30 protein-coding genes are annotated in these 45,381 nt (G+C 64.9%); 16 read left to right on the top strand and 14 right to left on the bottom strand.

Annotated elements, in window-relative coordinates; all coding sequences use genetic code 11:
- The first annotated feature begins 292 nt into the window (after positions 1–292).
- On the top strand, positions 293–1,870 hold the full coding sequence (locus tag ACRECS_RS08270; RefSeq protein WP_431582481.1) for an ABC-F family ATP-binding cassette domain-containing protein: 1,578 nt from the start codon (positions 293–295) through the stop codon (positions 1,868–1,870).
- A gap of 6 nt (positions 1,871–1,876) precedes the next feature.
- Here the strand turns inward: ACRECS_RS08270 and ACRECS_RS08265 are convergent, their stop codons facing one another.
- Both ACRECS_RS08265 and ACRECS_RS08260 read right to left on the bottom strand, forming a co-directional pair.
- Positions 1,877–2,938, bottom strand: coding sequence for a PepSY-associated TM helix domain-containing protein (locus ACRECS_RS08265; protein ID WP_431582480.1), 1,062 nt, complete (start codon positions 2,936–2,938; stop codon positions 1,877–1,879).
- On the bottom strand, positions 2,938–5,130 hold the full coding sequence (locus ACRECS_RS08260) for a TonB-dependent receptor (protein WP_431582479.1): 2,193 nt from the start codon (positions 5,128–5,130) through the stop codon (positions 2,938–2,940). The genes ACRECS_RS08265 and ACRECS_RS08260 overlap by 1 nt, the downstream gene beginning before the upstream one ends.
- Before the next feature lie 195 nt (positions 5,131–5,325).
- On the opposite strand from ACRECS_RS08260, the gene ACRECS_RS08255 reads away from it, so the two are divergent.
- From ACRECS_RS08255 to ACRECS_RS08240, 4 genes are all read left to right on the top strand, one after another.
- On the top strand, positions 5,326–5,850 hold the full coding sequence (locus ACRECS_RS08255) for a gamma carbonic anhydrase family protein (RefSeq protein WP_431582478.1): 525 nt from the start codon (positions 5,326–5,328) through the stop codon (positions 5,848–5,850).
- A 59-nt stretch (positions 5,851–5,909) separates the two neighbouring features.
- Positions 5,910–7,016 (top strand): NADH:flavin oxidoreductase/NADH oxidase, encoded by a 1,107-nt coding sequence (locus tag ACRECS_RS08250; RefSeq protein WP_431582477.1) that lies wholly within the window; start codon positions 5,910–5,912, stop codon positions 7,014–7,016.
- Positions 7,017–7,112: 96 nt separating this feature from the next.
- The gene (locus ACRECS_RS08245) at positions 7,113–7,514 is read left to right on the top strand and encodes a BLUF domain-containing protein (protein ID WP_431582476.1); all 402 of its coding nucleotides are present in this window, start codon (positions 7,113–7,115) and stop codon (positions 7,512–7,514) included.
- Positions 7,515–8,047: 533 nt separating this feature from the next.
- The gene (locus tag ACRECS_RS08240; protein ID WP_431582475.1) at positions 8,048–11,008 is read left to right on the top strand and encodes a YadA-like family protein; all 2,961 of its coding nucleotides are present in this window, start codon (positions 8,048–8,050) and stop codon (positions 11,006–11,008) included.
- A gap of 62 nt (positions 11,009–11,070) precedes the next feature.
- Here the strand turns inward: ACRECS_RS08240 and ACRECS_RS08235 are convergent, their stop codons facing one another.
- A complete protein-coding gene (locus ACRECS_RS08235) occupies positions 11,071–13,674 on the bottom strand; it encodes a M1 family metallopeptidase (protein ID WP_431582474.1) in 2,604 nt (867 codons plus the stop codon).
- A gap of 119 nt (positions 13,675–13,793) precedes the next feature.
- Between ACRECS_RS08235 and ACRECS_RS08230 the strand changes: the two genes are divergently transcribed.
- Complete coding sequence (locus tag ACRECS_RS08230; protein WP_431582473.1) at positions 13,794–14,753, top strand: NAD(P)H-dependent flavin oxidoreductase; 960 nt, start codon at positions 13,794–13,796, stop codon at positions 14,751–14,753.
- A gap of 321 nt (positions 14,754–15,074) precedes the next feature.
- Here the strand turns inward: ACRECS_RS08230 and ACRECS_RS08225 are convergent, their stop codons facing one another.
- Both ACRECS_RS08225 and ACRECS_RS08220 read right to left on the bottom strand, forming a co-directional pair.
- Positions 15,075–15,536 carry a DUF1465 family protein gene (locus tag ACRECS_RS08225; RefSeq protein ID WP_431582472.1) on the bottom strand — a complete coding sequence of 154 codons (462 nt, stop codon included), beginning with the start codon at positions 15,534–15,536 and terminating at the stop codon, positions 15,075–15,077.
- Positions 15,537–15,651: 115 nt separating this feature from the next.
- Complete coding sequence (locus tag ACRECS_RS08220) at positions 15,652–15,849, bottom strand: YdcH family protein (RefSeq protein ID WP_187763404.1); 198 nt, start codon at positions 15,847–15,849, stop codon at positions 15,652–15,654.
- 249 nt (positions 15,850–16,098) lie between these two features.
- On the opposite strand from ACRECS_RS08220, the gene ACRECS_RS08215 reads away from it, so the two are divergent.
- A complete protein-coding gene (locus ACRECS_RS08215) occupies positions 16,099–16,254 on the top strand; it encodes a YdcH family protein (protein ID WP_187764229.1) in 156 nt (51 codons plus the stop codon).
- A gap of 89 nt (positions 16,255–16,343) precedes the next feature.
- Here ACRECS_RS08215 and ACRECS_RS08210 read toward each other — a convergent pair whose 3' ends face one another.
- From ACRECS_RS08210 to ACRECS_RS08185, 6 genes are all read right to left on the bottom strand, one after another.
- Positions 16,344–17,696: a S41 family peptidase gene (locus ACRECS_RS08210; RefSeq protein ID WP_431582471.1), complete on the bottom strand. Its 1,353-nt coding sequence runs from the start codon at positions 17,694–17,696 to the stop codon at positions 16,344–16,346.
- Complete coding sequence (locus ACRECS_RS08205; protein WP_431582470.1) at positions 17,693–18,214, bottom strand: hypothetical protein; 522 nt, start codon at positions 18,212–18,214, stop codon at positions 17,693–17,695. Before ACRECS_RS08205 ends, ACRECS_RS08210 begins: the two co-directional genes overlap by 4 nt.
- Before the next feature lie 158 nt (positions 18,215–18,372).
- Positions 18,373–18,750 (bottom strand): PilZ domain-containing protein, encoded by a 378-nt coding sequence (locus tag ACRECS_RS08200; RefSeq protein ID WP_431582469.1) that lies wholly within the window; start codon positions 18,748–18,750, stop codon positions 18,373–18,375.
- 88 nt (positions 18,751–18,838) lie between these two features.
- The gene (gene dksA, locus ACRECS_RS08195; RefSeq protein ID WP_431582468.1) at positions 18,839–19,306 is read right to left on the bottom strand and encodes an RNA polymerase-binding protein DksA; all 468 of its coding nucleotides are present in this window, start codon (positions 19,304–19,306) and stop codon (positions 18,839–18,841) included.
- 553 nt (positions 19,307–19,859) lie between these two features.
- Positions 19,860–20,504, bottom strand: a complete 645-nt coding sequence (locus ACRECS_RS08190) for a hypothetical protein (protein WP_431582467.1) — start codon at positions 20,502–20,504, stop codon at positions 19,860–19,862.
- 96 nt (positions 20,505–20,600) lie between these two features.
- Entirely contained in the window at positions 20,601–21,041 is a 441-nt protein-coding gene (locus tag ACRECS_RS08185; RefSeq protein WP_431582487.1) for a host attachment family protein, read from the bottom strand.
- A gap of 95 nt (positions 21,042–21,136) precedes the next feature.
- Between ACRECS_RS08185 and serS the strand changes: the two genes are divergently transcribed.
- The 5 genes from serS (at position 21,137) to ACRECS_RS08160 (ending at position 26,177) form a co-directional block, all read left to right on the top strand.
- Entirely contained in the window at positions 21,137–22,414 is a 1,278-nt protein-coding gene (gene serS, locus ACRECS_RS08180; RefSeq protein ID WP_431582466.1) for a serine--tRNA ligase, read from the top strand.
- Positions 22,414–23,178, top strand: a complete 765-nt coding sequence (surE, locus tag ACRECS_RS08175; protein ID WP_431582465.1) for a 5'/3'-nucleotidase SurE — start codon at positions 22,414–22,416, stop codon at positions 23,176–23,178. The genes serS and surE overlap by 1 nt, the downstream gene beginning before the upstream one ends.
- A 37-nt stretch (positions 23,179–23,215) precedes the next feature.
- The gene (locus ACRECS_RS08170) at positions 23,216–24,292 is read left to right on the top strand and encodes a peptidoglycan DD-metalloendopeptidase family protein (RefSeq protein WP_431582464.1); all 1,077 of its coding nucleotides are present in this window, start codon (positions 23,216–23,218) and stop codon (positions 24,290–24,292) included.
- A 233-nt stretch (positions 24,293–24,525) separates the two neighbouring features.
- Positions 24,526–25,752 (top strand): tyrosine--tRNA ligase, encoded by a 1,227-nt coding sequence (tyrS, locus tag ACRECS_RS08165; protein WP_431582463.1) that lies wholly within the window; start codon positions 24,526–24,528, stop codon positions 25,750–25,752.
- Positions 25,753–25,859: 107 nt separating this feature from the next.
- Entirely contained in the window at positions 25,860–26,177 is a 318-nt protein-coding gene (locus ACRECS_RS08160) for a PilZ domain-containing protein (RefSeq protein ID WP_431582462.1), read from the top strand.
- Positions 26,178–26,189: 12 nt separating this feature from the next.
- On the opposite strand, the gene recG is transcribed toward ACRECS_RS08160, so the two are convergent.
- Positions 26,190–28,250, bottom strand: a complete 2,061-nt coding sequence (gene recG, locus ACRECS_RS08155; RefSeq protein ID WP_431582461.1) for an ATP-dependent DNA helicase RecG — start codon at positions 28,248–28,250, stop codon at positions 26,190–26,192.
- A gap of 85 nt (positions 28,251–28,335) precedes the next feature.
- Between recG and ACRECS_RS08150 the strand changes: the two genes are divergently transcribed.
- From ACRECS_RS08150 to ACRECS_RS08140, 3 genes are all read left to right on the top strand, one after another.
- Positions 28,336–28,602 (top strand): succinate dehydrogenase assembly factor 2, encoded by a 267-nt coding sequence (locus ACRECS_RS08150; RefSeq protein WP_431582460.1) that lies wholly within the window; start codon positions 28,336–28,338, stop codon positions 28,600–28,602.
- 44 nt (positions 28,603–28,646) lie between these two features.
- The gene (mfd, locus tag ACRECS_RS08145; protein WP_431582459.1) at positions 28,647–32,102 is read left to right on the top strand and encodes a transcription-repair coupling factor; all 3,456 of its coding nucleotides are present in this window, start codon (positions 28,647–28,649) and stop codon (positions 32,100–32,102) included.
- 232 nt (positions 32,103–32,334) lie between these two features.
- Positions 32,335–40,962 carry a beta strand repeat-containing protein gene (locus ACRECS_RS08140; RefSeq protein WP_431582458.1) on the top strand — a complete coding sequence of 2,876 codons (8,628 nt, stop codon included), beginning with the start codon at positions 32,335–32,337 and terminating at the stop codon, positions 40,960–40,962.
- 27 nt (positions 40,963–40,989) lie between these two features.
- On the opposite strand, the gene ACRECS_RS08135 is transcribed toward ACRECS_RS08140, so the two are convergent.
- Positions 40,990–42,348 carry a PLP-dependent aminotransferase family protein gene (locus tag ACRECS_RS08135; protein WP_431582457.1) on the bottom strand — a complete coding sequence of 453 codons (1,359 nt, stop codon included), beginning with the start codon at positions 42,346–42,348 and terminating at the stop codon, positions 40,990–40,992.
- A 79-nt stretch (positions 42,349–42,427) separates the two neighbouring features.
- On the opposite strand from ACRECS_RS08135, the gene ACRECS_RS08130 reads away from it, so the two are divergent.
- On the top strand, positions 42,428–43,780 hold the full coding sequence (locus tag ACRECS_RS08130; RefSeq protein WP_431582456.1) for an alpha/beta hydrolase family protein: 1,353 nt from the start codon (positions 42,428–42,430) through the stop codon (positions 43,778–43,780).
- A gap of 45 nt (positions 43,781–43,825) precedes the next feature.
- Here the strand turns inward: ACRECS_RS08130 and ACRECS_RS08125 are convergent, their stop codons facing one another.
- The gene (locus tag ACRECS_RS08125; RefSeq protein WP_431582455.1) at positions 43,826–45,331 is read right to left on the bottom strand and encodes a tryptophan halogenase family protein; all 1,506 of its coding nucleotides are present in this window, start codon (positions 45,329–45,331) and stop codon (positions 43,826–43,828) included.
- Positions 45,332–45,381: the final 50 nt, after the last annotated feature.

The following is a 45,381-nucleotide window of genomic DNA, read 5'->3' as shown; positions in this document are numbered from 1 at the left end:
GCTATTGCGAGGACTGCCATGTCGCTGAAATCGGCCATGGCCAGGGCCTTCGCGGCGGTGTGCAAGCCTATGCGCTCGACCCCGAGCACGCCAAAGCGCTGTGGGCGAAAAGCGAAGAGATGGTCAGTGAGCGCTTCTGACCGTCTCCTGGCCGCCCTTTCCCGCAACGCCTTGAAAGGGCGGCCAGGCACCTCTACTATCCAAAAACCGGCCTTGAAACGGATATGCACGACGATGGATTTCACCCCGACAGCGACGCTCACCCGCTCCGCCATCAGGGAAAACCATCTCCATGTCCGCCATCACGATCTCCAATCTCGCCTGGTCCACGCCTGACGCCCGCCCGGTCTTTTCCGGCCTTGATCTAAGCTTTGGTGCCGAACGCGCGGGGCTGGTCGGCCGCAATGGCGTGGGCAAGACCACGCTGCTCAAGCTGATCGCGGGTCAGTTGCCGCTCCAGTCCGGCACACTGGCCGTCTCGGGCAGGATCGGCCTGCTCCGCCAGACCGTACAGGTTGCGCCACACGAAACCGTCGCCGATCTGTTCGGCGCGACGGAAGGACTCGCTCTGCTCGCCCGCGCCGAACAAGGCCTCGCCAGCATCGATGAACTGAGCGAAGCCGACTGGACGCTTGAGGAACGCATGCGCTCAGCGCTTGGCCGCGTCGGACTGGATGCCGGTCCAGACACGCTGTTGAGCGCCTTTTCGGGTGGGCAGCGGACTCGCGCCAGCCTGGCCGGAGCCGTGTTTGCGGAGCCCGATTTCCTGCTACTCGACGAACCGACCAACAATCTCGACCAGGCCGGGCGCGATGCGGTGATCGCTCTGCTCGCCGGCTGGCGTGCGGGTGCCATCGTCGTCAGCCATGATCGCGCCTTGCTCGAGACGATGGACGCGATCGTCGAGATGACGACGCTCGGTATCACGCGCTATGGCGGAAACTGGAGCTATTACCGCGAGCGCAAGGCAATCGAACTGGCGGCGGCGGAGCATGATCTGGCCGATGCGGAGAAGCAAATCACCGAGATCGACCGCCGCACACAGGAAGTCGCAGAACGCAAGGCGCGCAAGGACAGCGCCGGCCGGCGCAAGGCCGCAAAAGGGGATATACCGCGCATCCTGATCGGTGCGCGCAAGAACCGCGCCGAGGGCACCAGCGGTGCGAATGCGCGGCTGGCCGAGCGGCTGCGCACGGATGCAGCCGACACGGCCGCTGCGGCGCGTGCGCAGGTGGAAATCCTGCGCACCATGTCGGTCACGCTCGCCTCGACCGGCCTTCCCGCCAACCGCATTGTGCTGGAGATCGATCGGGTCACGGCCGGCTATACCCCCGGTCAGCCGATCATTCGCGACCTGTCCCTGACGATCAGCGGTCCCGAACGTGTTGCCATTACCGGCGCGAACGGCGTAGGAAAGACGACCGTGCTGGCGTTGGTCACCGGCGCGCTGGCTCCCTGGACCGGGACCATCCGGGTCGGGACCCGGTTTGCGTTGCTCGACCAACGCGCAAGCCTGCTCGATCCGGCCAGCTCGATCCGCGACAATTTCACGCGTCTCAACGACCAGGCCGACAATAATGCCTGCCGCGCCGCGCTCGCGCGTTTTATGTTCCGGGCCGATGCCGCGGATCAGATCGTCGGCACATTGAGCGGCGGCCAGATGCTGCGTGCCGCGCTGGCCTGCATTCTGGGTGGGGAGATGCCGCCTCCCCTGTTGATGCTCGACGAACCGACCAATCATCTCGATCTCGACTCGATCGAAGCGGTGGAGGCCGGGCTGCGCGCCTATGACGGGGCGGCGCTGGTGGTCAGCCATGACCAGGCGTTTCTCGAAGCGATCGGCATATCGCGGCGCATCGCGCTGCCGTGAAACCGCTCAGGCGCGCTTTTTCCGTCTCGGCCGCTTGAACCAGAAGGACCACACCGCAAGGCTGCCGAGCATTGCCAGCGCCAGGCCCGATACGGTCATCACCAGCCGCCAGGCGAGCCCGCCGACCTTCCCGGAATGGAGCGGATAGGCGGCGTTGAAGACTTGCGCGCCCGCCGGCATCGCCAGCGCGTCGCGCGCATCCAGCAGGCGTCCGTCGCTCGCGTCGAACCATAAGGTGGTGCGGCCATTGGGCAGCCATTCGCCGGCGCGCTTCATGCGCAGGCTGATCGGGGCACCGGGCTTGCGCGGCAGGCTCAGGACGCGGAAATCGGCATCGGGGAAACGTTGTCGCGCCGTCGACAGCATCGCGCGCCAGTCGGGTCGGGCCGCCAGCGGACCGCTTTTCAGCTTGGGTTGAGCCATCGCCGCTGTAACTTCGGCGGGCGAGGAGAATGGTGCGACGACCACCGCCGCGACCGGCTTGAAGATCATCATCGTTCCGGTCAGCGCCGACAGCAGCAATAACGGCGCGACGACAATGCCGAGATCGCGGTGCTGCATCACGATCGCCGGGCGGCTCAGCCGCTTTGGCCATAGGCGGAATGCAAAGGTGCCGCGCGTGCGCCACCACAGGATCACGCCGGTGATGACGAACAGCAAAGCGCACAAGCCGGCCACGCCGATCACCGTTTCGCCCGCATCGCCCGCAAACAGGTGATGATGCAGGTCGAACAGCCACAGCTCGGGCCGCTCCCACTGGCTCGACCAGCGCGTAACGATCGCGCCGGCCTGATCGGCATAGGCGCCCGCGCCATCCGCGCCGCGCAACTGATGTAGCCCGAAGCGCTCGCTCGCGAAGACGATGCCGTTCGCTTTGGGATTCGCCGTCAGCAAGCGCTCGGTCACCGCCGCGACCCTCGCCGGATCGCGAACCAGCGTGTCGGACGTGTGCGGCAGCGTGATCCAGCTATCCTCATGCACCAGGATCGCGCCGGTCAAACCGAGCATCGCGAGCACCAGCCCGATCAGGCCGCCGGTCCAGCGATGGACCAGATCTAGCAGCTTCATCAGAACCGGTAATCCCAGCCGAGCGTCAATGTACGTCCCCGCCCGGTGAAGTAGCTCAACGGATCGCCCGCCAGCCGCGTATCGCTGCTGTAATCGATATATTGCTTATCGAAGAGGTTCTGTGCGCTCAGGCTCAGACCACCGAAAGCGGTTTGATAGCGGATACTCGCATCGGTCAGCGCGTAGCCGCCGAAATCATTCTCCCGAAGCGGCTTCGCCTTGCCGGTGAAGGTTCGCGACAGATAGAATTGCGTCTGCAACCGGACGGCAAGCGGACCCCTTGCATAACTCGCCGCCAGGTTGACGCGGTCGGGTGATATATTGGTGCCGTCGAGATCAGTATCGACGATGCCATCCGGCTGCTTGTCGCTGTCATAGCGACCAAGGAGATGCGCATAACCTATGCTTACGCGCGCACCGTCGATCGGCAACTTCACGCCCAAATTCACTTCAAGCCCCTGAATCTCGACGCGCAGTCGTTGCACGTCGAACGTGCGATCAGGGTTCGCGATCAGCAATTGGCCCTTGTCGCTCGACGACCAGAAATATGTCGCCGATGCGTCGAGCGGACCTCGCTTGATCTCAACACCGACCTCGCGATTGTTCGATACGATCGGGCTGATATTGCGGAAACTACCGATATCAGTGCCGGGCTGGCCAATCGATCGGGTGATGCGTCCGATATCGGGGACGGTAAATCCTTCGGCATAGCTGGCATAGGCGCGGATCCCGGGCACCGGTTCCAGAATCACCCCGCCATTGATCAGCGCATCCTTGAACTTGGGTTTGCCGCCCTTGACGGATACGCCCCCCGGCGGCGTCGTTGTGGTGGCCAGAGTATGGTAATCGTCGATTTCAATCTGGATGTTCTCGTAACGCACGCCGCCCGCAATGCGCAGCTTCTTGTCGAACAGAGCGAGATTGGCCTGGGCGAACGGCGCCAGACTGCGGAAATCCGTTGGCGGCACCCAAACGCGATTGGTTGCAATCAAGCGCTGCTCGGTCGAATCCCAGATCGCATCGAAACCAACCGTCGCGGTCAAAGCTTCAAAACCGGGTACGGCGCGTTCGTAGCTGATCTTGCCGCCATATTTGCGTGACCGATTCTGTGACTGGTCAAACAGCGTCCCGAGGGGGGCAATCCGAATATCCTGAAATGTCGCCTGCGTTGCAATCTCGCCACCGAACGTATCGCGGCTTCGATTGAAGAAGATTTGGCTGACCAGATTGCCGCCGCCCAGATCGGTGTCGGTCAGCGACAGGGCGACACTTTCGGTGCGGCTGGCCGCTGGAACGCCTGGAGGATTGCCCCGCGTCGCGCTGGTCGGCAAGCCGGTCGCTCGATTGCCCGGAACCCCGACATAATCGCCGTCACCCTTCATTTCGAACCGGCTGGCGATCAGGTCGAGCCGCGCCGTCTCGCTCAGTTCATAGCCAAAGCGTCCGAACAGCGAGAGCGTCCGCGTATCCTGGGTTTCCCCTTGAGTCAGGTTGAGGCCGACACGGCGCCCCTCGCCATCATAGAAAACGCCGCGCTTCTCATAGGCGGCGCCGACCGTCGCGTCGAAGCGTCCGGCCTTGTACTGGATCAGACCGGCCACCTTGCCGCCCAGCGCATCACTGTTGAAATCGCTGTCAGTGGTGCCCTGGAGCAGCACACGACCGCTCACACCCTCCTTGCGCGGGGCGCCGACCGTGACCTGGTTGACGATGCCGCCGGTGCCGCCAATCCCCTGCAATGCATTGGATCCATAGATCAGCTCGACCCGGTCGACGAAGAAGCCGTCGATGGTGAAGCCGTCACGGCTGCCGTCGCGCAGCGGCGTCGATTGTGGAATGCCGTTGATCGCATAAAGCGGTGAGCGTCCGCGCAGCGACTCCCCCGCCCCCGACAGTTTTTGTCGCGTCGGCGAAAAGGACGGGGTCAGGCTCGATACCGCATCGGTGACCGAGCCGGAGATCGCGATCTGCTGGTCGAGCATCGCCTTGTCGATGATATCGATGGTCAACGGCAACGCATTGGGCGGCAGGACCGTGCGTGCGGCAGTCACGACGATGTCGTGCGGCACGGCATCGCCCGTCGGCTCGGTCTGCTCATCGCTCGCGGCAATATCGCCTAGCACCTGGGCCAGCGCGGATGACGGCAGCGCGGCCAGCAGAACAAGCGCCGCCAGCGGCAGCGGACGTGACATTCGACGGATCATGGAGTCCTCCCGGCCGCGCCGCTATCAAAAGCGCCTCAGAAGTGCAACTCATTCGCAATAGCGTGGCACACGTCCGCGATTGTCAGCGACCCTTTCCGTCACCCCGGACTTGTTCCGGGGTCCACCGTACCGCTACGATGGCAGGTGCGGCACTTGCGGGCCGGGGTGGATAAAGGTGACGGCATGCCCCAATATGAAATCGACGGAAAACGCCCGCAACTGGCCGCCGGGGCCTGGGTTGCGCCCAGTGCCGACCTGATTGGCGACGTGCTGCTCGGCGAGGACGCCAGCGTCTGGTTCGGCGCGGTCATTCGCGGCGACAACACGCCGATGATCGTTGGGCCGCGCAGCAATATCCAGGAAGGCGCGATGTGCCATTCGGACCCCGGCGCGCCGCTGACCATCGGCGCCGACTGCACCGTCGGGCATCATGCGATCCTGCACGGCTGCACGATCGGCGACCGCGTGCTGATCGGCATGGGTGCGATCGTCCTCAACCGCGCCGTGATCGCCGAGGGCTGCATTGTCGGCGCTGGGGCATTGGTGACGGAGGGCAAGACTTTCCCCGCCGGCAGCCTGATCGTCGGCAGCCCGGCGCGCGCCGTTCGCCAGCTCGACGACAATGCGCAGGCAATGCTGCTGATGTCCGCAAGGCACTATGTCGACAAGGCACATGGCTGCGCGACCGGCCTGAAGCGGGTCGACTGAACGGGTCTGCCCTTTCGGCTCATGCGTTGCCGCCGCGAAACCCGACTGGAGTGCCTTCCATGACCTCACCCGCGCTGTTTCAGCCGCTTCGCATCGGCGATCTCGATCTTGCCAACCGCATCGTCATCGCGCCGATGTGTCAATATTCGGCCGAGAATGGCTGCATGACCGACTGGCATCTGATCCATCTCGGCCAGCTCGCTTTATCGGGTGCTGCGCTGCTGACGATCGAGGCGACCGCCGTGCTGCCCGAAGGGCGGATCAGCTGGGCCGATGTCGGGCTATGGGATAACGCAACCGAAACGGCGATGGGCCACGTGCTGGACAGCGTGCGGCGCTGGTCGCCAATACCGGTTGCGATTCAGCTCGGCCATGCAGGGCGCAAGGCATCGACTGAGGTGCCCTGGGCCGGCGGGGCCCAAATTCCGCCGGGCGATCCGCATGGGTGGCAGACCCAGGCGCCCTCCCCGATCGGTTTCAATGAACGCGATAACGCACCGATCGCGCTCGATCGCGATGGCCTGACCCGCGTCCGCGATGCCTTTGGAGCAGCAGCGAAGCGCGCGGCGACCCTGGGTCTGGATGCCGTCCAGCTGCACGGGGCGCACGGGTATCTGATCCATCAATTCCTCTCGCCGCTCTCCAACCGGCGCGACGATGACTTTGGCGGTTCCCTGGAAAACCGGATGCGCTTCCCACTCGAGATATTCGATGCGGTGCGCGCCGCCTTTCCTGCCGGCAAGCCGGTCACGATGCGCCTCTCCGGCACCGATTGGGTCGAGGGTGGCTGGGATATCGACCAGACGGTCGCGTTCGCCCAGGCACTCGAACGGCGTGGATGCAGCGCGGTGCATGTCTCGAGCGGTGGCCTTCACCCGGCTCAGCAGATCCCGGCGGGTCCGAGTTATCAGGTGCCACTGGCCCGCGCCGTTAAACAAGCAACGCACATGCCGGTGGTCGCGGTCGGGTTGATCACCAATTTCGAGCAAGCCGAAGCGATTGTCGCGACCGGCGATGCCGACATGATCGCGCTGGCGCGCGCCATCCTCTACGATCCGCGCTGGCCATGGCACGCCGCCGCCGAACTTGGCGCGCAGGTCGTCGCGCCGAAGCAATATCTCCGCTCTCAGCCGCGCCAATTCAAGACGCTATTCGGCAAGACGTGATCATATAATAAAAGATAATGAAAGGTAATTGATCTTGGTCAGCGCCATCACGGTTTAACCCTGATAGCTCGATATGAATAGCGATAGGAAAAAGCTGTGCGTCAAATTCTATATATCAGCACAAGCACGGCGCCCGGCGACAAGGCCGATCTTGCCGGTATTCTCGAACAATCTCGTCACAACAATGCGATCGATGGAGTTACCGGCTTGCTCTGGTCGGACGGACGCCACTTCATGCAGGTGATCGAGGGGCCCAAGGTAAGCATCAGCGACACCTTCGCGCGCATCCAGGTCGATACGCGCCACGAACAGCTTGAAGTGCTGCATGACCGGCCCATCGAAGATCGCGAATTCGGCGGCTGGAGCATGGCCCATCGGCGCGCAAATGATCCCGCCGACGCCTATGATGCGCAGATGCACCGATTGCTTTCCCGGGCATCGCCATCGATCAGCAAACCCTTCTTCGATCTGATGAACAATGGTCGGGCCGGCGGCTGACGAAAACCTGCGGTTCCTTATCACGCGCGTCCTGCATCCCGGGCCTCGAGATCGAACATCAGATTAAGTATCTGATATATAAATATATTATGGAATCTCTGCTGAGATGGCGGTGGAGAAGAAATCGGACATTCCGGTGTCCCATATCTCCCGCCGCCGCTCCCTCTGGCCCTGTCGCCGGCAGCGATTCAGCCATGACAAGATCCGACATATCATCCCTCGCCGGACTTATGCGGGCGCGCTCTTCCTTAATCTCGAGGACAGCATTCCTACTGCGTCGCGGCATCCACGCATCATCGAACCCGATCTTTTTATGGGGTCGTGTCCGGTCCGGTGAAATTTCCCCGTCTAGCCACCCGTCAGCACTTCGGTGCGCCGCTTCATGCGAGCGCGGCGAAGGTGGGCAAACGCGATCAGGGCCCTTGCCCTGATCGTTCGGGGGGACGCCGCAGGAAACCATGCGGTGCCCATGGGTCGCAGACAATCAATCATGCCGGCGATGAACTCGCTTCGGCACAACGGGGATTTGACTCATGCGTACATCCATCAAACTACTCGCCACCGCCGCGCCACTCGCGCTGTTCGCCACCCTCGCCTCGCCGGGCGCTGCCTATGCGCAGGACGTCAATTGCGAGAATACCGCCGGCGTTCCCGCCGGAACCGTGACCGCAGGGTCCGTCAGCACCAGTTGCGGCCCGGGCGCCAAAGCCACGGGTATCGCATCGACTGCGGTGGGCACAGGCGCGGAGGCCAGCGATGACGGTGCAACCGCCGTTGGACGCACGACGATCGCCAACCGCGCCAACGCCACGGCGATCGGCGCCTATGCCAACGCCACAGCCGCCAATGCGTTCGCCGGTGGCTCCTTTTCCAACGCCAGCGGCCTGCAAGCTGTCGCGATCGGCTTCAATGCCCAGGCGATGCTGGACCGGTCGGTTGCCATCGGCGGTAGCGCCCTGGCGCAGGACGTCGCCGCAACCGCCATCGGCAGTAACGCCCTGGCTGCGCAAGCTTCGACGACCGCCGTCGGCGCAGGCAGCAAGGCAACCGACGTTGGTGCCACTGCGGTGGGCGTCAGTGCGGAAGCAAGAGGCGGCAGTGCATTTGCCGCCGGCGACAAGGCGCACGCCGGCCTGGTCGAGACGATTGCCATCGGTCATGATGCACTTGCGGGCGACGACTCGATCGCCGGCAATACCTCATTCGGCCAGATCGCGATCGGCGCCCGCGCCCGCGCACCATTCGGTGAATCCACCGTGATCGGCATGGATGCCAAATCCAGCGGTTTCGACACGCTGGCGATCGGCGTGCGTGCGGAGGCGGTCAGCAGCGGCACCGTCGCGGTTGGCAACGATTCGCGTGCGACGACCTTTGCTACCGCCGTCGGCACCAACGCCAACGCGATGATCTTCGCCACGGGCATTGGCTATATCGCTCAGGCGACGGGCAGTTCGTCGGTCGCCGTCGGACACCGCGCCACCGCGGCCGCGACACGCTCGATCGCGATCGGCGCTTCCAATACCGGCAGCACCTACACCACCGCATCGGCGGAGGATGCCGTTGCGCTCGGTTCCGGGGCGAATGTCGGGCTGAACGCCAATCGTGCGCTCGCGCTGGGCGCTCTTGCCAAGGTCGGCGCAGATGCCGCCGATGCCGTCGCTATCGGCGCCGATGCGGAAGCATCCGGCGTCAATTCGATCGCCCTTGGCCGTAACAGCAACGGGATCAACGAGGCCACGATTGCTATTGGCACCAACGTCACCGCCGGTGGCCGCGGTGCCGTTGCGATTGGCGAGGGAGCGGCCGGCGCCTTTGACAGCACCACTGCCGTTGGTCAGTTCGCCTATGCCAATAATTCGCGCTCGACCGCGATCGGTGCATCATCATCGGCCGACACCGATCTGTCGAGCTCGTTCGGCTATAATGCCAAGTCGCAGGGGATCGGCACGGCAGCGATCGGCGCGAACTCGCGCGCTTTCGGTATCGCCGCAGTCGCATTGGGCGGTGGCGGTACTGCGCTGACCAACGGCGCGCTGGCCGATGGCGACTATAGCTTCGCGGTCGGTTCAGCAGCTCGAGCCATCGCGCTCAACTCGATCGCCATCGGGCGGGACAGCAGTGCATTGCAGGACGACGCGCTGGCTTTTGGCGCGGGCGCCAGTGCGACGGCGGCCAACTCGGTTGCGCTGGGGGCGAATTCGATCGCCGACCAGGCCAATACCATATCGGTCGGCCAGGCCGGCGCCGAACGCCGCATCGTCAACGTCGCCGACGGCAGCGCGCCGACCGATGCAGTGAACAAGGGCCAGCTCGACACCGTCGCCGCGCAGGCGGCCGCAGCGCAGAATACCGCAAATCAGGCGCTGGCAGGCAATGCGACCAATGCAGCCGCAATCACCACGGCGCAGACGACGGCGGATACCGCTCGTGCCGAAGCCGCGGCCGCACAGGGTACCGCCAACACGGCGCTGACCAATGCGGCCACCGCCCAGACAACGGCGAACACCGCCCGTGCCGAAGCGGCCGGGGCGCAAAGCACCGCCGATCTGGCGCGCACCGAAGCGGCAGCGGCTCAGGCAACCGCTAATTCAGCCGCCGCCAACGGGACTTATTTCCGCGCCAACAGCACGGGACCGGCTCCTCAGGCGACCGGCACCGACGCGATTGCGATTGGCCCGTCGGCGGTCGCCGGCGGCAATCAGTCGGTCGCGGTCGGCGCGGGCGCCCGCGCGGTGAACGGCCAGGCGGTGTCGATCGGGGCAGGCAATGTCGCCTCGGGCAATGGCGCGGTGGCGATCGGTGATCCCAACACCGCGACCGGAACCGGTGCGGTCGCGCTGGGCGCCAACAACAGCGCGATCGGCACCGGCGCGGTCGCATTGGGTAACGCCAGCGCCGCCATGGGTGATGGCGCGATCGCGCTCGGCAATGGCGCCAATGCCGGCCAGATCGGCTCGGTCGCGATCGGCACCGGCGCCACCGCGACCCGCGCCAACCAGGTCGTGCTCGGCAGCGCGGCTTCCACGCACACGCTGTCGGGGATCGCCTCATCGGCCAGCCGCGCGGCGCAATCGGGTGCGCTCAGCCTCGTCACCACCGATGGGCTGGGCAATCTCGCCACGGCTGCGCTGAACATTGATACGCTCGCGGGACTCGATGGGCGCACGACGGCGCTGGAGGGCCGGGCCTCCGCACTCGAAGGGCGCGCGACCCAGCTCGAGCTGCGCGTCGGCGCGCTCGACAAGGGGCTACAGCGCGGCCTGCGTCGCGCCGATGGCGGTATCGCCGCAGCGATGGCGCTCGGCGGCACGCTGCTGCCGCCCGACAGCACGATCGCGGTGTCGTTCAACCTGGCAACCTATCGCGGACAACAGGGCTTTTCGGGCGCCGCGGTGGCACGGGTGACCGATAATATCTGGGTCAGCGGCGGCTTTGCCGGATCGACCGTGAAGGGATCGAGCGGCGGCCGGGTCGGCGTAACCTTCGGCTGGTAGTCCCGCCGGGTTAAGGTCGCGATCGAAGAACGGGGGGCCGGTTACCGGCTCCCCGTTCGACCCTACTTGGCCGCAGCCACCCAGGCCTCGGCCGCAGGCCGCAGCCGTTCGGCCACCTCCCGCCGCGCCGCCATGCTCGCGACCACTCGCGCCGCCCCGCCGCGTGCGGCTTCGGGCAGGTTCTTCTCGGCATAGGCGGTGATCTTCGCGGGCATCGCCGGATCGTTCGACCCGCCCCCCAGCCCGGCAATATAGGTCGAACGATTGCTCGCCTCGGTAAAGCTGTCGACCAGCGGCAAGTTGGCGAGCGCGAAATCGAACGCCAGTTCGGGATGCTTGCTCGCCACCGAGCGCAACAGGCTGGCCTTTTGCGGCGCACTCAGCTCATTGGCCTTGATCAGATCGAGCGCACGCTGCGCCAGCCCCGCATCGCGCGCACCGCCGAGCAGCCGGACATAGGAATTGCGCGTTACCGGGTTCTTCTCCGCACGCATGATCGCCAGCAACGCCTCCCATTCCGGCGCCGTGGCATTGGCGGCATAGGTGCGCAGGATCGGCGTGCGGATCGCCGGCGGGATTGCGTTGGCATCGGTCGCCAGCGCCGCGACATAGCGCCGTGCCGTCGCCGCGATGCCGGCATCGCCAATGCCGCCAAGGCCACCGATCAGCGTTTCGCGCAAATTGGTCACCAGCGGCGATTCGCCGGCCTTTGCCTCATAGCCGACGCGCTGCATCACCGGCGAGATGATCGCCACGGTGCGCGCGTTGAGCCTGTCCTCCAGCGGCGTGCCCTGGAACCGCTCGCCGAGACGCCCGAGCTGGCCCGCCAGCATGGTCCATTCGAGCGGATCACCATCGACCGGGACCTTGCCGGCCAGTTCGAGATAAAGCGCCAGATCCTGGTCGCCGCTCATCGCCAGCGCATAATCATCACCCAGCGTGCCGATCCGGTCGGCCAGCGCGAGCGTGCGGAAATCGCGCACGATCGCGGCATGGCCGGTGGCATCGTAGCGCGCGCGCAGATAGCTGCCCTTGCCCTGATTGAGCACCAATGTGCCGCAGCCCCTGACGCTCACGGAGGCCGGCGCGGCACCCTGCACGATCGCGCTTGTCGCATCCTGCCCGACCACGCCGATCCGCAGCGGCACGCGCCAGGTCTGGGGCTGCTTCGAAATGGCATCGAGCCCGAATCGCCCCTGCGTCAGCGTCGCGCTGGTCGTGCCGTTCGCGCAGGTCGCGCCGGTCAGCGTGACCAGCGGCACCCCGGCCTGCAGCGTGAAATCATGCATGATGTCGGCCACCGGCTTGCCCGCCGCCTCGGCCATCGAGTCCCATAGCTGGTCAGTGACGGTGTTGCCGTATTTATGCTTCGCCATGTAGCGGCGGATGCCGTCGCGGAAGACATCGGGCCCCAGGGTCGCCTCGAGCATTGCGATCACCGCCTGGCCCTTTTGATAGGTGATGCCGTCAAACGCCTCGCCAATCTGGTCGACGGTCTCGATCTTGCGGATGATCGGGTGCGTCGCCGCGGTCGAATCCGCGCCCAGCGCGACTTCCCGCTCGGTCCCGACCAGCGCCGCTTTCGCATTCCAGCTCGGGTTGAGATCGGCGCTCGCCTTGCCCTCCATCCACGACGCGAACCCCTCGTTCAGCCACAGATCGTCCCACCACGACATGGTGACGAGATCGCCGAACCATTGGTGCGCCATTTCATGCGCGACGACGGTGTAGATGCGCTGGCGGTTGCTCTCGGTCGCGCGCGCCGGATCGAACAGCAATTCCTGTTCGAAATAGAAGATCGCGCCCCAATTCTCCATCGCGCCAAAGGTCTGGCTGCCGCCCGGCCCGGCGATCATGTCGAGCTTGGGCAGTGGATAGGGCTGGCCGAAATAGTCGTTGTAATAGCTCAGCAGCTTCTTCGCCGCGTCGAGCGAATATTGCCCCTGGCCGGCCACGCCGCGACGTGTGATCACGCCGATCTCGGTCTTGCCGGCCATGACGGTGCGGCGTTCCATGTCGCCCATGCCGAGGAACAGCAGATAGCTCGACATTTTCGGCGTCGTCGCAAAGGTATAAAGCTTCTTGCCGCCCGCAACATTGGCAGTCTTGCTCACCGGCATGTTGGAGAAGGTCAGCTGGTTCGCCGGCGCCTCGGCGGACAGCGTGAAGGTCGCCTTGAACGAGGGCTCGTCCCACATCGGCGCGAAGCGGCGCGCATCGGGCGCCTCGAACTGCGTCGCGAGCATCCGCGCCGCACTGCCGTCGGGGTTCTTATAGTCGATCGCGAACAGGCCGAGCGGCGATTCGTTGATCTTGCCCGACCAGCTGAACGTCAGCACATGCATGCCCCTGGTCGCCGCCCTGGGCAGCCTCACCGTCAGCAGCTGCGCATTCTGGTCCTGCTTCACGGTCACGGCGGCACCGTCGAAAGTCGCCGAGTCGACCACCAGATCGGCCGCGTTGAGCGTGATCACGTCAGTCGCTTCAGTCACCTCGACCTTGATCGTTTCCTTGCCGGTGAAGGTCATTGCGCCGGCATCCGGCTTGACCGTGATGTCATAGGCGACCGGCACGACTGTCCTGGGCAATTGTCCCGCAGCAAGCGCGGGCGCGGAAACGGACAGCAGCAGGAGCGACGCGACCCGCGCAACAGGAACAATCTTCATGGCAACCTCAAGGATATATTATCTCGTGCGTTGGCCCCTTAATATGTTCGGGCAGCTTGGCAAGGTGCACGCAATTCCCCCGCTGGACAGCCATTTCAGTTGCGCTATGAAACGGGCTTATGAGCTTGCCCACCATCCTGCAGCGCCTGCGCCTGCCCGTCATCGGTTCGCCGTTGTTCATCATCTCCGGCCCCGACCTGGTCATTGCCCAGTGCAAGGCGGGAATTGTCGGCGCCTTCCCGGCGCTCAACGCCCGGCCCCAGGCGCAGCTCGACGAATGGCTGCACCGCATCACCGAGGAACTGTCGGCGTGGAACCGCGACCATCCCGATTCGCCCGCGGCGCCGTTCGCGGTCAATCAGATCGTCCACCGCTCGAACGAACGCCTCGAAGCCGATCTCGCGACCTGCGCCAAATGGCAGGTGCCGATCGTGATCACCTCGCTTGGCGCGCGTGAGGACCTGAATACCGCGGTGCATGGCTGGGGCGGCATCACGCTGCACGACATCATTGACGACCGCTTCGCGCGCAAGGCGATCGAAAAGGGCGCCGACGGCCTGATCGCGGTCGCCGCCGGCGCGGGTGGCCATGCCGGGCGCCTGTCGCCCTTCGCGCTGATCCAGGAAATCCGCCAATGGTTCGACGGGCCGCTCGCGCTGTCCGGCTCGATCGCGACCGGCGACGCCGTGCTGGCGGCGCAGGCGATGGGCGCTGACCTCGCCTATATCGGCTCGCCCTTCATCGCGACCGACGAAGCCAATGCCGAATCGCGCTACAAGGAGTCGATCGTCGCATCGAAGGCCGCTGACATCGTCTATTCGAACCTGTTCACCGGGGTGCACGGCAATTATCTGCGCAGCTCGATCGAGGCGGCCGGGATGGATCCGGACAATCTGCCCGAGGGCGATCTGTCGACGATGAATTTCGGCGGCGGCAATGGCAGCAAGGCCAAGGCGTGGAAGGAAATCTGGGGCGCCGGCCAGGGTATTGGCGCGGTCTCCGCGGTCGAATCGGTCGGCGTGCGGGTGGACCGGCTGGAGCGCGAATATCTCGCGGCACGGACCCGGCTCGCCGCCTGATCTTTTTACAGGCTGAAGTGACATGCGCGGCCATTGCGCTGGCGGCGCAGCGGTCAGGCTGTTTTCGACATTGAGAAAGAGCGCGCCGGCGTCAGTCCGGCACGGGATGATATGCCCGATTTCGCGTCATGCTTGAATCGCCGCACGCGCCCCTGCGGAGGCGCGCCAGGAGATATGGGACACCAGGAATGTCCGATATCTCACCGCGGGCGCCGCGGTGAGATTGTCACATAATTCATTGGTATATCAGATACTTGTTAAGAGATGTTATGGATCAATCTGCCTGACATCTCCCGCGGCGGGCGGTGCGCGATCCGTCGATCAGAACGCCGTCGCCAGCCGGTCGAACATCGACCGGGCCGGGCTTTCCATCACCTGCTGATCGGCCTGGGCATCGTCGAGCCGTGCGACGCGGCGATAGAGTTCAGTGCTCGACGCGATCAGCGCCTGCGCCTGAGGCGGCATGGCCATGATCGCGGCGGTCTCGCTCATCGGTGCGGGGCCAAGCCGCCGCGACGGATCGAGCGCGTCGCGCGCCTGCAATTCGCCGGCATCGACCGCGCGCTGCGTCAGCAGCCAGGCGATGATATGCATCAGCCGCGTGGTGACCTTCAGCGATTCACACGAAAAGGACACCCGCGCCAATGGATCGAGCGTTTCACGCTCTTCGCGCCCGCCCTCATCGAAATAGCTGCGCGCCTCGTCCGCGAGCACCATCGCATCGACATAAAGGGTGTCGATCAGTCTGCGGTGGATCCGCGCGTCGGAGGCAAAGCCCTGCATGGTCGTGACGGTGACATAAACCAGCTGTTAACGACATAGATCTTTTGCGATCTTTTGCGCGCCCTACTCCCCGAATGCGTCCCAAAGCGGAGCAATGTGCGCGTCCGGTAAGGTTTCAGGCGATGATATCCGGGATCATCTGATCCTCGAGCATGCCGATCTCGTCACGCAGCCGCAATTTGCGTTTCTTCAGCCGCGCGAGCTGGAGCTGGTCGGTTGAGCCGGTTTCGAACAGCGCGCCGATCGCGGAGTCGAGATCGCGATGCTCGATGCGCAGGATTTCCAGGCGCTTGGCGATCTGCGTGTCGTCCATCTTTTCCCCATTTCCTGCGCGCCACCCTTAGAATGCGGACCGGGAACCGGCAACGGTCGTCATCACGGGCGGGCAGCCCGGGCGGGTGGGCGACGAACGCAACGCATTTTGGGGCGCATTTGGGGCGCTTGCACGGCCTGGCCCGCAAATCGCCTCGGCATATCGATTGTCGGAAAATTCGATGAAGACAATTCGTCAAGGACGTGTTTCAATCATTCCCCCGCCCAGCAAAGAAGGAGGCTTTCTTCCATGCAAACTGCGCATTTCTCGGCACTTGAGGCCAAGCACGCCGTGCTCGATCAAAAGATCGCAGCCGAGTCGCAACGCCCACTCCCCGATACCGTGGCACTGGCGGCGCTCAAGAAGCAGAAACTTCGCGTCAAAGAGGAAATGACCACACAATAGTCGTGCGTCTCCCTCGCGCGGGTTCGCCCGCGCGGGGTCAGGCGGCCATCCGCCTCATAACATCACCACATCCGATCATTCCGCCGGCATCAGTTCCGCGGAAAAGTGCGCGGCACCGGATCGCCCATCCATGTGGTTTCCATGACATTCTTGCCGAAGCGCACGCGCAGCTTATCGGATCCCTCAATGGCAAACAGCGCGTTCGCCAGGGGAATCAGCTTGCGTGGCGGGCGATCGGGGCGGCCGAGCGATAACGCCCCGTCGACCAGCGTGATATCGTTGGTGCCGTATCGGCCCACAAACGACTGCAACTGCGCCCGCTCCGGCGAAACCGGATGGAGCTGCGCGTCCACCGCGACCTTTGCCCAGTCATATTCTGCCCGGCGATCTCGTGGCAGTCCGGGCGTTTCGCCGAGACGGGCGAGCGCGAGCGACTGAGCGGTGATCAATGCCTGGCCCGGCGGCGTCCCGACGCTCGGGCTGACACCGACCGCTTCCCAATTGGTGTGGCTGACGGCGTGTTCGGGGCGCCCAGTGGGTATGCTGAACATGAAGCCCGGCGCGATCGGCGTGAAATCATTGTTGTTGGCGGCCCCGGCGGTCTTCGTACCGACCAATTGCCCAAGCTTGAACTGCTGCACGTCATAAGCGAACGCTTCCGCCGCCGAACCGACGCCGCCGTCGATCAGCACATAGAGCGGCTTCCCCGTCAGTCGCCCGGCCGGGACATGATCCAACGTGCGCGACTGTTCAGGCGCTTTGCCCCGGGCCAGGAAGGTCAATTCCAGCACATCGCCATCCATGAAATGGCTGACCAGATAGCGGACCGCGCCATGCGACCCGCCGGGATTCCCGCGAAGGTCGATGATCACCGCATCGCCATCCTTCAGGAAGCGCATGGCCTCATCATAGATCGTGCCCGTCACGTCCGGCACCCATTGGAACTCGGTCAGCTTCAGATAGCGAATATTGCCGGGCAGGATCTTGAGTTCGGTCAATCCGTGATGGTCGCGGGTCGCCAGGCGCTGCTCATAGCCTTGGGTATCGGGTCCCGGCGTCGCGGTGGCCGCTTTCTTTGTCGTCGCCGCCGCATATTGTTCGGGATTGTAGAGCAGATAGAGATGCCGGTCGCCGCTGGCCGTCCGCAGATCCTCGGTCGCCCGCTCAGCGAGCACCGCAGGATCGGCAACGTCATAGCGCCCCGCACGACGCTGCTCAGCGAACCGGGCGAGGATCGATGGCACTTTTTCCGGAAAGACATAGGTGTCCGGAAGCGCCTTAGCGATCGCGTCCAGCGCTGCATCGCGTTGCGCGGGCGCAAGGGTGCGCTGCTCCGCCCCGGCACCCCGGACTTGCTCCATTTGCGCGACAAGCGGCGATTCCGCGGCGACGATCAGCAGGGGAATGGCCAGCAGGGGAATGGCAAGATGGTAAAACTTCATGGATCTCTCCTGTTGCTCGACGCGGCCGGCGCGGCTGCTTGTTCGATTGTCTCAAGATCATGCCGGGCCCGGTCGATGCGGTCGCCAAAGGGGTCAACGGCCAAAGCCCGGATGGCTTCGTTCAGAATATGCGACAATGGCGCGGTCAGCTCGCTGTCGAGCCCGCTCGCCGCCCTGTTGGTTGCCGCCCAATGCCGCTCCAGCGCGGGCAGCAAGGCCAGCGCCCGCGGCGTCAGCATTGCGATTCGTTCCCGTGCATCCGCGCCCTTGCGCAAGCCGACCAGGTCGTTTCGCGCCATCTGGGCTAGGGTCTGGCTGATCGCGGAATGAGTCAGCCCGGTCTGCGCGGCAAGCGCCGCCACTGACCCCTCACCCAGCGAAACCAGGGCTCGCACCACGGGCGTGTACCGGGGCCGATAGTCGAGCCCGGCATCCCGGTAGGATTTTTCGACGGCCCCATCGAGCAAGTCGATCAGGTGACGAAGCTGTGAGCCAAGGGTGAGTTTGCTGCCGGCCATTGGGGGATATAACAGTGCTGTTACATTTTTCGCAAGCGCAACTTTCCGCCTGTTCCGGACGGCTCCGATTCATGCCGATTTGAAGATGTGCCCCGAGATTTGCCTGCCATCGGCAGGCGCGGATGCCTGGGGCCGGTAGCCGCGCTTTTCGAAAAGGCTCAGCGCCGCGTCAGAATCGGCTTCACGAAAACCGGCGTCTGGGTACCCTGACCGACCGGCTTGCGCGCCAGCATCGGATCAATCGGGTGCGAGAAGGCAACGCCGACTCGGCCGGCGGCGGACCAGGCAATTTTACCCGATACCCAGCCGACCCCGCGAACGTCGAATTCGACCTCAAGCCCTTGCGGCAAGCCATTGGCCAGCTCCGCCATCAGACCGCCGGCCGACAGGTTGCGAACGCGGACATGCTGAATCTCGTTGCTGCCGGCGACTCGGAAATCAGCCATCAGGAACAGGCTGTCGCGCGCCTCGTTACGGTTGCGCGTCGGGTCGTCAGCGGCCAGCCCGCTAAAAGGATCATAAGGCAACTGGTCCATATGGGTGCTCGCGCCAACCTCCGTTCGACACCCGATAGACCAGAAATTCGTATCGAATCGCTTAAGAGATTGCGCAAACCGCGCAGAATCAGTCCTCGCGCGATACTTTTTCGTGGCGCTCGTGGCGTTCCTGCGCCTCGACAGTCATGGTTGCGATCGGCCGGGCTTCGAGCCGGGCAAGCGAGATCGGCTCGCCGGTCACTTCGCAATAGCCATATTCGCCCTCATCGATGCGACGCAGCGCGGCATCGATCTTGGCGATCAGCTTGCGCTGACGGTCGCGCGTGCGCAGTTCGATCGACCAGTCGGTTTCGCTTGAGGCCCGATCGGTCAGATCGGCCTCACGCAGCGAATCGACCTGCAACTGAGTCAGCGTGCCCGCCGCCTCCCGCAGGATCGCGTCCTTCCATTGATGCAGCTTGCCGCGGAAATAATCCTGCTGGCGCTCATTCATAAACGGCTCATCCGCGCTGGGGCGATAGCCGTCAGCTGCGCTGTTCGCCGCAATGGCGCCTGGTTCTTCGGAGTCGTCCAATCGATTCAAGACCGTCGCCATCCCACTCTCCTGTCGGTCGACACGGTGCTTTGCGCACCTCTGGACCGCCCCTGTCCTGCCCCAGTAATGTTCGCGCCTATAGACATGCCGTTCTCACACCACAAGCAACCGACTCACTGAAATGGTTCGATTGTTTTCGACGCGCCCTTAGCCGCCATCCGATTGCACTTTTGTGAACCCGCGCGATCATGGCCGGGTTCCGGCCGGCCTCCGCCATTAACCATCATCCTTAACACATGGTTAGTATTAACCAGTGAACTGTGCCGGCTTGGCACGTTAACGAAACTAATGACGCAGCAACGCCATGAATTCGTCATTTCAACGCTCGAACAATGGTTAACGAGCTTGAACTTAATAGTTTGTTGGTCCCTTTGGGCAATAGCGGCAATCCAGCTGCGATGGATCCGGATCTGGTGCAGCCGGACCAGTAACGAAAGAGTGACATCATGTCTGTGCGGATGGCCTTGGCAAAATTGTGCGCCTGCGCTTGCGGTGGCGCGCTCATCGGTGGTGGTGCGGTGCACGTCGCTGAAGGTGCGAAGACGCGACAGGTCTACGCAACCAAGACGGTCACCAAGCGCGTGGTTCGCCGCGTGGCGGTGAAGCGCCCGGTGAGCAAGGTGCGCCGAGTCGTCACGCAAACCCGTGCGGCCTGTCCGCCTGCGGTGGTCACGGTCACCAGCCAGGGTGCGCCCATCCCCCTCCCCCCCGTGGCCTTTGCCGGATCGAGCGGCGAAATGCCGATTAGCGGCGGTGGCGGCGGCGGTGCGGCCGTGATTGGCGGCGGTGGCTTCGGCGGCGGCGGCGGCTTCTTTGGCGGCGGCTTCTTCGGCGGTGGCAGCTCGAGCGGCAGCGGCGGGATCGTCATTTCGTCCACATCAAGCGGCGGGTCGACCAGTTCCAGCACCAGCGCCGGCTCGACATCGACCAGCACCAGCAGCGGCTCGACCTCGACCTCCTCTTCGACATCGGCATCGACGTCCGCATCGACCTCCGCGTCGACCAGCAGCAGCAATTCCTCGTCCACCAGCTCGGGCAACTGGAGCAGCAATGGCGGCTGGGGCTCAAGCGGCTGGTGTCGCCGGTGCGGCAGCACCCATGGCAGCACGGGCAGTACCGGCGGCACACCGTCGCCGGTTCCGGCCCCGCCGATGGTCCTGTTGTTTGGTGCCGCGGCAGCCGCTCTTGTGGCGCGCAAACGCTTCGCGAAGAAGACGGCGATCGCGGCCTGATATCCGCTCGAAGCCCAAAGGAATAAAAAGCTCCCACGCACCGCGCGGGGGCTTTTTTCTTGTCAGGCGGCCTGAAGCGCCGCCTCGATCCGGTCGATCGGATGGCCGGTCAGATCCTTGTCGAGTTCAGCGGTCAGTCGCGCACTGACTTCCTTGTGATAGTGCTTGCGCAATTCGCCCAGCGTCCGGGGCGGCGCGATGATGATCAGCGATTCGAAATCATTGGCCAGCGCGCGGCGCTTGAGCAGATCGGCGGTGTCGGCGGCGAAGCGGTCCTCCTCCTGCTGGTGGAAATCCACTTCCTGCATCGAATTCTGACCACCGCCGACACTCGATGATGACCGCCCGGCATGGTCGGTCTTCTGTTCGCCATCGGACGGGTTGACCTGCTCCACGGCATTTTCGACCACCAGATTCGGATGGGCCGCATCGCCTTCGTTGCGCAGAAACAGCATCTTGCGCCCATCCACGACGAGGACGACGGCGTTGTGCGAAACCTGCATGAAATGGCCTTTCCGATCGTTGATATTGGTCAGGGTAACGCACCGGCCTTCCTGCGGGTTGCGCGTCGTCCGCCGCGCCGCCATAGCCTGCCGCCATGCATGATATCCGCCTGATCCGCGAAAACCCCGAAGCCTTTGACGCCGCGCTGGCGAAGCGCGGCCTGTCGCCGCATGCCGCCGAACTGGTCTCCCTCGACGAGCGCCGCCGCGCGCTGATCACCGAGGCGCAGGCCGGACAGGCGCGCCGCAACGAAGCGAGCAAGGCGATCGGTGCGGCAAAGGCGTCGAAGGATGAGGCGACCGCTGCCACGCTGATGGCCGAAGTCGCCGCGCTGAAGGAACGGCTGCCGGCAATCGAGGCCGAGGAGAAGGAATTGGGTGAAGCGCTGAACGGCCAGCTAGCCGCGCTGCCCAACCTGCCGCTCGCCGATGTGCCGCAGGGTGATGACGAAGTCGGCAACGAACTGGTTCATACGCACGGCACGCCGACGACCTTCACCTTTGCGCCGAAGGAGCATGATGCGATTGGCCCGGCGCTTGGGCTCGATTTCGAGACCGGCGCGGCGATGTCCGGAACGCGTTTCACGCTGGTGCGCGGTGCGGCCGCGAAGCTCAGCCGTGCGCTCGGGCAATTCATGCTCGACACGCTGAGCGGACAGCATGGCTATGAGGAATGCGTGCCGCCGTTGCTGGTCCGCGACAATGCGGTCTTCGGCACCGGACAGCTGCCCAAATTTGCCGAGGATCTGTTCCGCACCACCGACGGCCGCTGGCTGATCCCGACCGCCGAAGTCAGCCTGACCAACATCGTTGCCGACAAGATTCTGACCGAAGGCGAGCTACCCCTGCGCTTCACCGCGCTGACGCCGTGTTTCCGCTCCGAAGCCGGCGCCGCGGGGCGCGACACGCGCGGCTATATCCGCCAGCACCAGTTCGAGAAGGTCGAGATGGTCTCGATCGTCACCCCCGACAGGTCCGAAGCCGAGCATGAGCGCATGACTGCGTGCGCCGAAGGGCTGCTCGACGCGCTTGGCCTGCCCTTCCGCCGCATGAAGCTGTGCACCGGCGACATGGGCTTCACCGCGGCACGGACCTATGATCTCGAAGTCTGGCTGCCCGGGCAGAACCAGTATCGCGAGATTTCGAGCTGCTCGACCTGCACCGATTTCCAGGCGCGGCGCATGAACGCGCGCTATCGCCCCGAGGGCGAGAAGGCGACTCGCTTCGTGCACACGCTCAACGGGTCGGGCCTGGCGGTGGGCCGGACGCTCGTCGCGGTGCTGGAGAATTATCAGCAGGAGGATGGCTCGGTCGCGATCCCCGATGTGCTGCAACCCTATCTCAAGGGAATGAACCGGCTGGAAGCCGCCTGATGCGCATCCTGCTGACCAATGATGACGGCTATCATGCCCCCGGCCTCAAGGTGCTGGAGGACATTGCGGCGAAATTCTCCGACGATGTCTGGATCGTCGCGCCGTCGGAGGAGCAATCCGGCGCCGGGCATTCGCTCACCCTGAGCCGCCCGATCCGCATTCGCCGTCACGGCGACAAGCGGTTCGCCGTTGCGGGCACGCCGACCGACGCCGTGATGATGGCGATCGCGCGGATCATGAAGGACAGCCCGCCCGACCTGATCCTGTCGGGAGTCAATCGCGGCGCCAATCTCGCCGAGGACGTGACCTATTCCGGTACCGTCTCCGCCGCGATGGAGGGTGCGCTGGCCGGCGTGCGCTCGATCGCGCTGAGCCAGGTCTATAGCCGCGAGGGCATGGGCGACACGGTGCCGTTCGAGGCCGCTATCGCCTGGGGCGAGCGCGTGCTGCGCCCACTGATCGATGCGCCGCTCGCGCCGCGCACTTTGGTCAATATCAATTTCCCGGCCGGGCCCGCCGCGGACGTGAAGGGCATCCGCGTCGCCAACCAGGGCCTGCGCGATTATGGCCGGTTGCAGATCGTCACCAATCGCGACCCGCGTGGCTATGAATATCACTGGTTCGCGCTTGGCCCGACGGTGGAGACTCCGGCACATTCAACCGATTTGGAGGCGATTGCCGAGGGTTTTATCGCCGTTACGCCGCTCCATCTCGATCTGACCCATCATGAATCGCTCGACATGCTGAACATGGCGTTTACCTAGGGGTAACCAGCCGGGGGGCTGGTTTGGGGGAAGGCTCATGGGGGGAAGTATCGGACGCGGCTTCGCGCCGCTCGCAGCGCTGTCGTTGCTGGGCGCGTGCATTCCGGGTGGGGATCGGCCGGAGCGCCAACATTATCCGATTTATGACGAACCACGCCCGGACGACGGCTATGAACGCCATCGCCTCGATGAGGGCGTCCAGCAGCTGCCCAGCGCCCCGCCCGCCTGGCAGGCGCGTCCAGTCACCGCCGATGCGCGCCTGATCGGCGCGATGATCTACACCGTCCGGTCCGGCGACACGCTGCGCGGCATCGCCGACCGCACCGGTTCGGGATCGGAGGCGATCGCGCGCGCCAATGGCTTGCGGCCGCCATTCCTGATTCGCCCGGGCCAGCAACTCGAAATTCCGGCGGGGCGTTATCATCTCGTCCGGGCGGGAGAGACCGGCATCGCCATCGCCCGCGCCTATGGCATCGACTGGTCGCGGATCATCGCCGCCAATGACCTTGTCGAGCCCTATGTCCTGCGCGTCGGCATGCGCGTGCTGATTCCGGCAGCGTCGTCGGGCAAGACCAGCATAGAGGAGCGCGCCGCCGCCTTCCGGCTCGACGTCGATGACATCCTCACCGGCGGCGAGCCGGCGCTGGCCGCCCATCAGCGCCCGGCCCGCCCGGCCCCGTCGTCGGGCCGTGTCCTGCCGTCGAATGCCGCCATTGCCGAGCCGGCGCGATTGCGCGGCGCCTTTGCCTGGCCGGTCCATGGCCGGCTGGTCGGCCGCTTCGGTCCGGGCGCAAGCGGCGAGAAGAATAACGGCATCAAGATCGCGGTGCCGATCGACACTCCGGTCCTTGCCGCGGCGGACGGCGTCGTCGCTTATGCCGGTGATGAGATCGCCGCGCTTGGCGGGCTGGTGATCCTCAAGCATGGCGATGGCTGGACCACCGTCTATGGCCATGCCAGCCAGTTGCTCGTCCAGCGCGGTCAGGCGGTGAAGAAGGGCCAGACCGTGGCGATGTCGGGCGATTCGGGCTTCGCCGACCGCCCCGAGCTGCATTTCGAGATGCGCAAAGGCCGCACGCCGGTCGATCCGCTGGGGCAATTGCCGGGGCAGTGATTGATGGCCGGGGTCTTCACAATCCTGCCTAGTTAGTGGAGCTATTTGCAATAATACATTGATATATAACAATAAAATATTGGAACAGCTTGTTTGGGTGGCCACTCGAAATACGACACAACCGGTGTCCCATATCTCTGCGGCTCCCTCCCATAATCTTGCCGCCGGCGATTCACTCCTTGCAGGCCGTGGGGCTACTCAGGACGAACGGAGCTTGTTAAGCGGATTTCACCATGACCGACTTCAGCTCCGATCTGCTCCGCCTGCTCTCGTCACGCGGCCATATCCACCAGGTTACCGATGCCGCGGCGCTCGATGCGCTCGCGAATCGTCAGGTCGTCTCCGCTTATGGCGGGTTCGATCCAACCGCACCGTCGCTGCACGTCGGGAACCTGATGCTGGTCATGCTGCTGCGTCGGCTGCAACAGGCTGGCCACCGGCCGATCGTCCTGATGGGCGGCGGCACCGCCAAGGTCGGCGACCCCTCATTCAAGGACGAAGCCCGCAGCTTGCTCGGTGAGGAAGTGATCCGCAACAATGTTGCCTCGATCAAGCGCATCTTCGAACGCTTCATCACCTTCGGTGATGGCCCGACCGACGCCATCATGGTCGATAACGCCGACTGGCTCGATGCGCTCGAATATGTGCCATTCCTGCGCGAAGTGGGGCAGCATTTCACGATCAGCCGCATGCTCAGCTTCGATTCGGTCAAGCAACGGCTTGAGCGCGAACAGTCGCTGACATTTCTCGAATTCAACTACATGATCATGCAGGCTTACGATTATCGTGAACTGGCGCTGCGGCGCGATTGCCGGTTGCAGCTTGGCGGTTCGGATCAATGGGGCAATATCGTCAACGGCGTTGAACTGGGACGCCGCATGGATGGTGCCGAACTATACGGCCTGACTTGCCCGCTGATCACCACCGCCGATGGCGTGAAGATGGGCAAGACCCTGTCCGGCGCGGTCTGGCTGCATGAGGATCAGCTGCCGCATTTCGATTACTGGCAATTCTGGCGCAACACCGACGATCGCGATGTCGGGCGCTTCCTGCGTCTGTTCACCGATCTGCCGCTCGACGAGATCGCCCGGCTCGAGGCGCTGCAGGGCGCAGAGATCAACGAGGCCAAGAAGATCCTCGCCAATGCCGCGACCGCGATGTGCCGCGGCGAGGCGGCAGCCGCGGAAGCCGCGGAAACCGCGCGCCGCACCTTCGAGGAGGGATCGGCCGGCGGCTCGCTGCCCAGCTTTACCGTCACCGGCGAGGTGTCGATCGTCGATGCGCTGGTCGGCCTCGGCTTCTGCGCATCGAAGGGCGAGGCACGTCGCCTGATCAAGGGCGGCGGCGCACGCGTCGGCGCGGACAAGGTCAGTGACGAAGCGCTGATCATTACGGTCGGCGCCGAGCCAGTGCCGGTATCTGCCGGCAAGAAGCATCATGGCCTTCTGATCGCAGGATAAAATTTGTCGAAAAAGCGCGCCGCAAGACTTTGTTAAACAGCTTCGTTGCGACCCGGTTTACACCGCATGCCCTAGCCTTCGGCCGGGACCACAAGGGACGCGGGGCCATGAATTTCGGAAACGCGGCAATCGCCGACAATCGCAGCCTCGTGCGCGACGAAGTGCATTACCGCGCCCGTGCCTATGGGCCCGACGCGCAGCCGCTTTCCCTGCTGATCGTCAACATGTCCGCGCTGGGCATGATGGCACGCTGCGACCGCGATATTCCCGAGGGCGCGCGGTTGCGCGTCACCTTGCCGATCGTCGGCGTGGTCTTGGCGGAAGTGCGCTGGTGCCTGGGCGGCCGGATGGGCTGCGAGCTCGACCGGCCGATCGACCTGGCGGATTATTACGAGCTGCTCGCGGCGCTGATCAAGGGGCGCTGATCAAGGGGCCTGTCAGCCCGACCGCAGCAGCGCTACCCCGGCATCACGCTCGAACAGGTACAGCGCGGTCCGCGCCGCCTGTCCCCGGTCAGCGCTCAATCCGCCGTCGCGATCGATCAGCAGCCGCGCATCGTCGGTAGCGATCGGCAGCAACTCGTTGAGCATCTCCGGCGTGGCGATGCGAAACGCGGCCTCACCCGATTGTTTCGTCCCGAGCAGTTCGCCCGACCCGCGCAGCCGCAGATCCTCCTCGGCAATGCGGAACCCGTCATTGGTCTCGCGCATCAGCGCCAGCCGCGCGCGCGACGTTTCGCTCAATGCATTGCCGCGAATGAGCAGGCAGATCGACCGCCCGCTCCCCCGCCCCACGCGGCCGCGCAACTGGTGCAGCTGAGCAAGCCCGAACCGGTCCGCCGCCTCGATCACGATCAGCGTTGCATTGGGCACATCAACGCCGACCTCGATCACCGTGGTGGCGACCAGCACGCCAGTGCGGCCGGCTGCAAACGCCTCCATCACCGCATCCTTTTCGGGGCCCTTCATCCGCCCATGCACCAGCCCGACCCGGTCGCCGAACCGCGCGCGCAGTGTCTCCGCGCGCGCCTCGGATGCGGCAAGGTCGGTTTTCTCGCTTTCCTCGACCAGCGGGCATACCCAATAGGCCTGACCGCCATCGGACAGATGCCGCGCCAGTGCATCGACCATCTCGCTCAGCCGGTCCTCGGAAATCACCCGCGTCTCGATCGGCTGGCGGCCCGGCGGCATCTCGTCGATCTGGCTGACGTCCATCTCGCCATAATTGGCCAGCGTCAGGGTACGCGGGATCGGTGTCGCGGTCATCGCCAGCAGGTGCGGCGCGGCCTTCGCCTTGGCCTGCAGCATCATGCGCTGCGCGACACCGAAGCGGTGCTGTTCATCGACCACCACCAGCGCCAGATCCTTGTACGCCACCGCTTCCTGGAAGATCGCATGCGTGCCGATCAATATGTCGATCGCGCCCGAGGCGAGCCCCATCAGCGTCGCTTCGCGCACCTTGCCCTTGTCGCGCCCGGTGAGGATCGCGACCTCGACCGGCAAGCCCGCCAGCACCCGCCGCAGCGTCTCATAATGCTGCCGCGCCAGGATTTCGGTCGGAGCCAGCAATGCGCCCTGTGCGCCTGCCTCCACCGCAAGCAGCAGCGCCATCGTCGCGACCAATGTCTTGCCCGACCCGACATCGCCCTGCAGCAGCCGCAACATCGGCTGCGCCTGCGCCAGATCCCCCTCGATCTCGTTCACCGTCCGAACCTGGGCACCGGTCAGGCTGTAGGGCAGCTTCAGCGCATCGCGCAGTCGCCCGTCGCCGGTCAGTGCCCTGCCCCGCCGCGCCCGCGATGATTGCCGCACCAAAGTCAGTGCGAGCTGATTGGCGAAGATCTCGTCATAGGCGAGCCGCTCGCGCGCCACCGTGTCGGACGGATCGGCATGGACTCGCGCCATCGCCTCGCGCCATCCCGGCCAACCGCGCTTCGCCAGCAATCCGGGTTCGATCCATTCGGGCAGGTCCGGCGCGCGCTCCAGCGCCTGCGCCGCCAATTGCCCCATGCGCCGCGAGGTCAGCCCTTCCGACAGCGGATAGATCGCTTCGCGCTCCGGTTGCTCGCCGGCCTCATCGAGCGGCAGGACATAATCGGGGTGCACGATCTGCAATTCCTGCCCGTACAGCTCGAGCCGCCCCGACACGCGGCGCGGCTCGCCGATCGGCGCGAGCTTCTTCGCCCAGCCCGAATGCCCGCCGAAATAGACCAGGCTGACGATGTTACCGCGCGCATCGGCGGCATGCACGCGGGTCGGCCCGCGCCCGGTGCTGCTGCGATAGTCGCGCGCGGTCAGCGTGATGACGATGGTGCGCCCGGCATCGGCCATGTCGAGCTCGTCACGCGCCACCCGGTCAATCCAGCCGGTCGGCAAATGGAGCAGGACATCGATCACCCGGCTCAACCCGAGCTTGTCGAGCGGCTTGGCGAGGCCCGGGCCGATGCCCTTCAATGCCGTGACTTCGGCAAACAGTGGATTGAGGATATCGGGCCGCATGACTATCTGCGTCCTGTAGCCTCACCCGACGGTCGCCGCCAGCGCCCGCCGGGCAATTGCGCATGGAAGATATCCGGGGAAGACGATGGACCGCGACATACGCCTCAAACGCCTCGGCTTTCGCGCCTCGCATCGCGGCACGCGCGAGGCGGATCTGCTGATCGGTGGATTTTTCGACGCAAAATCCGCGACCTGGAGCGATGCCGAGATCGACCTGTTCGAGGAGCTGCTCGAGGAACAGGATGTCGACATCATGGCCTGGGCGATCGGCACCGATACGGTGCCGGCGAAATATGCCGGATCACTGATCGAGGCGATGAAAGTGCTGAATTACGTGCCAATCGCCGAGTGACCCCATCTCCCTCTCCTCTCGCCGAGAGGGCTTAAGAAGAAACCATGCCCGACCTGAAGACGATCCTCTCGGCCAAGACGCCGCTCACCCTTGCCGGCGTACCGACCGGATTCGAGCCCTGGCTGCTCGCCGACCTCGCGCGCGCCGCGAAGACCCGTGCGGTGTTCATCGCCCCCGACGAAGCCGCGATGCGCGCGATCGCCGCGACCGCGACGATGTTCGCGCCCGAGCTTGAGGTGCTGACCTTTCCGGCCTGGGACTGCCTGCCCTATGACCGCGCTTCACCGACCCTGCGCACCATGGCCGAGCGCATGGCGACGCTCCACCGCCTGCAGCAGCCGACCAAGGCGCCGCAGCTTCTCATCACCACCGCCAATGCGGCCGCGCAGCGCGTCCTCACTCCGTTCCGCATCCGCCAGCTCGTCACCACCCTTGCTCCCAAGGCGCGGATCGATCGCGACAGACTTGCGGCAATGCTGCAAGCCAATGGCTATGTTCGCGTCGAAACCGTTGCGGATTCAGGGGAATTTGCCGTCCGCGGTGGACTGGTCGATCTGTTCCCAAGCGGCGAGGAGCAGGCATTACGGCTTGATTTCTTCGGCGACGAGATCGAGAGCGTCCGCACCTTCGATCCCGCCGACCAGCGCACCACCGGCCGGGTCGATGGCTTCACCCTGCTCCCTGCTTCGGAAACCCTGCTCGACGAAGACAGCATCAAGCGCTTCCGCAGCCGTTACCGCGAACGCTTCGGCGCGACCGCGACCGGCGACCCGCTTTATCAGGCGATCTCGGACGGCCGACGCCTCGCCGGCATGGAGCATTGGCTGCCGCTGTTCGAAGAGAAGATGGCGACATTGTTCGACCATCTTGGTGACGATGCAGTCCTCGTCCGTGATGCCGGCGTGATTGGTGCAGCGGAACAGCGTTTCGAGGCGATCACTGACTATCACGCCAATCGCGTCCGCGCGCAGTCGAGCGATCCGGGCAGCTATCGCCCGCTCCCGCCCGACGCGCTCTATCTCACCGCAAAGGATTTCGCCGAGCGGCTTGAACAAGCCCCGACGCATCTCACCACGCCGTTCCATGAGCCGGAAAGCGCCACGGTGCTCGACTTCGCGGTCGACGGGCCGCGCGATTTTGGGCCAGAACGCAACAGCGGCGTCAATATCTATGAGGCGGTCGTCCACCATCTCAACACGCTGAAGAAGGACGGGCGCAAGCCGATCCTCGCCAGCTATTCGAGCGGCTCGCGAGAACGTTTTGCCGGGCTGCTCAAGGATCATGGCGCGACGCATCTGTCGCTGGTCGATACCTGGCAGCAGGCGCTTGGCGTCGGCACGGGCGGCGTCGCGCTGATCATCCTGCCGCTCGATCATGGCTTCACCGCTCCGCAAGTCGCGCTGCTCACCGAACAGGACATGCTTGGCGACCGGCTGGTGCGCCGCGCCAAGCGCAAGAAATCCGCCGATGCGTTCCTCGCCGAGCTGGCGATGCTCACGCCCGGCGATCTCGTCGTCCATGTCGATCACGGTATCGGCCGTTACGAGGGCCTGACCTCGATCCCGGTCGGCCAGAGCCCGCATGATTGTGTCGCGCTGAGCTATGCCGGCGGCGACAAGCTGTTCGTACCGGTCGAGAATATCGACGTGCTGTCCCGCTACGGCTCGGACAGCGAAGGCGCGAGCCTTGACCGGCTCGGCGGCGAGGCATGGCAGCGCCGCAAGTCGAAAATGAAGGAGCGCATCCGCGAAATCGCGGGCGACCTGATCGCGACCGCGGCCGAACGCGCGCTGCGGCCGGCCGATGTGATCGAACCCGATGGCGGCGGCTATGCCAGCTTCGTCGATCGCTTCCCCTATGAGGAAACCGACGATCAGGACCGCGCGATCAACGACGTGCTTGGCGATCTTGCCAAAGGCACGCCGATGGACCGGCTGGTGGTCGGCGATGTCGGCTTCGGCAAGACCGAGATCGCGCTGCGCGCTGCTTTCGCCGCGTCAATGGCCGGCCTGCAGGTCGCGATCGTCTGCCCGACCACATTGCTTGCGCGCCAGCATTTCAACAATTTTACCGCCCGGTTCGAAGGCTTCCCGCTCAATGTCGGCCGCCTCTCCCGCCTCGTCACTGCGGGCGAGGCCAAGACGACGCGCGAAGGGCTTGCCGCCGGCACGATCGACGTGGTGGTCGGCACCCATGCGATCCTCGCCAAGTCGGTCGAATTCAAGCGGCTCGGCCTGGTGATTGTCGATGAAGAACAGCGCTTCGGCGTGACGCACAAGGAGCGGCTGAAGGCGCTCAAGACCGACGTCCATGTCCTGACCCTCACCGCGACGCCAATCCCGCGCACCTTGCAGATGGCAATGTCGGGCCTGCGCGAGCTGTCGGTGATCCAGACCCCGCCGGTCGATCGCCTCGCGGTACGCACCTATATCATGCCATGGGATCCGGTGGTGCTGCGCGAAGCGCTGCTGCGCGAACATTATCGCGGCGGGCAAAGCTTCTTCGTCACGCCGCGCGTCGCCGATGTCCCCGATATCGAGCAATTCCTGCGCGAGCATGTGCCCGAGGTGCGTTACGTCACCGCGCATGGGCAAATGTCCCCGACCGAGGTCGAGGAACGCATGTCGGCCTTTTACGACAAGAAATTCGAGGTGCTGGTCTCGACCACCATCGTCGAGAGCGGCCTCGACATCCCCAGCGCCAACACCATGATCATCCACCGCGCCGACCGCTTCGGCCTCGCCCAGCTCTATCAGTTGCGCGGCCGAGTCGGGCGGGCAAAGACCCGCGCCTATGCCTATCTGACCACGCCGGCCGGCCGCATCCTGACTGAAGCGGCGGAGAAGCGGCTGAAGGTGCTGAGTGATCTCGACAGCCTCGGCGCCGGCTTTCAGCTCGCCAGCCATGACCTCGACATTCGCGGTGCCGGCAATCTGCTCGGCGACGAACAATCGGGTCATATCAAGGAGGTTGGCTACGAACTCTACCAGTCGATGCTGGAGGAGGCGATCATGGAAGCGAAGGCCGGCGGCGCGCTTGCCCGGCCACGCGACTTCTCGCCCCAGATCACCGTCGATGCACCGATCCTCATTCCCGAGGATTATGTCCCCGATCTCGACCTGCGCATGGGCCTGTACCGGCGCCTCAACGAGATCGAGGAAGCCGACGGCATCGAGGCGTTCGCGGCCGAACTGATCGACCGTTTCGGCCCGATCCCCGATCCCACCGCGAATCTGATCACCCTGCTCGAAATCAAGCTCCACGCGAAAAAGGCCTGTGTCGCGAAGATCGATGTCGGCCCGCGCGGCGCGCTGGTGACGTTCCACGACAACAAGCCGCCCAATATCGACGGGCTGCTTGCCTGGGTCGCGCGACTCGACGGCGTGGCGAAGCTGCGTCCCGACAGCAAACTGGTGGTCAACCGGGTCTGGGGAGATCCCAAGGCGCGGTTGAATGGTGCGCTGCAATTGTCCAGGGGCTTGGCGAAAGCGGCGGGATAGTCGATCTCTCACCCCGAGAAGATGGACTAAAGACCGGCGAATTGAATGAGTTGTTCGTGTCATTTCTTCGTCATCCGGATATCTCTGCTGCAGCCGACATCATCTGTTCCAACCTGTAGCAAAGCTGCCCGTTGACTCCCTGCAAGGTCCGGCACATAGAGGCGCCGTCAAAAAAAAGATCCGGGTTAAACCGGGGGTCGCACCAACTCGCTGCACTAAAAGGGGCAGGTTCATGGTGTGCACTTACAGACTCGCCGGCGTATCCGCTGGGCATTCGACCGCGATTACCGGACAGACTTCCACAAAATCAGCATTCCGCAAGAGCCTGCGCTCGCAAGCGAGCCGGCTTGCGCTGCGATCGACCATCGGCATCGCCGCCCTGGCGGGCGCGAGCCTGCTGGCTCCGGGGCAAGCCTGGGCGGACTGCCTTGTCGGCGGCGTCATCGTCCAATGCGGCGATACCGTCACCACCGACACGACATTTCCTGCCAACCCGCCCAGCGACCGTCATTATACCGGCCCGATTGCAACGCCGATCATCCTCACCGTCGATGGTGGAGCGACGGTCAGCGGCAACGGCCTTGCAGTGACTAACACGGGTCCCGGTGGCGTCACCGTCACCAACAATGGCACGATCAGCGTCGATGCCGGCAATGCACCCGTTACGGGCGGCACGGCCGCCCTGTCGGTCTCGACCGCCGGCGGCGCAATTACCTATACGGGTGGCAGCATCATCAACAACGGCACCGGCAACGGGTTCGATGCTGTGCAGACCGGCGGTATCGGTTCGGTCAACATCAACATCACCGGTAACGTTTCCGCGGCCACCGGCGAAGGCATCACCGTCCGCGATGTGGCGGGCAGCACCGGCATTTCGGTGACGACCAACGATGTCACCGCCCTGGCGGGCGGCAAGGACGGGATCGACGCCCAGAGCCAGTCACTGACCGGCAATGTCAGCGTGGTCGCCAATGGCAATATCCAGGCTGGCAATGCCGGCATCGTCGCCGCGATCTTCCCGGCGGCAGGCACCGGCAATATCGACGTGACCGCCAACGGCGCGATCGATGCCCGGTTCGGCATCGACGCCGAGAATTTCGGCACCGGCTCGACCACGGTCACGACGGTCGGCCCGGTCAACGTGACCACCGGCAACGGTATCTTCGCGCTGGCAACCGGCGGCAACGTCACGGTCACCGCGGGCGACGTCACCGCCACCGGCAATACCGCGATCATCGCCCAGCAGGTCTCGGCGGCCGGAGCCGGCATAGTCGACGTCACCGCGGGCAATGTTTCCGGCACGACGGGCATCGTTGCCCTCAACAACGGCACCGGCGCGATCGGCATCACCGCCAACGGCACCGTCACCGGCACCTTCGCCGAGGGCATCAAGGCGACCGGCAACGGCGCGGTGACCGTGAATGTCGCCGATACGGTGACCGGCGCGACGCGCGGCCTGAGCCTGATTGGCGGCACCGGCGGTTCGGGCAATATCTCGGTCACGGGCACCGGTGGGTTCGTCGGCGGCACCGGCGACGCGGCCAACATCCTCAACAATGGTGCAGGCACGGTCACGGTCAACATCTCCGGCGCGAGCAGTTCGGCCGGCGGCGAAGGCATCGTCGTGCGCGATACCGCAATCGGCGGTGATATCAGTGTCACCACCGGCGCGGTGACCGCGCTGGCGGGGGGCAAAGACGGGATCGATATCCAGACTCAATCGCTGACCGGCAACGTCACGGTGGTCGCCAACGGCAATATCCAGGCCGGCAATGCCGGCATCGTCGCCGCGATCTTCCCGGCGGCAGGCACCGGCAATATCGATGTGACCGCCAACGGCGCGATCGACGCCCGGTTCGGCATCGACGCGGAAAATTTCGGCACCGGCTCGACCAGCGTGACCACCGTTGGCCCGGTCAACGTCACCACCGGTAACGGCATTTTCGCGCTGTCGACCGGCGGCGCCGTCACGGTCACCGCAGGCGATGTCACGGCCGCCAGCAATACCGCGATCGTCGCGCAGCAAACATCGGTTGCCGGTGCGGGCGTCGTCAATGTCACTGCCGGCAATGTGTCCGGCACGACCGGCATTCTCGCCCTTAACAACGGCACTGGCGCAATCGGCATCACCGCCAACGGCACCATCACCGGCACCTTCGCCGAGGGCATCAAGGCGACCGGCAACGGCGCGGTGACCGTGGCGGTTGCCGATACAGTGACCGGCGCAACGCGTGGCCTGAGCCTGATTGGCGGCACCGGTGGCTCTGGCAATATCTCGGTGACTGGCGCCGGCGGGTTCGTCGGCGGCACCGACGATGCGGCGAACATCCTCAATAACGGGTCGGGCACGGTTACGATCGACATTTCCGGCGCGAGCAGTTCGGCGGGCGGAGAAGGCATCATCGTCCGCGACACAGCGGCTGGTGGCGATATCAGCGTCACTACCGGCGCGGTGACCGCGCTGACGGCGGGTAAAGACGGGATCGACATCCAGACTCAATCGCTGACCGGCAATGTCACGGTGGTCGCTAATGGCAATATTCAGGCCGGCAATGCCGGTATCGTCGCCGCGATCTTCCCGGCAGCAGGCACCGGCAATATCAATGTCACCGCCAACGGCGCGATCGACGCCCGGTTCGGGATCGACGCCGAGAATTTCGGTACGGGCTCGACCAGTGTGACCACCGTTGGCCCGGTCAACGTCACCACCGGCAACGGCATCTTCGCATTGTCGACCGGCGGCAACGTCACGGTCACCGCAGGCGATGTCACCTCTACCGGCAACACCGCCATCGTCGCGCAACAGACGTCGGCTGCCGGTGCGGGGACGGTTGACGTGATGGCGGGCAACGTCTCGGGCACGACGGGTATCCTGGCGCTCAACAACGGCACTGGCGCGATCGGTATCACCACCAACGGCACCGTCACCGGCACATTTGCTGAAGGCATCAAGGCGACCGGCAATGGTGCGGTGACCGTGGCGGTTGCCGATACGGTGACCGGCGCAACGCGCGGCCTGAGCCTGATTGGCGGCACCGGCGGTTCGGGCGACATTTCGGTAACCGGCACCGGCGGGTTCGTCGGTGGCACCGGAGATGCGGCAAACATCCTCAATAACGGCGCAGGCGCGGTCACGGTCAACATCTCCGGCGCGAGCAGTTCCGCAGGCGGCGAAGGCATCGTCATCCGCGATACCGCAATCGGCGGCGATATCAGCGTCACCACCGGCGCAGTGACCGCGCTGGCGGGCGGCAAGGACGGCATCGACGTCCAGGCCCTATCGACCACCGCCAATGTGACGGTGGTCGCCAATGGCGATATCCAGGCGGGCAACGCCGGCATCGTCGCCGCGATCTTCCCGGCGGCCGGCATCGGCAATATCAATGTGACCGCGAACGGCGCGATCGATGCCCGGTTCGGCATCGACGCGGAGAATTTCGGTACGGGCTCGACCACCGTCACCACGGTCGGTCCGGTCAACGTGACCACCGGCAATGGCATCTTCGCATTGGCGACCGACGGTGCCGTCACGGTGACGGCGGGTGACGTCACGTCCACCGGCAACACCGCGATCGTCGCGCAGAAGACGTCGGCCGTCGGCTCGGACACTGTCTCGGTAACCGCGGGCAACGTCTCGGGCACGACGGGGATCCTGGCGCTCAACAATGGTTCGGGCGCGATCGACATCACCACCAATGGCGTGGTGACCGGCACATTTGCCGAGGGCATCAAGGCGACCGGCAACGGCGCGGTGACGGTGGCGGTTGCCGACACAGTGACCGGCGCGACGCGTGGTCTGAGCCTGATTGGCGGCACCGGTGGCTCGGGCAATATCTCGGTGACTGGCACCGGCGGCTTCGTCGGCGGCACCGGCGATGCGGCGAACATCCTCAACAACGGCGCGGGCACGGTCACCGTGGATATCTCCGGCGCGAGCAGTTCGGCGAGCGGCGAAGGCATCGTCGTGCGTGACACCGCAATCGGCGGCGACATCAGCGTCACCACCGGTGCGGTGACCGCGCTGGCGGGGGGCAAGGACGGCATCGACGTGCAGAGCCTATCGACCACCGGCAATGTCACGGTGGTCACCAATGGCAACATCCAGGCCGGCAATGCCGGCATTGTCGCCGCGATCTTCCCGGCGGCAGGCACTGGCAATATCGATGTGACCGCCAACGGCGCAATCGATGCGCGGTTCGGAATCGACGCCGAGAATTTCGGCACCGGCTCGACAAGTGTGACCACAGTCGGTCCGGTCAACGTCACCACCGGTAACGGCATCTTCGCGCTGTCGACCGGCGGTGCCGTCACAGTGACCGCTGGGGACGTCACCTCCACCGGCAACACCGCGATCGTCGCGCAGCAAACCTCGGCCGCCGGTGCGGGTGCAGTCGACGTGACCGCGGGCAATGTCTCGGGCACCACCGGAATCATCGCGACCAACTTCGGCACGGGCACACTCGCCGTCACCACCAATGGCACGGTCACCGGCACGCTTGCCGAGGGGATCAAGGCGACCGGCAATGGCGCCGTGACCGTGGCGGTTGCCGATACGGTGACCGGCGCGACGCGCGGCCTGAGCCTGATTGGCGGCACCGGCGGTTCGGGCAACATCTCGGTAACGGGTGCCGGCGGATTCGTCGGTGGTACCGGCGATGCAGCGAACATCCTCAACAATGGCGCAGGCACGGTCACGGTTGATATCTCCGGCGCGAGCAGTTCGACAAGCGGCGAAGGCATCGTCGTGCGCGACACCGCGATCGGCGGCGACATCAGCGTCACCACCGGCAGCGTGAGTGCTCAGGGGGTCGGCAGCGACGCAATCGACGTCCAGACTCAATCGCTGACCGCCGACGTCACGGTCGTCGCCAACGGCAATCTTCGAGCCGGCAATGCCGGCGTGGTCGCCGCAATCTTCCCGGCCGCCGCAACCGGCAATATCGACGTTACCACCAACGGATCGATCGATGCCCGGTTCGGCATCGACGCGGAGAATTTCGGCACCGGCTCGACCACCGTCACCACGGTTGGACCGATCACCGCGGACACCGGCAACGGCATTTTCGCACAGGCAAATGGTGGCTCCGTCACGGTGGCCGCCGGCAATGTCACGTCGACGTTCAACACCGCGATCGTCGCGCAACAAACTTCGGCGGCCGGTGCCGGCACGATCGATGTCACGGCAAATAACGTCGTCGGCGGCACGATGGGGGTCTTTGCCAATAATTCCGGCAGCGGCGCCGTCTCGGTCACGACGACCGGCATTGTTGTCGGCAGGCACAATGAGGGCATTTTGGCGACCGGCAGGGGCGCTGTGACCGTGAACGTCGCCGACACGGTCACCGGCGGAACGCGTGGCCTGAGGGTGATCGGCGGTTCCAGTGGCGCCGGCGATATCCTCGTGACGGGTACCGGCGGATTCAGAGGCGGAACCGACGAGGCGGCGAACATCCTCAACCAGGGCGCAGGCACAGTCACCGTCGACATTTCCGGCGCGAGCAGTTCCATCGACGGCAGCGGCTTCATCGTCCGCGATACGGCGATTGGCGGCGACATCAGCGTCACCACCGGTGCGGTCACCGTGTTGACCGCCCTCCAGAACGCGATCGACGTGCAGAGCCTGTCGACGGGCGCCGATGTGACCGTGGTCGCCAATGGCAATCTCCAGGCGGGCAATGTCGGCATCATCGCCGCCATCCTCCCGGCCGCCGCGACCGGCAATATCGATGTGACCGCCAACGGATCGATCAATGCAGAGTTCGGCATCGATGCAGAGAATTTCGGCACCGGCTCGACCTCTGTGACCACGGTCGGCCCGGTCACCACAGGCGTCTTCAACGGCATCTTCGCACGGTCGACCGGCGGCAATGTCACGGTGACTGCCGGCGATGTCACCTCGATTGGCGACACGGCGATCGTCGCTCAGCAAACCTCGGCAGCAGGGGCTGGCGCCGTCACGGTAACCGCCGGCAACGTCTCGGGTATGACGGGTATCATCGCCAACAATCTGGGCACCGGCGCCATCTCGGTCACCACCAATGACACAGTCATCGGTACTGAGTTCGAGGGCATCAAGGCGGTCGGCAACAGCGCGGTGAGCGTGAGCATTGCCGACACGGTCACCGGCGCGACGCGCGGCCTGACCCTGGTCGGCGGCACCGGCGGCACGGGCAATGTCGCGGTGACCGGCACCGGCGGCTTCGTCGGCGGCACCGGCGACGCGGCGAACATCCTCAACAACGGATCGGGCACAGTCACGGTCGATATCGCCGGCGCGAGCAGCTCGGCGACCGGCAACGGCATCGTCGTGCGCGATACGGCGCTTGGCGGCGATATCAATGTCACCACGGGTGCGGTGGCTGCGCTGGATGGGGCCGCAAATGCAGTCGACATCCACACCGCGTCGCTGATCGCCGACGTCGACGTGATCACCAATGGCGCTATCCGGGCGGGCAATGCCGGGGTCGTCGCGATCGTGGTTGATCCAGCCGCGACCGGCGCGATCAATGTGACCACCAACGCGTCCGTTGACGCCCGGTTCGGCATCGCCGCCCAGAATCTCGGCACCGGTTCGACCACTGTCACCGCGGTCGGCCCGGTCACGGCGACCACCGGCAACGGCATCCTGGCGCAGGCCAATGGCGGCAACGCCACCATCACCGCAGGCAATGTGACCTCAACCGGCACAACGGCGATCGTCGCGCATAACGGCCTCGCCGCGCCCAACACCGGCACGATCGACGTCACCCTGACCGCCGGCAGCACCGTAACCGCCACCGCGCCGGCCGCATTCGGCATCTTCACCAATAGCGGCCAGTCCTCAGGCACCACGACGATCAATGTGAACGGCAGAATCAATGCCGGCGCGGCGGGCGTCGGCAGCGTCTCGACCGTCGGCGACATCGTCACCAATATCAGCGCGACCGGGGTGATCGATCCGCTGATCGGCATCGACCAGATGACCCTGTCGGGCGCGATCACCGTCAACAATGCGGGCCTGGTCGAAGGTGACAATATCGGCGTGCGGCTGAATTCGACCGGGGCCGGCGCAGTGGGCGCCCTGACGGTCAACCAGGCCGGCGGCGGGACGATCAACGGCGTGATCGGCGTCGATCTCGCCGGCGTCGATGCCGCACTCGCCGTCACCAATGCCGGGCTGATCTCGGGCACGGCCGGCATCCGGATGACCGCGACCGGCACCGGCAACGCAACGATCGCCAATTCCGGTACGCTCACCGGCACCGGCAATGCCGTGCAGGCGACGCTCAACAATGGCAGCTTCATGCTGACCAACACCGGCACGCTGAACGGCGCGGTCAATGTGACCGGTTCGAACGTCGCGACCTCGACGGTGACCAACGCTGCCGCCGCGACCGCGAATTTCGGATCCGGCGCCTCCAGTGTCTCGGGCAACTTCGTCAATGCCGGCACGGCCAATATCGGCGCAGGCGGCACCGTTACCTTCCTCGGCAGCACCAACAATTCAAACCGGATCAATTTCGCCGGGGCCGGGTCCTTCACCACCAACGGCGCGATGACCAATACCGGGATCATCAACGCTCAAAATAATCTGACCAGCAACGTCGTCACGGTCGGCGGCGCCTATACCGGCGGTGGGCAGTTCTTCGCCGACTACAGCACCGTCACCGCGACCGCGGATCGCCTGAACATCGCCGGTGCGGCATCCGGCAACACCAATGTCACCATGAACCGTGTCGGCGCCCGCAGCTTCGTCGCCGGCGGTTTCCTGCCGGTGGTGACGGTAACGCCGGGCGCCGCGGCCACGGCCTTCACCTCGAACACGATCTTCCCGACCACCGGGTTCGTGCTTGAAAGCTTCGGGCGCAATCCGGCGAGCAACACTCAGTTCGGCCTGATCCAGCAGATCAACCCATCCTCGACCGCGCTGGGCAGCCTGACCTATGTCGCCGAATCCGCCTCGATGCTGCTTGATGAGCCGATCGCGCCCTATATCACGGCACGGACCGATCCGGCCGCGGGCGACAAGAGGTTCAGCCTGTGGATGCGCGGCGCCAGCGGCCATACCAAGCAGACGATCGCCTCGACCATCACCGGCGGTGGGGTCACGATCAACCCGGTCAACCGGGTGCGAACCGAGCATCAGGCGATCCAGCTGGGCGCTGATCTCGGCATCCTCAACATCGGCGGCGGCGGCTGGAACGTCCATCTCGGCGTCACCGGCGGCTGGTATGATGGCGCGGCCCGTCCGTCCGCCACTGAATCGCTGGCGGTCGATACCCGTTTCGTCGGCGGCTATGTCGCGGTCAGCAACGGGGCGCTGACCATCGACGCCATGATCCGCCGCGAATGGCGCAATTATGACGTGGTCCTGCCCACATTGTTCGGCGCCACGAAGAAGGAGATCGATGGCAAGGCGACCGCCGGCTCGATCCACGCCTCCTATCGCTTCGGCGGGCGTAGCGGCTTTGCGGCGACGCCGTTCGTCGGCTTCAACTATGCCGACAGCCGGATCGACGACCTGGCGATCGACGCGCTCAGCGCCTATTCGCCGGGCGGCGACAAGACCAAGGTCGGTCAGGCCGGCCTGCGCGTATCGTATCGCGCCGGCAGTGACGATAAAGTGGTGGTCGAGCCATTCGCCAGCGCGGCGGCGATGAAGAACTGGTCGCGCGGCGATAGCGGCAGGTTCACCTTCGGCTCGCCGGCAACCGACTTCTCGCTGACCACCACGAGCTGGGATGACGCCATACGCTATTCGGTCGGCGTCATTGGCCATGCCCGCGGCGGGCGCCTCTCGGCTTTCCTGGTCGGTAATCTCGATGACGGCTCGGGCCTGCGCGCCTTCACGGTCAATGGCGGGATCCGGTTCAACTTCTGACCGGGGGCGGACCTGGCCCGGCGGCGATCATGTCGCCCGAGCCAGGTCCAGCACCGTGTCGAGTTCCGTAGTCGAGGTAGCGACATTGAAGCGCGCGAAGGTCGATGGGTGCGGAACCGGAAAGAACAGGCTGCCGGGCGCGACCAGCAGGCCTTTTGACTGAGCCTGCACCGCGACGGCATCGGCATCGCGTGCCAGATCGACCCACAGGAACATGCCGCTGTCCGGCGTTCCACAGACGCTGAATCCCCGCGCCTCAACCTGGCGTTGCAGGCTGGTTCGTGCGTCCGCGACGCGGCCGCGCAATTCGGCGACCCGCCCGACGTCTCCACGCGATGCCAGTATCTTGTGGATCAGCCGTTCGTTGATTTCCGGCGTGGTGAAGCCGGAGAGGATCTTGCGTTCGGCCAATGCCGCCGCATGCTCGCGACTACCGGCGAGAAACCCGACACGGGCATTGCCCAGCAGTGTCTTGGAAAAACTGCGCGCATAGATCACCTGCTTCAGACCATCCCGCGCGGCAAAGCGGGACGCGCCCTCCGCACCGAAATCGGAATAGATATCATCCTCGAACAGCAAGGTGTCATGCTGCCGCGCCAGGGCAAGGATGGCGTCAATCGCCGCCGTCGTAAGAGTAAAGCCGATCGGATTCTGCGCGGTCGCGCTCAGCACCAGCATCCGCGGCCGTTCCTCGGCGAACAGGCGCGCAAGCAGAATTGGGTCGGGGCCGTCGGCGGTGCAGGGAACCGTGATGACGCGAACCCGATGTGCGGCCAGGATGGCAAAGACACCGAACCAGCTCGGCGTCGGCACCAGGACGGTGTCGCCCGGCTTGATCAGCGCCCGGAGCACCAGGTCGAGACCGTGCGTAACGCCCGTGGTCAGGACGATCTGGTCGGTATCGGTCTCGACCTGGAGCGACGCCAGCCGGCGTTGCAGCATCAACCGAAGCGGCTCGAATCCAAATGCCGTCCCCGCATCCAGCAACCGCACGGAGGGTTCGCGGCCAATGGCGCGGAGCGCAGTCGCCACTGTGCCGCCATCCAGCCAGCTCGGCGGCAGCACCCCTATCCCCGGGCCTTTCGCGGTGGCGGACGCAAGCATGTTCTGCATCAACCAGGCAAGATCGACCTGTGGCGGCTCTACCGCCAAGAGCTCTGCATGCCGTTGCGCGCGGACATAGCAGCCCGATCCGCGCCGTGCCTCGATCAGCCCTGCAACGGCGAGGTTTTCGAACGCCGCGGCAACGGTAAACGGTGACACGCCAAGCAATTGTGCAAGACGCCGCACCGAGGGAATGCGCCTGCCCGGCAGGAATTGCCGATTGTCGATCCGCTCCTCTACCCAGGCCGCAACCATCTCGGTGCGATTATGCGGGGCAAGCATCGGCGCGATCCAGTGTATCGGAGGAAATCGCCCAAAGTGTAGCGGGACTGTACCGGGGTAACCAGCTATCCCTCAGCGAATGCGTTATGCGAAAACATTAGGGACGATCATCCTCACCGGACTGGCCGCGCCGCTTTGCGCCTTGGCTCAGGCCCAAGCCCCGGCGCCTCTCCAGCCCCCTGCCCAAGCGCCGGCTACCCAATGCGCGCCGGCCTATTACCGGCTTGCCGATGGCTCCGGCGTCGACATCGCCCCCTCCGACGACAGCCATTATCGCTGGCGGCGACTGGATGGCACGTCGGGATTATTGTCCCGAAAGCCGGACGGCACATGGTCGAGTACGCTGGGCTGGACCGGGCGCGACGACGGAAAGACCGTCGACCTGTCGCGCTGCGACCGGGGCGAGATCCGTTTTGCCGGCATGGCCGGCAAGCACCTCTCTCTTGCCACAACGGAGAAGCGCTTCGTCAGCGGCGATGCGGAACTCGCCGGCCGTCTCATCCTGCCTCCAGGGCGTCGCGCGGCGCCGATCGTGGTGCTGGTCCATGGGTCGGAAGACAGTTCGGCGCTGCGGACCTATGCGCTGCAGCGGATTCTCGCGGCTCAGGGCGTCGGTGTGTTCGTCTATGACAAGCGCGGCACAGGGCTGTCCAAAGGCGCGTTCACCCACAATATCCATCAACTGGCCACGGATGCGCACGCCGCACTCGAAACCGCTCGATCGCTCGCCGGCGCCCGAGCCGGCCGTATCGGCTATTACGGCACCAGCCAGGGCGGCTGGACCGCACCGCTTGCCGCGACATTCGGCTGGGCCGATTTCGTGATCGCGGGATATGGCCTCGCCGTGTCGCCCGTGGATGAAGATCGCGAAGCACTGGCGCTCGACATGAGCCGGCACGGCTTCGGCGCCGCGGAGACCGCCAAGGCGCTCGAGATCGGCGCGGCCGCACAGGCGATCGCGCGCAGCAAATTCCAGTCCGGCTATGATGCCCTCCGCCTCGTCGTCGCGAAGTACCGCGACGAACCATGGTTCCGCTTCGTGCGCGGAAACATCACCGGGATCATCCTTCAGATGCCCGAGGCCACATTGCGCGAACAGGGCCCGCGCCTGTTTGCCGGGATCATTCCCGATTATGATCCGATGCCGGTGCTCAGGACGCTGAAGACGCCGCAATTGTGGATCCTGGGGGCGGACGACATCGATGCACCCTATCTGGAGACCTATCGCCGCCTCATCGCCCTGAAACAGGCCGGCCATCCGCTTTCAATTGTCGTCTATCCCGGAGTGGAGCACGGCCTCTACGCCTTCGAGACAAAGGGCGAGGAACGGCTCTCGACTCGGCAACCGGCATCACTGCAGCGCCTTTTGACCGATTTTGCGCGCGGGGAGCGGCTTGCCGATGCCTATGGCGATGCGCGAGTGGATCGATAACCCGCCCGGAGCAGGCCATTGTCCCCAGGCAAAATCGCCGTGAGATCAGGCCGTAACCCGACTCTGCGGTGACGCGGCACGGCAATATTGTTCGACATAGGCCTGATGCTCGGGCAGCGTGGCGACGGTTCTCGCGACATTGTCGCGCAGCGTCGAGAGAAGTCTGTCCAGCTCATCTTCGCCGAGCTTCTCCGCGATCGGATGATAGGCGCGCGGCATGATCCCCTGCCCCATCATCACTTGCACCCAGCTGTTTTCAGCGAACAATTCCTCATTCTTGCGAAACACGCGGCCGGTCTCGCGGAACAATTCGATCTTCTGGGCCAGCGATTCCGGGATCTCCATATCGGCGCACTGCCGCCAGAACGGGCTGTCGCGGCGTTCGGTTGCCTTGTAGTGCAGGATGATGAAGTCGCGGATCTGCGTGATGTCCTGCAATTGCTGCTCGTTGAATTCGGCGGCATCGCGTTCGCTGACCCGACCGTTCGGCATCAGCCGGATGACGCGCAGCACGGCGCGCTGAATGAGGTGAACGGTGGTCGCCTCGAGCGGCTCGACGAAACCGCCCGCCAGCCCGACCGCGACGCAATTGCGATACCATTGCCGCCGCCGCACGCCGCCCTTGAAGCTGAGATAGATCGGGTCGATCAACGGCTCGCCCACGCTCGACATCAGGCGATCGAGCGCCGCGTCGCGTGAGAGATAGCGGCTGCAATAGACAATGCCGCTGCCCATGCGGTGCTGCAGCGGGATGCGCCATTGCCAGCCGACGTCATGTGCGATCGCCTGGGTATAGGGCTGTGGCGGCCCGAGATGTTTGGTCTGCAGCGCAATGGCGGAATCATTCGGCAGCCAATGAGTCCAGTCCTCGAACCCGGCATGGAGTGCGCCCTCGATCAGCAGTCCGCGAAAGCCGGTGCAATCGATGAAGAAGTCGCCTTCGATCCGGCGATCGCCTTCCAGCACCAGCGCCGCGATGTCGCCGCTTTCCCCGTCGAGCTCGACGCGGGCAATCTTGCCCTCGATGCGCTTTGCACCGTCCGCTTCGGCCAGCTTGCGCAAATACCGGCCATAGAGCGTGGCATCGACATGATAGGCATAGTTCATCCGGTTGTCGGGCAGATGCGCGAATTTGCCCTGCATGCCGGCGACCAGTTCCAGGCAATAATCGTCATAGGATTGCGGGTAGCCGCGCGCCCGGCCGTGAAGCCAGAAATGCTGGAAGCCCGCCGACCAATGATCCTTTCCCGACAAGCCGAAGCTGTGGAAATAGCGGTCGCCATCCAGCTTCCAATTGTCGAACAGGATGCCCAGCTTGAACGTCGCCTGCGTCTCCCGCATGAATTCAGGCTCCGGGATGCCCAGGATGCGGTTGAAGTTCACCAGCGGCGGGATGGTCGACTCCCCGACCCCGATCGTCCCGATCGCTTCGGATTCGACGATCGTCAGATCGACCGCGGCGCCAAGCGTCCGCACGATGGCGGCCGCCATCATCCAGCCCGCGGTGCCACCGCCTGCAATGACGATCCGGCGCGCTTCAATCGGGCCCATTTCCCCTCCTCCACTTAACCCGGCTGGCGCGGGCGGTTCTTGGCGCCAGA

Source organism: Sphingomonas sp., from assembly GCF_050725575.1.
Classification (GTDB): Bacteria; Pseudomonadota; Alphaproteobacteria; order Sphingomonadales; family Sphingomonadaceae; genus Sphingomonas.
This window is presented reverse-complemented; position numbering and strand designations above follow the sequence as displayed.

Coding starts and splice junctions, on each gene's coding strand:
- ACRECS_RS08210 (WP_431582471.1), bottom strand. CDS start 17,696: ATGAAGTTTTACCATCTTGCCATTCCCCTGCTGGCCATTCCCCTGCTG.
- ACRECS_RS08200 (WP_431582469.1), bottom strand. CDS start 18,750: ATGGACCAGTTGCCTTATGATCCTTTTAGCGGGCTGGCCGCTGACGAC.
- ACRECS_RS08225 (WP_431582472.1), bottom strand. CDS start 15,536: ATGCAGGGCTTTGCCTCCGACGCGCGGATCCACCGCAGACTGATCGAC.
- serS (WP_431582466.1), top strand. CDS start 21,137: ATGCATGATATCCGCCTGATCCGCGAAAACCCCGAAGCCTTTGACGCC.
- ACRECS_RS08250 (WP_431582477.1), top strand. CDS start 5,910: ATGACCTCACCCGCGCTGTTTCAGCCGCTTCGCATCGGCGATCTCGAT.
- ACRECS_RS08185 (WP_431582487.1), bottom strand. CDS start 21,041: ATGCAGGTTTCGCACAACGCCGTCGTCCTCGTCGTGGATGGGCGCAAG.
- ACRECS_RS08125 (WP_431582455.1), bottom strand. CDS start 45,331: ATGGGCCCGATTGAAGCGCGCCGGATCGTCATTGCAGGCGGTGGCACC.
- surE (WP_431582465.1), top strand. CDS start 22,414: ATGCGCATCCTGCTGACCAATGATGACGGCTATCATGCCCCCGGCCTC.
- ACRECS_RS08255 (WP_431582478.1), top strand. CDS start 5,326: ATGCCCCAATATGAAATCGACGGAAAACGCCCGCAACTGGCCGCCGGG.
- tyrS (WP_431582463.1), top strand. CDS start 24,526: ATGACCGACTTCAGCTCCGATCTGCTCCGCCTGCTCTCGTCACGCGGC.
- ACRECS_RS08235 (WP_431582474.1), bottom strand. CDS start 13,674: ATGAAGATTGTTCCTGTTGCGCGGGTCGCGTCGCTCCTGCTGCTGTCC.
- ACRECS_RS08170 (WP_431582464.1), top strand. CDS start 23,216: ATGGGGGGAAGTATCGGACGCGGCTTCGCGCCGCTCGCAGCGCTGTCG.
- ACRECS_RS08270 (WP_431582481.1), top strand. CDS start 293: ATGTCCGCCATCACGATCTCCAATCTCGCCTGGTCCACGCCTGACGCC.
- ACRECS_RS08220 (WP_187763404.1), bottom strand. CDS start 15,849: ATGGACGACACGCAGATCGCCAAGCGCCTGGAAATCCTGCGCATCGAG.
- mfd (WP_431582459.1), top strand. CDS start 28,647: ATGCCCGACCTGAAGACGATCCTCTCGGCCAAGACGCCGCTCACCCTT.
- ACRECS_RS08265 (WP_431582480.1), bottom strand. CDS start 2,938: ATGAAGCTGCTAGATCTGGTCCATCGCTGGACCGGCGGCCTGATCGGG.
- ACRECS_RS08240 (WP_431582475.1), top strand. CDS start 8,048: ATGCGTACATCCATCAAACTACTCGCCACCGCCGCGCCACTCGCGCTG.
- ACRECS_RS08130 (WP_431582456.1), top strand. CDS start 42,428: ATGCGTTATGCGAAAACATTAGGGACGATCATCCTCACCGGACTGGCC.
- ACRECS_RS08205 (WP_431582470.1), bottom strand. CDS start 18,214: ATGGCCGGCAGCAAACTCACCCTTGGCTCACAGCTTCGTCACCTGATC.
- ACRECS_RS08260 (WP_431582479.1), bottom strand. CDS start 5,130: ATGTCACGTCCGCTGCCGCTGGCGGCGCTTGTTCTGCTGGCCGCGCTG.
- ACRECS_RS08160 (WP_431582462.1), top strand. CDS start 25,860: ATGAATTTCGGAAACGCGGCAATCGCCGACAATCGCAGCCTCGTGCGC.
- recG (WP_431582461.1), bottom strand. CDS start 28,250: ATGCGGCCCGATATCCTCAATCCACTGTTTGCCGAAGTCACGGCATTG.
- ACRECS_RS08135 (WP_431582457.1), bottom strand. CDS start 42,348: ATGCTTGCCCCGCATAATCGCACCGAGATGGTTGCGGCCTGGGTAGAG.
- ACRECS_RS08150 (WP_431582460.1), top strand. CDS start 28,336: ATGGACCGCGACATACGCCTCAAACGCCTCGGCTTTCGCGCCTCGCAT.
- ACRECS_RS08230 (WP_431582473.1), top strand. CDS start 13,794: ATGAGCTTGCCCACCATCCTGCAGCGCCTGCGCCTGCCCGTCATCGGT.
- ACRECS_RS08215 (WP_187764229.1), top strand. CDS start 16,099: ATGCAAACTGCGCATTTCTCGGCACTTGAGGCCAAGCACGCCGTGCTC.
- dksA (WP_431582468.1), bottom strand. CDS start 19,306: ATGGCGACGGTCTTGAATCGATTGGACGACTCCGAAGAACCAGGCGCC.
- ACRECS_RS08140 (WP_431582458.1), top strand. CDS start 32,335: ATGGTGTGCACTTACAGACTCGCCGGCGTATCCGCTGGGCATTCGACC.